This window comes from Pantoea sp. V106_11 (genome assembly GCF_029967885.1).
Classification (GTDB): domain Bacteria; phylum Pseudomonadota; class Gammaproteobacteria; order Enterobacterales; family Enterobacteriaceae; genus Pantoea; species Pantoea ananatis.
On the sequence record NZ_JASCAK010000032.1, the window covers coordinates 1 to 57293 of the forward strand.

The 57293-nt window shown below is 53.5% G+C and carries 53 protein-coding genes and 1 riboswitch (1 of these 54 running past the window's edge); of the genes, 24 read left to right on the forward strand and 29 right to left on the reverse strand.

Features of this window, described 5'->3' with window-relative positions:
* Nucleotides 1–305: 305 nt before the first annotated feature.
* Together murI and btuB are read right to left on the reverse strand one after the other, a co-directional pair.
* Complete coding sequence (gene murI, locus QLG08_RS16810; protein ID WP_072139122.1) at nt 306–1157, reverse strand: glutamate racemase; 852 nt, start codon at nt 1155–1157, stop codon at nt 306–308.
* A complete protein-coding gene (gene btuB / locus QLG08_RS16815) occupies nt 1102–2958 on the reverse strand; it encodes a TonB-dependent vitamin B12 receptor BtuB (RefSeq protein ID WP_072139123.1) in 1857 nt (618 codons plus the stop codon). Before btuB ends, murI begins: the two co-directional genes overlap by 56 nt.
* A gap of 66 nt (nt 2959–3024) precedes the next feature.
* Nucleotides 3025–3208, reverse strand: a riboswitch (cobalamin riboswitch).
* Nucleotides 3209–3329: 121 nt separating this feature from the next.
* Between btuB and trmA the strand changes: the two genes are divergently transcribed.
* Nucleotides 3330–4433, forward strand: coding sequence for a tRNA (uridine(54)-C5)-methyltransferase TrmA (gene trmA, locus QLG08_RS16820; protein ID WP_013027672.1), 1104 nt, complete (start codon nt 3330–3332; stop codon nt 4431–4433).
* Nucleotides 4434–4465: 32 nt separating this feature from the next.
* Here the strand turns inward: trmA and QLG08_RS16825 are convergent, their stop codons facing one another.
* Nucleotides 4466–4819, reverse strand: a complete 354-nt coding sequence (locus tag QLG08_RS16825; protein WP_014604773.1) for a YijD family membrane protein — start codon at nt 4817–4819, stop codon at nt 4466–4468.
* Between the two features lie 14 nt (nt 4820–4833).
* On the reverse strand, nt 4834–5481 hold the full coding sequence (gene fabR / locus QLG08_RS16830; protein WP_013027674.1) for an HTH-type transcriptional repressor FabR: 648 nt from the start codon (nt 5479–5481) through the stop codon (nt 4834–4836).
* Nucleotides 5482–5674: 193 nt separating this feature from the next.
* Here fabR and sthA point away from each other — a divergent pair, with 193 nt between their 5' ends.
* Nucleotides 5675–7075: a Si-specific NAD(P)(+) transhydrogenase gene (gene sthA, locus QLG08_RS16835; protein WP_013027675.1), complete on the forward strand. Its 1401-nt coding sequence runs from the start codon at nt 5675–5677 to the stop codon at nt 7073–7075.
* On the opposite strand, the gene oxyR is transcribed toward sthA, so the two are convergent.
* The 5 genes from oxyR to argC form a co-directional block, all read right to left on the reverse strand.
* On the reverse strand, nt 7058–7975 hold the full coding sequence (gene oxyR, locus QLG08_RS16840) for a DNA-binding transcriptional regulator OxyR (RefSeq protein WP_015699323.1): 918 nt from the start codon (nt 7973–7975) through the stop codon (nt 7058–7060). The genes sthA and oxyR overlap by 18 nt on opposite strands.
* A 355-nt stretch (nt 7976–8330) precedes the next feature.
* On the reverse strand, nt 8331–9704 hold the full coding sequence (gene argH, locus QLG08_RS16845; protein ID WP_014594873.1) for an argininosuccinate lyase: 1374 nt from the start codon (nt 9702–9704) through the stop codon (nt 8331–8333).
* Nucleotides 9705–9792: 88 nt separating this feature from the next.
* Nucleotides 9793–11010 (reverse strand): argininosuccinate synthase, encoded by a 1218-nt coding sequence (locus tag QLG08_RS16850; RefSeq protein WP_013027678.1) that lies wholly within the window; start codon nt 11008–11010, stop codon nt 9793–9795.
* Between the two features lie 24 nt (nt 11011–11034).
* Entirely contained in the window at nt 11035–11811 is a 777-nt protein-coding gene (gene argB / locus QLG08_RS16855; protein WP_013027679.1) for an acetylglutamate kinase, read from the reverse strand.
* A 14-nt stretch (nt 11812–11825) separates the two neighbouring features.
* Entirely contained in the window at nt 11826–12830 is a 1005-nt protein-coding gene (gene argC, locus QLG08_RS16860) for an N-acetyl-gamma-glutamyl-phosphate reductase (protein ID WP_014594874.1), read from the reverse strand.
* Nucleotides 12831–12998: 168 nt separating this feature from the next.
* Between argC and argE the strand changes: the two genes are divergently transcribed.
* From argE to QLG08_RS16875, 3 genes are all read left to right on the forward strand, one after another.
* Nucleotides 12999–14147, forward strand: coding sequence for an acetylornithine deacetylase (gene argE, locus QLG08_RS16865; protein WP_013027681.1), 1149 nt, complete (start codon nt 12999–13001; stop codon nt 14145–14147).
* 350 nt (nt 14148–14497) lie between these two features.
* Nucleotides 14498–17146 (forward strand): phosphoenolpyruvate carboxylase, encoded by a 2649-nt coding sequence (ppc, locus tag QLG08_RS16870; RefSeq protein ID WP_013027682.1) that lies wholly within the window; start codon nt 14498–14500, stop codon nt 17144–17146.
* Nucleotides 17147–17508: 362 nt separating this feature from the next.
* Nucleotides 17509–19143, forward strand: a complete 1635-nt coding sequence (locus tag QLG08_RS16875; protein WP_116198010.1) for a methyl-accepting chemotaxis protein — start codon at nt 17509–17511, stop codon at nt 19141–19143.
* 93 nt (nt 19144–19236) lie between these two features.
* On the opposite strand, the gene metF is transcribed toward QLG08_RS16875, so the two are convergent.
* From metF to metB, 3 genes are all read right to left on the reverse strand, one after another.
* A complete protein-coding gene (metF, locus tag QLG08_RS16880) occupies nt 19237–20133 on the reverse strand; it encodes a methylenetetrahydrofolate reductase (protein ID WP_014604771.1) in 897 nt (298 codons plus the stop codon).
* A 208-nt stretch (nt 20134–20341) separates the two neighbouring features.
* Complete coding sequence (locus QLG08_RS16885) at nt 20342–22777, reverse strand: bifunctional aspartate kinase/homoserine dehydrogenase II (protein WP_015699320.1); 2436 nt, start codon at nt 22775–22777, stop codon at nt 20342–20344.
* Nucleotides 22778–22779: 2 nt separating this feature from the next.
* Entirely contained in the window at nt 22780–23940 is a 1161-nt protein-coding gene (metB, locus tag QLG08_RS16890; RefSeq protein WP_013027686.1) for a cystathionine gamma-synthase, read from the reverse strand.
* 271 nt (nt 23941–24211) lie between these two features.
* Here metB and metJ point away from each other — a divergent pair, with 271 nt between their 5' ends.
* Nucleotides 24212–24529: a met regulon transcriptional regulator MetJ gene (metJ, locus tag QLG08_RS16895; protein WP_013027687.1), complete on the forward strand. Its 318-nt coding sequence runs from the start codon at nt 24212–24214 to the stop codon at nt 24527–24529.
* Nucleotides 24530–24601: 72 nt separating this feature from the next.
* Here the strand turns inward: metJ and rpmE are convergent, their stop codons facing one another.
* The gene (gene rpmE / locus QLG08_RS16900) at nt 24602–24817 is read right to left on the reverse strand and encodes a 50S ribosomal protein L31 (RefSeq protein ID WP_006121308.1); all 216 of its coding nucleotides are present in this window, start codon (nt 24815–24817) and stop codon (nt 24602–24604) included.
* A gap of 225 nt (nt 24818–25042) precedes the next feature.
* On the opposite strand from rpmE, the gene priA reads away from it, so the two are divergent.
* The 6 genes from priA to rraA all read left to right on the forward strand — a co-directional run bounded on the left by priA (nt 25043) and on the right by rraA (nt 32152).
* The gene (priA, locus tag QLG08_RS16905; RefSeq protein ID WP_014604769.1) at nt 25043–27238 is read left to right on the forward strand and encodes a primosomal protein N'; all 2196 of its coding nucleotides are present in this window, start codon (nt 25043–25045) and stop codon (nt 27236–27238) included.
* Nucleotides 27239–27402: 164 nt separating this feature from the next.
* The gene (cytR, locus tag QLG08_RS16910; RefSeq protein WP_014604768.1) at nt 27403–28440 is read left to right on the forward strand and encodes a DNA-binding transcriptional regulator CytR; all 1038 of its coding nucleotides are present in this window, start codon (nt 27403–27405) and stop codon (nt 28438–28440) included.
* 153 nt (nt 28441–28593) lie between these two features.
* On the forward strand, nt 28594–29538 hold the full coding sequence (gene ftsN / locus QLG08_RS16915; RefSeq protein ID WP_014604767.1) for a cell division protein FtsN: 945 nt from the start codon (nt 28594–28596) through the stop codon (nt 29536–29538).
* 88 nt (nt 29539–29626) lie between these two features.
* Nucleotides 29627–30157 (forward strand): ATP-dependent protease subunit HslV, encoded by a 531-nt coding sequence (gene hslV / locus QLG08_RS16920; protein ID WP_024471414.1) that lies wholly within the window; start codon nt 29627–29629, stop codon nt 30155–30157.
* 10 nt (nt 30158–30167) lie between these two features.
* Entirely contained in the window at nt 30168–31505 is a 1338-nt protein-coding gene (hslU, locus tag QLG08_RS16925; protein WP_013027692.1) for an HslU--HslV peptidase ATPase subunit, read from the forward strand.
* Between the two features lie 161 nt (nt 31506–31666).
* Nucleotides 31667–32152 (forward strand): ribonuclease E activity regulator RraA, encoded by a 486-nt coding sequence (gene rraA / locus QLG08_RS16930; RefSeq protein WP_013027693.1) that lies wholly within the window; start codon nt 31667–31669, stop codon nt 32150–32152.
* Nucleotides 32153–32205: 53 nt separating this feature from the next.
* Here the strand turns inward: rraA and zapB are convergent, their stop codons facing one another.
* Nucleotides 32206–32445, reverse strand: coding sequence for a cell division protein ZapB (gene zapB, locus QLG08_RS16935; RefSeq protein WP_014594885.1), 240 nt, complete (start codon nt 32443–32445; stop codon nt 32206–32208).
* Between the two features lie 417 nt (nt 32446–32862).
* Between zapB and QLG08_RS16940 the strand changes: the two genes are divergently transcribed.
* From QLG08_RS16940 to glpX, 3 genes are all read left to right on the forward strand, one after another.
* Complete coding sequence (locus QLG08_RS16940) at nt 32863–33711, forward strand: MIP/aquaporin family protein (RefSeq protein WP_013027695.1); 849 nt, start codon at nt 32863–32865, stop codon at nt 33709–33711.
* 30 nt (nt 33712–33741) lie between these two features.
* Nucleotides 33742–35253 carry a glycerol kinase GlpK gene (gene glpK / locus QLG08_RS16945; protein ID WP_014594886.1) on the forward strand — a complete coding sequence of 504 codons (1512 nt, stop codon included), beginning with the start codon at nt 33742–33744 and terminating at the stop codon, nt 35251–35253.
* A 94-nt stretch (nt 35254–35347) separates the two neighbouring features.
* Nucleotides 35348–36358 carry a class II fructose-bisphosphatase gene (gene glpX / locus QLG08_RS16950; RefSeq protein ID WP_014604766.1) on the forward strand — a complete coding sequence of 337 codons (1011 nt, stop codon included), beginning with the start codon at nt 35348–35350 and terminating at the stop codon, nt 36356–36358.
* On the opposite strand, the gene emrD is transcribed toward glpX, so the two are convergent.
* Complete coding sequence (emrD, locus tag QLG08_RS16955) at nt 36348–37541, reverse strand: multidrug efflux MFS transporter EmrD (RefSeq protein WP_282473044.1); 1194 nt, start codon at nt 37539–37541, stop codon at nt 36348–36350. The two genes, glpX and emrD, sit on opposite strands and share 11 nt — an antisense overlap.
* A gap of 271 nt (nt 37542–37812) precedes the next feature.
* On the opposite strand from emrD, the gene fpr reads away from it, so the two are divergent.
* Nucleotides 37813–38559, forward strand: a complete 747-nt coding sequence (gene fpr / locus QLG08_RS16960; RefSeq protein WP_013027699.1) for a ferredoxin--NADP(+) reductase — start codon at nt 37813–37815, stop codon at nt 38557–38559.
* Here the strand turns inward: fpr and QLG08_RS16965 are convergent.
* Nucleotides 38550–38984 (reverse strand): DUF805 domain-containing protein, encoded by a 435-nt coding sequence (locus QLG08_RS16965; RefSeq protein ID WP_013027700.1) that lies wholly within the window; start codon nt 38982–38984, stop codon nt 38550–38552. The genes fpr and QLG08_RS16965 overlap by 10 nt on opposite strands.
* 97 nt (nt 38985–39081) lie before the next feature.
* Here QLG08_RS16965 and QLG08_RS16970 point away from each other — a divergent pair, with 97 nt between their 5' ends.
* On the forward strand, nt 39082–39672 hold the full coding sequence (locus QLG08_RS16970) for a DUF1454 family protein (protein ID WP_014604764.1): 591 nt from the start codon (nt 39082–39084) through the stop codon (nt 39670–39672).
* A gap of 120 nt (nt 39673–39792) precedes the next feature.
* Nucleotides 39793–40560 (forward strand): triose-phosphate isomerase, encoded by a 768-nt coding sequence (gene tpiA, locus QLG08_RS16975; RefSeq protein WP_015699315.1) that lies wholly within the window; start codon nt 39793–39795, stop codon nt 40558–40560.
* A gap of 31 nt (nt 40561–40591) precedes the next feature.
* On the opposite strand, the gene QLG08_RS16980 is transcribed toward tpiA, so the two are convergent.
* The 6 genes from QLG08_RS16980 to cpxP form a co-directional block, all read right to left on the reverse strand.
* The gene (locus tag QLG08_RS16980) at nt 40592–41365 is read right to left on the reverse strand and encodes a CDP-diacylglycerol diphosphatase (protein ID WP_210454493.1); all 774 of its coding nucleotides are present in this window, start codon (nt 41363–41365) and stop codon (nt 40592–40594) included.
* Nucleotides 41366–41473: 108 nt separating this feature from the next.
* Nucleotides 41474–42463, reverse strand: a complete 990-nt coding sequence (locus tag QLG08_RS16985; protein ID WP_015699313.1) for a sulfate ABC transporter substrate-binding protein — start codon at nt 42461–42463, stop codon at nt 41474–41476.
* Between the two features lie 146 nt (nt 42464–42609).
* Complete coding sequence (pfkA, locus tag QLG08_RS16990) at nt 42610–43572, reverse strand: 6-phosphofructokinase (RefSeq protein ID WP_006121288.1); 963 nt, start codon at nt 43570–43572, stop codon at nt 42610–42612.
* A gap of 206 nt (nt 43573–43778) precedes the next feature.
* Nucleotides 43779–44681 carry a CDF family cation-efflux transporter FieF gene (gene fieF / locus QLG08_RS16995; RefSeq protein ID WP_014604761.1) on the reverse strand — a complete coding sequence of 301 codons (903 nt, stop codon included), beginning with the start codon at nt 44679–44681 and terminating at the stop codon, nt 43779–43781.
* Between the two features lie 234 nt (nt 44682–44915).
* Nucleotides 44916–45080, reverse strand: a complete 165-nt coding sequence (locus tag QLG08_RS17000; protein WP_013027707.1) for a KGG domain-containing protein — start codon at nt 45078–45080, stop codon at nt 44916–44918.
* An 824-nt stretch (nt 45081–45904) separates the two neighbouring features.
* Complete coding sequence (gene cpxP, locus QLG08_RS17005; RefSeq protein WP_013027709.1) at nt 45905–46414, reverse strand: cell-envelope stress modulator CpxP; 510 nt, start codon at nt 46412–46414, stop codon at nt 45905–45907.
* Between the two features lie 148 nt (nt 46415–46562).
* Here cpxP and cpxR point away from each other — a divergent pair, with 148 nt between their 5' ends.
* The 3 genes from cpxR to trmL are packed head-to-tail and all read left to right on the forward strand — an operon-like array spanning nt 46563 to nt 49146.
* Nucleotides 46563–47261: an envelope stress response regulator transcription factor CpxR gene (gene cpxR, locus QLG08_RS17010; RefSeq protein ID WP_014604760.1), complete on the forward strand. Its 699-nt coding sequence runs from the start codon at nt 46563–46565 to the stop codon at nt 47259–47261.
* The gene (cpxA, locus tag QLG08_RS17015) at nt 47258–48637 is read left to right on the forward strand and encodes an envelope stress sensor histidine kinase CpxA (protein ID WP_013027711.1); all 1380 of its coding nucleotides are present in this window, start codon (nt 47258–47260) and stop codon (nt 48635–48637) included. The genes cpxR and cpxA overlap by 4 nt, the downstream gene beginning before the upstream one ends.
* A 35-nt stretch (nt 48638–48672) precedes the next feature.
* Nucleotides 48673–49146, forward strand: coding sequence for a tRNA (uridine(34)/cytosine(34)/5-carboxymethylaminomethyluridine(34)-2'-O)-methyltransferase TrmL (gene trmL, locus QLG08_RS17020; RefSeq protein ID WP_013027712.1), 474 nt, complete (start codon nt 48673–48675; stop codon nt 49144–49146).
* Here the strand turns inward: trmL and cysE are convergent.
* From cysE to QLG08_RS17045, 5 genes are all read right to left on the reverse strand, one after another.
* On the reverse strand, nt 49143–49964 hold the full coding sequence (gene cysE / locus QLG08_RS17025; protein ID WP_013027713.1) for a serine O-acetyltransferase: 822 nt from the start codon (nt 49962–49964) through the stop codon (nt 49143–49145). The genes trmL and cysE overlap by 4 nt on opposite strands.
* A gap of 66 nt (nt 49965–50030) precedes the next feature.
* Nucleotides 50031–51047 carry an NAD(P)H-dependent glycerol-3-phosphate dehydrogenase gene (gpsA, locus tag QLG08_RS17030; RefSeq protein ID WP_013027714.1) on the reverse strand — a complete coding sequence of 339 codons (1017 nt, stop codon included), beginning with the start codon at nt 51045–51047 and terminating at the stop codon, nt 50031–50033.
* The gene (secB, locus tag QLG08_RS17035; protein WP_013027715.1) at nt 51047–51517 is read right to left on the reverse strand and encodes a protein-export chaperone SecB; all 471 of its coding nucleotides are present in this window, start codon (nt 51515–51517) and stop codon (nt 51047–51049) included. Before secB ends, gpsA begins: the two co-directional genes overlap by 1 nt.
* 36 nt (nt 51518–51553) lie before the next feature.
* The gene (gene grxC / locus QLG08_RS17040; RefSeq protein ID WP_013027716.1) at nt 51554–51808 is read right to left on the reverse strand and encodes a glutaredoxin 3; all 255 of its coding nucleotides are present in this window, start codon (nt 51806–51808) and stop codon (nt 51554–51556) included.
* A 16-nt stretch (nt 51809–51824) separates the two neighbouring features.
* The gene (locus tag QLG08_RS17045; protein ID WP_013027717.1) at nt 51825–52256 is read right to left on the reverse strand and encodes a rhodanese-like domain-containing protein; all 432 of its coding nucleotides are present in this window, start codon (nt 52254–52256) and stop codon (nt 51825–51827) included.
* Between the two features lie 252 nt (nt 52257–52508).
* Between QLG08_RS17045 and envC the strand changes: the two genes are divergently transcribed.
* Together envC and QLG08_RS17055 are read left to right on the forward strand one after the other, a co-directional pair.
* Entirely contained in the window at nt 52509–53810 is a 1302-nt protein-coding gene (envC, locus tag QLG08_RS17050) for a murein hydrolase activator EnvC (protein ID WP_019105399.1), read from the forward strand.
* On the forward strand, nt 53811–54722 hold the full coding sequence (locus QLG08_RS17055) for a divergent polysaccharide deacetylase family protein (protein ID WP_019105398.1): 912 nt from the start codon (nt 53811–53813) through the stop codon (nt 54720–54722). It begins immediately after the preceding gene.
* Nucleotides 54723–54808: 86 nt separating this feature from the next.
* On the opposite strand, the gene tdh is transcribed toward QLG08_RS17055, so the two are convergent.
* Nucleotides 54809–55843: an L-threonine 3-dehydrogenase gene (gene tdh, locus QLG08_RS17060; protein WP_013027720.1), complete on the reverse strand. Its 1035-nt coding sequence runs from the start codon at nt 55841–55843 to the stop codon at nt 54809–54811.
* 9 nt (nt 55844–55852) lie between these two features.
* Entirely contained in the window at nt 55853–57049 is a 1197-nt protein-coding gene (kbl, locus tag QLG08_RS17065) for a glycine C-acetyltransferase (RefSeq protein WP_014594894.1), read from the reverse strand.
* A gap of 228 nt (nt 57050–57277) precedes the next feature.
* On the opposite strand from kbl, the gene rfaD reads away from it, so the two are divergent.
* Nucleotides 57278–57293 carry the 5' end (the start) of an ADP-glyceromanno-heptose 6-epimerase gene (rfaD, locus tag QLG08_RS17070; RefSeq protein ID WP_078829334.1) on the forward strand. Its footprint extends 917 nt past the window's final position, so the window shows 16 of its 933 coding nt (coding positions 1–16); it begins with the start codon at nt 57278–57280; the stop codon falls past the right edge of the window.

A 57293-nucleotide genomic window follows, 5' to 3' on the forward strand; every position in this document is an offset into this window, starting at 1 on the left:
TTTTACGTCCGGAGACGCTGATATCAATCCTGCGAGTGCCCACACAGATTGTCTGATAAATTGTTAAAGAGCAGTGCCACACTTCTCTGTGGCGCGGGCTGCATATATTACGCTTTCCGCTTTATCAGTCAAGCACTTATTTTTGCTTAACTGACCGGTTCGAATCGTTCTGAACCTTACTTAACCCGGCGCTTCGTATTCCGTTGTGCCGTGTCAGTGGAGGCGCATTATAGGGAGTTCTTTTCGGCTGACAAGGGCTAATTTCAATAAATTTTCCGAGTGCTGTTTTTTTCAACGAAAACCTTCTAAAGCGCCAGTTTTTCAAGCAATGGGAAGCCATAACGCTGCAAAACCGGTGACAATTGCACCGCTTCGCCATCCAGCTCGGTACAAAACGCCACGTTTTGCAGTGACGATCGGACTTCAGGGGCTTCATTTTCCAGTAGCCAGGCCGTTCGTCTGGCTATGGCTGCCCCAGAATCAATTAAACGCGTCCCTTCCGGCAGGATCTGCTGCAGCTCATCGCGCAGTAAAGGAAAGTGCGTACAGCCTAACACCACTGTGTCCGGCGGCTCCGCCATACGTAACCAGGGTTGTACAATGCGCCTGATTTCATCTATCGACACCTCTTTGCCATGGAGTTTGGCCTCAGCCAGCTCAACCAGTTCGGCTGAACCCAACATTTCAATCTTGCAGGTTTTGGCAAACTGCGACACCAGCTCATGCGTATACGAGCGACGAACCGTCGCGCGCGTTGCAAGCAGCCCGACCACACCGTTACGCGTTAGACGCGCAGCAGGTTTAATCGCAGGCACTACGCCGACGACAGGAAAGGCAAATCGCTCACGTAATGCGGGCAGTGTCACGGTGCTGGCGGTATTGCAGGCGATGATGACCAGGGAAATGGGATGACGGCGGGTAATGGCATCAACAATCGCCACGACGCGCTCGACAATAAAGGTCTCGGTTTTCTCTCCGTAGGGAAAGCCCGCGTTGTCGAACGCATAAAGATAGTGCAGGTCCGGCAGAAGTTGCCGAACCTCATCATAGACAGAAAGCCCTCCTACGCCGGAGTCAAACACCAGCACAGTCGGGCGCAGGTCAGAAGCTGTAGCTTCCGCTGAGGTAATACTCTCTTCCTGGAGTCTGATAGCCATACGCTGTCTCGTAATCTTTATCGAACAGGTTGGCGATTCTACCACGAACGGTCAGATGTGATGTGACCGGATACGATACGGCGAGATCCCACAGGCTGACACCGCCCAGCTTTACCGTTTCAAGCGTGTTGAAATTGGTGTCGTAACGCTGGCCAAGATACTGATAACTCACTGACCAGTCGAAATCATACAGCGTTAAATCCAGCTGATATTTAAACTGTTCTTTTGCCCGACGAGCCAGCCATTGATTTGTCGTCGCATCGCGAGCATCAAGATAGTCAAAAGATAATGAATGAGAGAGCACGCCAGTATCAAAAGATGCCGTTGTTTCAACGCCTTTTATCCGGGCCTGGTTGACATTGTAATAGCGATTATTGGTATAGGAGATCAAATCATCAATATCATTGCGGTATCCCGACACTCGCCAGTTAACCGGGCCTGTCAGGCCTTCAAAACCCCCTTCCCATTGTTTGCTTTTCTCTGGGTTGAGATCCGGGTTACCGCCAAAGCCACTGTATAGCTGTCCAAAATTAGGGGCGTTAAATGCCGTGCCATAGTTGGCAAAGACACGATAACCTTCTACAAATTCCCAGGCTGCGGCTGTCTGCCATGTGGTATGCCAGCCAAACTGGCTATTGTCATCCCCACGAAGTGCGCCTTCCAACGTCACATCGCCAAATTTTTGTTGGGTCGTCGCGTAAAGGCCGGTGTTGCGCTGTTCGTAGCCCTCACTCAGGAAGTTTGTACCAGGCTGAGTCGCCTCTTTTTGCCAGTCGACGCCGCCGCTGAAGGTGCCGTGCTCTGCTTGCAATGTGTTGCCCCATTGCACGTTATACTGCTCAATGTCATCAAAGGTCGCGGTACTGTCATATCGCCCCAGTTGAGGGCTGTAGTTAATGTCTTTGGTATGGCTGTAACTGGCCACCAACTGCGTTGAATAGATGCCCTGATTGAAGCGCAAGCCGCTATCCCAGCTTTGACTGTAGAGTTGGCGAGTATCAACAAACGCATTGGGATCGAAAGATACCTGCTGTCCATCGTAGGCAGTGCGGTTGTCAAAACCATAGCCACGGACAAAACCACTAAATTGATCGTTAAATCGGTGCTCCACCGTGCCAAAGAGGGTTTTACTCATAAAACCATCACGGTCGGGCTGGGCCGCGCTAAAGGCATCAGGCAGGTTAGCCACCACATCATACCCTTTGGTATAGGTATAATTCCCCGCCAGAGTGGCTGTGGTCGCCTCACCCAGCCGCTGCTGGGTGGACCCATCGTATGCCTGATAGCCGTTAGAACCCACACCTGCGGTCAGCGTGGTGCCGGGCTTATCGCGGCCCGTAATAATATTCACGACGCCGCCGATGGCATCTGAACCATAAACCGCCGAACGTGCACCCCGGATGTATTCGATTCGTTGCACCAGCGACAGCGGGATCTGGCTGAGATCGGAAGAACCCGAAATCCCAGCCTGGTTAAGACGAATACCGTCGATCAGTACAAGAACATGGCTGGAATTGGTTCCACGAATAAACATGGAGCTTAACTGCCCCAGTCCACCGTTTTGAGCAATATCCACCCCCGGCAAACGCCGCATGACATCAATGAGGCTTTTGGACTGCCAGCGATCAATCTCTTCACGCGTAACCACGGTCGTCGGGGCCAGCACCGACGACACTGGCTGTTGAAAACGATTGGCGGTCACGATTTGCGTATCATCATTACCCTGCGCAAAGCCATTTTGCGCCCAGAGGGAAATCGCCGTTGCGCTGAAGGCAAACAGCGAGGCTTTTGTTTTACTCATTTTTTATCGCATCCAAAAGAAAAAGGATGCCGCAGGCATACAATCGATAGCACGCGATGACTGTAAGAGTGGCGACGTCACACCGGCAGGTCTTCGGGCTGGGAATCATAGCAGGTGATGACTTCCCATCCCGCAGGACAGTGTCTGCAATTGCAATCACCCTGACATTCCTTACCGCTGCGCGTCAGCTCCAGATTCACACTGGATTCCCTATTAACTCAAGGCTGAGGCCGGTGCCAGCAGTCTACGAAGAGCGCATGAGCAAGTCCAGACTTCCGCACGTCGTCTTTCTGCGCCAGCGTACAAGACTGGACATCGGCAGGTGAATGCCTACAATCGCCCGGCAAGTAAGCTCTTAACCAGGATTAAACATGACACCCGAACATCTCCCTGTTGAACAGTATGACGCGCAGCTGGCGGAAAAAGTCAGTCGGTTAGAAACGATGATGACGCCATTCGCTGCGCCCGCCGTGGAGGTGTTTCGTTCACCCGTCAGTCACTACCGCATGCGAGCAGAATTCCGCATCTGGCACGAGGGTGATGACCTCTACCATATTATCTTCGATCAGGAGACGAAACAGCGCATACGCGTCGATCAGTTTCCTGCGGCCAGTGAGTTAATCAATCAGGTCATGCCAAAAATGATGGCGGCCATTCGGGACAATCGTCTGCTGCGCCACAAGCTGTTTCAGATCGACTACCTGTCCACGATGAGTCATCAGATCGTGATTTCGCTGCTCTACCACCGCAAACTGGATGAGGAATGGCAGCAGGCCGCCAGCACGTTACGCGATCAATTGCGGGCCGAAGGTATTGATGTCCAGCTGATTGGCCGCGCGACCAAGACCAAAATCTGCCTTGATCGGGATTATGTCGATGAGCGTTTGCCAGTGGCCGGAAAAGAGATGATTTACCGTCAGGTAGAAAACAGCTTTACGCAGCCTAACGCCGCCATGAACATTCAAATGCTGGAATGGGCACTGGACGTCACCACGGGTTCTCGCGGCGATCTGCTGGAGCTCTACTGTGGTAATGGCAACTTCTCGCTGGCGCTGGCCCGAAATTTCCGCCGGGTACTGGCAACAGAAATCGCCAAACCTTCCGTAGCGTCAGCGCAGTACAATATTGCCGCCAACCAGGTTGATAACGTGCAGATTATTCGCATGGCGGCCGAAGAGTTTACGCAGGCGATGAATGGCGTGCGCAGCTTTAACCGGCTGGAAGGGATCGATCTGAAGAGTTATGACTGCGAGACGATCTTTGTCGATCCGCCGCGCAGCGGGCTGGATGAGGAAACCGTTAAGATGGTGCAGGCTTATCCTGCCATTCTCTATATTTCCTGCAATCCGCAAACCCTGTGCGACAATCTGCGGATACTGGCGCAAACGCACGACGTCACGCGGCTGGCGCTGTTTGACCAGTTCCCGTACACCCACCATATGGAATGCGGCGTGCTGCTGACGCGTAAAGCGTAAAAAAACGGGAACCTGAAGGTTCCCGTTTTTAATTACCGATTGCGGTTGCGCTTGTAACGCAGGGCAATCCAGAACACCAGCCCAACCATCAAAATGGTCGGGATGAAATTAGAGCCAATATCCGGGTACTCTGCCCTGACCAGCGCGCTGTAAACCAAAATGCCCAGCAGGAAAAAGGCGGCAGCAAGGCCGGGAACGCCATCCGGCATGTTTTTGTTCAGATAACGCTGATGCAGGCACCAGGCCGACAGCCCCAACGCAATCAGTGGAAAAATAGAAAAAGGAACAAAAGCACTAAACAGCACGGAGAACGAGCCGTTCATAGCAAGGCCGGTAATAAAAGCCAGCAACATCGTGCCTTTATCACGGGAGCTTGGGTGGGTCATGGCAGGGTCCTTATTCATATCTCTTCAGGTTTATCCAGGGTTACCGCCAGGCGTTCTTGTTCCCGGCGATACCAGTAATAAGCGCCTTTGGCGATCATGCGTAACTGTAATACCAGACGATCTTCCAGCTTACGTCGCTGCTCGATATCAATGTCCAGCGCTTCAGCACCCGCGCTAAAAACAATCGTCACCATCGCTTCAGCCTGCGCTTCGGTGAAGCTGCGCGGCATGCGATTTTCGACCTCAAGATAGTCAGCCAGTTCAGCAATAAAATGTTGAATTTCACGTGCAACAGCAGCGCGAAAGGCCGCAGAAGTCCCTGAACGTTCGCGCAATAACAAGCGAAACGCATTGGGGTTATTCTCGATGAACTCCATGAATGTGGCGATAGAGGTTTTAATAATGCTGCCACCTTTTGCGATACGCTGGCGTGCCTGGCGCATCAGCTGGCGCAACATCAGTCCACTTTCGTCAACCATCGTCAGACCTAACTCATCAACATCTTTGAAATGCCGATAAAAAGACGTGGGCGCAATGCCGGCTTCCCTGGCAACTTCACGTAGGCTCAGGCTGGCAAAACTGCGCTCGGCGCTGAGCTGACTGAATGCAGCTTCGATGAGTGTACGCCGTGTACGTTCTTTTTGTTGCGCTCTGACACCCATTCTCTCTGCCTTGTGAGGTTCTGAAACAGCACTATAACAAAATATTCAGCGTACAGTCGGGCAAACTTTGTGACGGCTTGTTAAACACCACTGAAAGGCAAAACGTGATGAAAATCGCTGTTAGAATTCAGAAGTGCGCGGTGAGATGTTAGAATCTCGTTGTAAAAATGTATAAATAATAGGACGTATCGGTATGCAAAAGTCTTACGATTACGATGTTATAGTGATTGGTTCAGGACCCGGCGGCGAAGGTGCGGCGATGGGACTGGTCAAGCAAGGCGCACGCATCGCGGTTATCGAACGCTATCACAACATCGGCGGCGGCTGTACTCACTGGGGAACCATCCCTTCAAAAGCCCTCCGTCACGCTGTTAGCCGCATCATCGAGTTCAATCAAAATCCCCTTTACAGCGACCACACCCGACTGCTTCGTTCATCCTTTGCCGATATCCTTAATCACACGGAAAGCGTGATCAACCAGCAAACGGCGATGCGTCAGGGTTTTTACGAGCGTAACCGCTGCGAACTCTTTCAGGGCGATGCCCATTTTGTTGATGCCAACACGGTCGAGGTAGAACATCATGACGGTACGCGCGAAAAACTGACCGCCGAGAAGTTTATCATCGCCTGCGGTTCACGCCCTTATCATCCCCACGATGTCGACTTTACCCATCCACGCATTTACGACTCCGATTCCATTCTCAACCTGCACCATGAACCTGGCCACGTAATCATTTACGGCGCCGGTGTCATTGGCTGTGAATATGCTTCTATTTTCCGTGGACTTAACGTCAAAGTTGATTTGATTAACACCCGTGACCGGCTGCTGGCATTTCTTGACCAGGAGATGTCCGACTCGCTGTCCTATCACTTCTGGAACAGCGGCGTGGTGATTCGTCACAATGAAGAGTTCGAGAAAATTGAAGGCGTAGATGACGGCGTGATCATGCACCTTAAATCCGGCAAGAAAGTAAAAGCGGATTGCCTGCTGTATGCGAATGGTCGTACCGGTAACACTGATTCGCTGTCGCTGGAAAATGTTGGTCTGGAAGCAGACGGACGTGGCCTGCTGAAAGTGAACAGCATGTATCAGACAGCTCAGCCGCACATTTATGCGGTAGGCGACGTGATTGGTTATCCAAGTCTGGCATCCGCTGCTTACGATCAGGGCCGTATTGCCGCGCAGGCCATTATGAAAGGTGAAGCCTCAGCGCATCTGATAGAAGACATCCCAACCGGGATCTATACCATTCCGGAAATCAGTTCTGTGGGGAAAACCGAGCAGCAACTGACGGCAATGAAAGTGCCATACGAAGTGGGTCGTGCTCAGTTCAAACATCTGGCGCGTGCGCAAATCGTTGGAATGAATGTGGGTAGCCTGAAGATCCTGTTCCATCGCGAAACCAAAGAAATTTTAGGCATTCATTGTTTTGGCGAGCGCGCGGCGGAGATCATCCATATCGGTCAGGCGATTATGGAGCAAAAAAATGGTGGCAACACAATCGAGTACTTTGTGAATACCACCTTTAACTATCCCACCATGGCCGAAGCCTATCGTGTTGCGGCGTTAAACGGCTTAAACCGCCTGTTTTAACGTCGTATCGAAATAGCCTTGCATGTGCGTTCGGATTGCCTCTGCCAGTTGTTCATAACGACTGCGCAGGGGTGAACCGGGACGGTATACCAGTGCGATAGTGCGTTGGGGGACCGGTTTGTAGCACGGGAGATAACAAACGCCGTCACGAATACGCTGATCCGGTACGGCCAGTGCAGGCAGTAACGTGATCCCGCTTCCCGCCGCAACCATATTGCGCAAGGTTTCCAGGCTGGTCGCGCGGAAATGCGTATCTTCGTCTGCACCTGCTTCAAAGCAAAAGCCCATCGCCTGATCGCGCAGGCAATGACCGTCTTCCAGCATTAGCAGCTTTTCGCCCGCCAGATCGGACATCGGCACGCGGTCACGATCGCGCCATGGGTGATCTTCATAGACGGCCAGCTTCATCGGCTCATCAAACAGCGGGACCTCGATAAAGGCTTCGCTTTCTTTCACCAACGCCAGAATCGCACAGTCCAGTTTGCCGCTGTCGAGTTGCGCCAGCAGTTGCTGCGTCTGCGCTTCATGCAGATACATTTCCAGCTTTGGAAAGGTCTGATGCAGCATTGGAATGATCTGCGGCAGCAAATAAGGGCCGGTCGTGGGGATAAGCCCAATATGCAGTGGCCCTGACATCGCTTCGCCTTGCTGACTGGCCATCTCTTTCAGCACTTTGACTTCACGCAGAACGGTACGCGCCTGGTCGACCAGCAACAGGCCGGCCTGAGTAAACAGCACTTTGCGGCTGGTACGCTCCAGCAGCATGACACCTAATTCGTCTTCTAATTTACGGATCTGTCCGCTCAACGTGGGCTGACTGACATGGCAGGCATCCGCAGCACGTCGGAAATGACGATGTTCAGCAAGCGAAACCAGATATTCAAGATCACGGATATTCATTATTACCCTCCATTCCACGATAGCTCGTGGCGATAGATAGAATAGCAACCAACGATTGGCCCTATCAAGAGCGGATGGGAATAATGCCCATATCAATTCAGATTCATTGCCACCCAGGGAAATGTTTTCTGAACGTTGAAAACGGTGTTTCTCCTGTTTTCAACTGTCGTGAGCCCTTCGCCAAAAAAAAGACGAGAAGCGCTGTCAGGCTTCCCTAAAACGCGTAGAGGGTACACGTTACGAATCTGAGCATCGGCCGGGAGCGCTGCGGCTCTGATGATGTGCCTAAAATAAAAGTAGTTTCTGAAGCTAGAGGTTGGCGGGCATCTGATGCCCGCTTTTTTTTGCCTGCCGTTTACGCTAAGCGTGTTTTAGCATCCGCGATAGCACGGGCAACCTGACCGGGCGAAACCCCACCCTGCGCATTACGCTTATCCAGACAGGATTTTAGGGCCAGAACAGGATAGACATCGTCCTCTATCACGCTACTGAACTGCTTTAACTGCGCCAGCGTCAGTGCTTCCAGCGCCACGCCCTGTTTTATCGCTTCAACGACCGTTTCACCGACAATGTGGTGCGCCTCACGGAACGGCACGCCTTTGGCAACGAGGTAGTCAGCCAGCTCGGTTGAGTTAGCGTAGCCCTGCTCTGCCGCTTCCTGGCAGCGAGGACGTTTCACCTGCAGGCCATCCAGGACAAGAACCGACATATGCAGGCAGTCCAGCCAGGTATCCAGCGCGTCGAACAGCCCTTCTTTGTCTTCCTGCATGTCTTTATTGTAGGCGAGCGGCAGACCTTTCAGCGTCATCATCATTCCGGTTAACGCGCCCTGTACACGGCCACACTTGCCGCGAATCAGCTCAAGCGCATCCGGGTTTTTCTTCTGTGGCATCAGGGATGAACCCGAGGTGACTTTATCTGAGAGTTCGATAAAGCCAGCTTCGCCTGTGTTAAAGAAAATCATGTCTTCAGCAAAGCGCGACAGATGTACCATACCGATTGACGCATCCGAGAGCAGTTCCAGAACATGGTCACGATCGGACACGGTGTCCAGGCTGTTACGCGTGGCAGAAGCAAAACCTAACCAGCCAGCCAGCTGCTCACGATCGATGTCATACGCCGTTCCTGCCAGCGCGCCACAACCCAGTGGGCTAACATCAAGACGCTTCAACGTATCCTGCAAACGGCTTTCATCGCGCGCCAGCATTTCAACATAGGCGAGGCACCAATGCGCAAAGGTCACCGGCTGCGCCCGCTGCAAATGCGTATAGCCCGGCATCACCGCGTCCTGGTTCACTTCGGCGGTGGCGACCAGCGCCTGCTGCAGCTCACGTGTGGCCCCCAGCAGTGCGGCGACCTGCTCCTTACACCACAGCTTCAGGTCGGTGGCTACCTGGTCATTACGGCTACGGCCGGTGTGCAGTTTTTTGCCCAGCGCGCCGACTTTCTCGATCAACTGGCCTTCAACCCAGCTGTGAATATCTTCGGCATCACTTTGCAGAATTTGCTCAGGATTGGCACGAACCTCTTCCAGCAATGCATTCAATGCGGCTTCCAGCTGCTGCTGCTCATCACCGGTCAGAACATTTACCGTCACCAGCGCTTTGGACCAGGCCACTGAGCCAATGATGTCCTGCTCAGCCAGGCGGTAATCAAAACGCAGCGAGTCGTTGAACTGTTTGAAACGTTGATCTGCTGCCTGGGTAAAGCGTCCACCCCAAAGTGCCATGTGAATCTCCTTCAAGTCGTTAAACCAGGGGCGGCCTGAAAGCCGCCCCTGAGGTCATACTGAGAGGCGAGGCGATCCTCGCCTGCGATTACTTCTTCTGCTCGTTCAATGCACGAATACGTGAAGAGAGTGAGAACAGACGGATAAAGCCGCCGGCATGACGATGATCGTAAACTTCGTCTTCGCCGAAGGTTGCAAACTCTTCGGAATACAGGCTGTTGGCTGAACGCTTCTGCGTCGCCGTGGCCTGGCCTTTGTAGAGTTGCAGGACCACTTCACCGTTGACTTCTTCTGCCAGCGACTCTGCCGCCGCCTGGATAGACTTACGCAGCGGTGCAAACCAGCGACCATCGTAAACCACATAGGACATTTCATGGCCCAGCTGCTCACGCCATTTGAAGCTGTCGCGATCCAGAACCAGTTGCTCAACCGCACGCAGTGCGTTAACCATGATGGTGCCGCCGGGAGTTTCGTAACAGCCGCGTGATTTAATGCCCACCAGACGGTTTTCAACGATATCGATACGACCTACGCCGTGTTTAGCACCCAGCACGTTCAACTTTTCCAGACACTGGAACGGGCTCAGTTTCTCGCCGTTCACCGCGACAACGCGCCCTTTTTCAACGGTTACCGTCACGTCTTCAGGCTGATCCGGGGCTTCCAGCGGATCAACGGTCCAGACCCAGCAATCTTTATTCGGCGCATTAGACGGGCTCTCCAGCACGCCGCCTTCGGTAGAAATATGCCAGGCGTTTTCATCACGGCTGTAGATTTTTTCCAGCGAAGCGGTGGTCGGGATATTGCGCTCTTTCAGATAATCCAGCAGCGCTTCACGTGAACGCAGGTTCCATTCGCGCCATGGCGCAACCACTTTCAGCTGGGGGGCCAGCGCGGTGTAAGTGGTTTCAAAACGTACCTGGTCATTGCCTTTACCGGTCGCACCGTGGCACAGGGCATCAGCACCGACTTTCAGCGCCAGCTCAACCTGCGCTTTAGCGATGATAGGACGCGCCATGGAGGTGCCCAGTAGGTAAGTTCCTTCATACAGCGCACCGGTCTGTAGCACCGGATAAACGTAGTCGCTGATAAACTCTTCACGCAGATCAACCACGTGGCATTCTGATGCACCCGACTGCAGCGCTTTCTTCTCAACGCCTTCCAGATCGCTACGTTCCTGGCCGATATCAGCCACAAACGCGACCACTTCACAGCCGCCATAGTTTTCTTTCAGCCATGGAATAATGGCGGAAGTATCCAGACCACCAGAGTAAGCCAGAACGATTTTTTTGATGTTTTGCGTTTGCATTTCGTAATCCTTGAATCTGAGTCGTTAAGCGAGAATCCGGGTGCCAATGGACACACCGTTAAAAAGGTCGGGCAGTTGCTCGGCATGACGCCAGCTGGCGATATCAACCGGGCGGCCCAGCGTGCGCGCAGCATCCAGCGCTGCGTTCACTTTCACAATCATGCCATCGGTGATGATGCCCTGCGCAATCAACTGTTCAGCTTTGTCAGCCGTCATCTCTGCAATGCGCTGGCCTTTGCCATCGAGAATGCCACTGACATCTGATAACAAGACTAAATCAGCACCCAGCGTTGATGCCAGCGCCGTGGCGGCCTGATCCGCATTGACGTTCATTAACTGGCCGTCATCGGTAATGCCAATTGAGCTGACAACAGGCATATAACCCGCCGCAAGCAATGTATTGACCAACGCGGGATTACCCGGCGTGGCGTGGCCCACATGACCGAGTGCTTCATCCAGCTGCGTGACATTAACCAGGCCTGCATCGCCCAGGCAAAGGCCTACCGCGTGAATGCCATATTTTTTCGCCCAGGCCAGCAGGGTTTTGTTCGCGGTACCCGCCAGTGCGCCGGTAATGATGTCGATCTGGTCGGCAGGCGTAACGCGTAAGCCGTTCTTTTTCTGCACCGGCAGCGCCAGTTTTTTCATCAGTTCATCGACCAGACAGCCGCCGCCGTGAACGACGATCAACGGGCGCTGATGCGCGGAGCGATAGGCCAGCAGCGCGTCAAATAAACGGGCCAGCGCTTCTTCGCTGTCTAACAGCACACCGCCCAGCTTGATAATCAATGGATTGGTCATGGTTTACTCGTCCGTTAAATCAGTGACTGCGTTTCAGGGAAACCGAAACGAATATTAAGGCACTGCACCGCCTGGGAGGCCGCGCCTTTGAGCAGGTTATCTTCTGCAGCCACCACAATCAGGTGTTCGCCCTGAACGGCGAACCCGATATCGCAGTAGGGTAGCCCGACAACCGCTTTCAGAGCCGGCACGCCCTGTTCGTACACGCGTACCAGCGGCTTATCGTGGTAGGCGTTATGAAAAGCTTCAGCAACATCATCACGGCTTACGCCGGCCTTCAGGCGGCAGGTAACGGTCGCCAGAATCCCACGCGGAAAACTGCCCAGGTGCGGGGTGAAAATCACCGGCGTTCCCAGGTGCGCCACAATCTCAGGATGATGACGATGATTAAAAATACCGTAAGGTTGCAGGCTGACTTCGCAGAAGCTGGTGCCGACATTCGCTTTGCGCCCCGCCCCACTCACGCCGCTGGTGGCGTTAATTACCGGCCACTGCGCGTCATTCAGCAAACCCGCATCTAACACGGGCTTCAACGCCAGCTGGGAGGCAGTGGGATAGCAGCCCGGTACGGCCACCAGCTGTGCTTCTTTAATTTTTTCCTGCTGGAACTCAGCAAGACCGTAAACGGCTTTATCCAGCCAGTCACCGTGCTGATGCGTAAAGCCATAAAACTGGGTGTAAAAATCGCCATCGTTGACGCGAAACGCGCCTGACAGATCGAACACCACACAACCGGCTTTTAGAAATTCAGGGGCCAGGTCATGGCTGACTTCGTGGGCGGTCGCCAGAAACACCACATCCACTTTGTCTGCCCATTCGGCGGCATCACTCAACGGCTGCAGCGGCAAATCCACCACGCCTTTCAGCTGTGGATGAAGATCGGACAGGCGCTTGCCCGCATCGGGACTTTGCGCAGATACCGCCAAAGCGGTTATGTTGATATGTGGATGGCGATTAAGGAAGGTGGCAAGCTCTACGCCAGCGTAACCACTGGCACCAACGATCAGCGTATTCAACATCAGGCTGTATACCTTTATTACAGTCACACGTTCCGGGTCGCGGCCTTGCCCCGTTGCCCACGATGTCGTTTGCAGCGATTTAAGGTTCACATGCACACGACGTTAATGTATTTTTATTCACTATTAATGCATGAATATTGATACATCCTAACTCAAGGACCGTCAACAGTGAAGACAAAATTACCGCCTTTTATCGAACTATACCGCCAGTTGATCGCTACGCCGTCAATCAGCGCAACCGATGCCGCACTCGATCAGAGCAATGAAACTTTAATCAATTTACTGGCTGGCTGGTTCCGCGACCTGGGTTTTGCTGTGGAAGTACAGCCCGTACCCGGAACACGTCATAAATTTAATATGCTGGCGCGCACCGGAAACGGCGCGGGCGGCCTGCTGCTTGCCGGGCATACCGATACCGTTCCGTTCGATGATGGTCGCTGGACTCGCGATCCCTTTACCCTGACCGAACATGACAACAAGCTGTACGGTCTGGGCACCGCCGATATGAAAGGCTTCTTTGCGTTTATTCTGGACACGCTACGTGATGTGGATGTGACAACCCTGAGTAAGCCGCTGTACATTTTGGCGACCGCCGATGAAGAAACCACGATGGCAGGTGCGAAATATTTTGCAGAGTCCACCCAGCTTCGCCCCGACTGCGCCATTATTGGCGAACCGACCTCGCTAAAGCCGGTGCGGGCGCACAAAGGCCATATATCTAATGCGATTCGCATTCAGGGACAATCGGGCCACTCCAGCGATCCCGGACGCGGCGTCAATGCCATTGAGCTAATGCATGAGTCGATTACCGAACTCATGCAGTTGCGTAACACACTCAAATCACGTTACCACCACGATGGCTTTGCCATCCCCTATCCGACCATGAACTTTGGTCATATTCACGGCGGCGATGCGGCAAACCGTATCTGTGCCTGCTGCGAATTGCATATGGATATCCGGCCCCTGCCGGGCCTTACGCTGAGCGATCTCGACGGGCTGCTAAATGAAGCACTGGCACCGGTAAGCGAACGCTGGCCGGGACGGATCACCATTGAAGAACTGCATCCACCGATTCCCGGCTACGAGTGCCCCGCTGATCATGAACTGGTTAAAGTGGTAGAAACGCTGCTGGGGATTCAGACGGAAGTGGTGAATTACTGCACTGAAGCGCCTTTTATTCAGCAACTCTGCCCAACCCTGGTACTGGGCCCAGGATCGATCAATCAGGCGCACCAGCCAGACGAGTTTATCGATACCGCATTTATTAAGCCTACCCGTGCGCTGATAAGCCAGGTTGTGCAGCATTTCTGTCACTAATTATCATTAATCGGGGCATTTCACTGAATTAACAGCAAAATGCCCCGCCATTCTGCGGGATTTGATAATAAGAATAACTTATCCCGCTTCTCCCCTATCAAATTCCATGAATTTCCAGCAGTTAGCTGCATGTTTCCTTCACTTTAAGTCAATTGACGAACGGATGATTACGTGGCTAGATAAAAGACGATGTTATACCTACGGGGCAATCATCCCACTTTATTCAGCTTGCGACAGGCAGCAACTGAAGAACCTCGGTCAGTACCGAGAGGACAACGTTGCTGGCTTTTGTGCTGCCTGAAAAGACCGGGTATAGAGGTTTATCAAGACGATAAGGGTGTCAGGGTCACATGAACGAACAATATTCCGCAATGCGAAGTAATGTCAGTATGCTCGGCAAACTGCTCGGGGATACGATTAAGGATGCGCTGGGAGAGAACATCCTGGACCAGGTGGAAACCATCCGTAAGCTGTCTAAATCATCCCGTGCTGGCAATGACACGCATCGTAAGGCGTTGCTGAATACGCTGCAGAACCTGTCAAATGACGAGTTGTTGCCCGTCGCACGTGCTTTCAGTCAGTTCCTGAACCTCACTAACGTGGCTGAACAGTATCAAACCATTTCCCGCAGCGGCGATGGCGCGAATCATCCCGAGTTGTTAAAAAAGACCTTCGAAACGCTCAAACAAAACAATCTTAGTGAAAGTGCTATTCACGCGGCGATTGAATCCCTGTCGCTGGAACTGGTGTTGACCGCCCATCCCACAGAAATTACGCGTCGTACGCTGATTCATAAACTGGGCGAAGTTAACAGCTGTCTTGAACAGCTCGATCACAGCGATATTTCTGACTACGAGCGTAACCAGATTATGCGCCGCCTGCGCCAACTGGTCGCTCAGGCCTGGCATACGGATGAGATCCGTAAATACCGTCCTACGCCCGTGGATGAAGCCAAATGGGGCTTTGCCGTCGTTGAAAACAGCCTGTGGGAAGGCGTACCTGCGTTTCTGCGTGAGCTGAATGAACAGGTAGAAGAGACGTTTGGCATTAAGCTGCCGGTCGATTTCGTTCCGGTGCAGTTTACCTCCTGGATGGGCGGTGACCGTGACGGCAACCCCAATGTCACGGCCTCCATCACCCGCCACGTCATGCAGCTCAGCCGCTGGAAAGCCACCGACCTGTTCCTGCGTGACATTGGCGTACTGATTTCAGAACTGTCGATGTCTGAATGCAGCCAGGAAGTGGCCGATCTCAGTGGCGATCCTGAAGCGCTCGAACCTTATCGCGTGATTTTGAAGCGTCTGCGCAGCCAGCTAATGAGCACGCAGGCTTATCTGGAACGTCGCCTTAAAGGCGAACGTTTACCACGTCCGGCTGACCTACTGGTCTCTAACGCTCAGCTTTGGGACCCGCTGTATGCGATCTATCAATCCCTGCAGCAGTGTGGCATGAGCATCATTGCCAACGGCCAACTGCTGGATACGCTGCGCCGCGTCAAGTGCTTCGGCGTGCCGCTGGTCCGCATTGATGTTCGTCAGGAAAGCACCCGTCACACCGAAGCCATTGCAGAGATTACCCGCTACCTTGGGCTGGGCGATTATGAGAGCTGGTCAGAAGCCGACAAGCAAGCGTTCCTCATCCGCGAGCTGAACTCTAAGCGCCCTTTACTGCCGCGCAGCTGGGAACCGAGCGATGAAACCCGCGAAGTGCTGGAAACCTGCAAAGTGGTAGCGGAAGCGCCTCAGGGCTCTATCGCCGCCTATGTGATTTCGATGGCAAAAACGCCGTCGGATGTGCTGGCCGTCCACCTGTTACTGAAAGAAGCCGGTATACCTTTTGCGATGCCGGTTGCACCGCTGTTTGAAACGCTTGATGACCTCAACAATGCCAACGATGTGATGAGCAAGTTGCTCAACATTGACTGGTATCGCGGCTTTATTCAGGGCAAACAGATGGTCATGATTGGCTATTCCGACTCGGCGAAAGATGCCGGCGTCATGGCGGCCAGTTGGGCGCAGTATCAGGCGCAGGATGCGCTGATTAAAACCTGCGAAAAAGCCGGAGTGTCACTGACCTTGTTCCACGGACGTGGCGGTACTATCGGTCGCGGCGGCGCGCCGGCACATGCTGCGCTGCTGTCTCAGCCGCCAGGCAGCCTGAAGGGCGGCCTGCGCGTTACCGAGCAGGGCGAAATGATCCGCTTTAAATACGGTTTACCGGAAGTGACTATCGCCAGCCTGTCGCTCTATACCGGTGCGATACTGGAAGCTAACCTGATGCCACCGCCGGAACCTAAACCGGAATGGCGCAGTATTATGAATCAGCTTTCTGCGGATTCCTGTGCCATGTACCGGGGCTACGTGCGCGAAAACGCCGACTTTGTGCCCTACTTCCGTTCAGCCACCCCAGAGCAGGAACTGGGCAAGCTGCCACTGGGTTCACGCCCGGCCAAACGCCGTCCTACTGGCGGTGTGGAATCCCTGCGCGCCATTCCCTGGATCTTCGCCTGGACCCAAAACCGTCTGATGCTCCCGGCATGGCTGGGTGCAGGTGCGGCGCTGCAGCAGGCGATGCTGGCAGGCCATCAGGATCAGCTCGAAGCGATGTGTCGCGACTGGCCGTTTTTCTCAACCCGCCTCGGTATGCTGGAGATGGTGTTCTCTAAAGCAGACCTGTGGCTGGCGGAATATTACGACCAGCGACTAGTGGACAAATCCTTGTGGCCATTAGGTCAACAGCTGCGTGACCAGCTGGATGCCGATATCAAAGCCGTGCTGACCATCGCCAACGATTCACACCTGATGGCGGATCAGCCGTGGATTGCCGAATCCATTGCCCTGCGCAACGTGTATACCGATCCCCTGAACGTACTGCAGGCTGAACTGCTTCACCGTTCACGTGCTCAAGAAGCTCGCGGTGACGAACCGGATGCGCGCGTCGAACAGGCGCTGATGGTGACGATTGCCGGTGTCGCTGCTGGCATGCGTAACACGGGTTAAGTCCATTCTCGTCAGGACGGTCCGCTCAGCCTGTGCGGCCGTCCTTAACCCACCCTCGCTCGGGTGAGTTTGCCCGTCTCAAATACGCACCCTCTGATGATTGCCTGCTGTTTTATCTAATGTTTTACCCCTTCACCTACAGCGTCCTTGAGACCATTTCATCTGGTCAAGTGCATTACCTTAGAAATTATTACAGTTTGATTACAGTTAGCCTATAAACCTTATGCCTTTGTGGTCGTTACTCTTTATACGGGTCAAAAAACACCCGGATTGTTCGATAAAAAGCCACACACTGATTCACAAACCACACTGACAGAAGGCAGTGAGGCCTTCGTGCTTATCATTAACATCAGGGTAACAGTATGAATAACATCAGAATAGGAATACGGCTCGTGGCGGCTTTTGGCTTCATGGGCATGCTTGTCATTTTCATGGTCCTGATCGGTATTACCAAAACACGTTCTCTGGCCGACGCTAACAGTGAGATCGCCGGGGGCCTTTACGCCAAGGCATCCGAATCGGCCATGCTGTCATTTTATGCGCAAGATATGAGTCGTCTGGCGCGCATTGCCGTACTCCAGCCGGATCCGGCAAAAACAGAAAAAGCGCTTAACAGCTATCAGCAGGTCAGAAGCCAGGCCGACAGCCTGATGCAGGTGCTGGATAAAGAGGTTGCCTCCGTCACTGGCAGACAACTTTTTTCCAACATCCAGTCTCACGCGGCGCTTTTTCTGCCGCTAATGGATAAGGTCGTTGCACTTGCTCAGCAAGGTAAAAAAGAGGAGGCCGACCAGCTGTTACAGGCCTCGGGAGACAACATTCAAACGGGCTATATAGCCTCCCTTCAGGCATTAAAAGATCACCAGGAAGCGCGGATGCAGGTTGCAGAGCAAACTTCCCATAGCGATCGAACCAATGCGTTGCGTTTACTGGCGGGCGCCGGTGCCGTTGCGCTATTTCTGGCGGGATTGTCTGCCTGGCTTATTACGCGCAGCATCACCCGGCCCCTTAATCAGGCCCTGATTGCCGCACAGCGCGTGGCAAAAGGTGACCTCAGCGAGCCTGTGCAGGTCACTCACACCGATGAAACCGGCAAACTGCTGGTGGCAATCCGGGAGATGCAGGAGGCACTGGTTCAAACGGTCAGCCTGGTGAGATCCAATGCGGAAAGCGTCGCCTCTGCCAGTAGTCAGATAGCGCAGGGAAATGCCGACCTGTCACAGAGAACCGAAGAGCAGGCCAGCGCGCTGGAGCAGACGGCAGCCACCATGACGCAGCTTGGCATGACGGTGAAAAATAACGCCAGCAATGCGCAGCAGGCCAGTCAGCTTGCGGTCAATGTGCGTAATGTCGCCAACGAAGGCAATGATGCCACGGCAGCGATTACCAGCACGATGCGCACCATTAAAGACAGCTCAGGGAAAATCGCCGACATCACCGCCGTCATTGACAGTATTGCCTTCCAGACCAATATTCTCGCGCTGAACGCAGCAGTAGAAGCCGCGCGCGCGGGCGAACACGGTAAAGGTTTTGCGGTGGTTGCCAGCGAGGTCAGAACCCTGGCGCAACGTAGCAGCACGGCCGCAGGTGAAATTCGCCAGTTAATTGACGCCAACGCCCGCAGCGTGGGGCAAGGTGACGAACTGGTTGCACATGCCACCGCGACGATGCAGAGCATCGTCGCGGCTGTGGGTCACCTGAGTGATACCGTTGAGGAAATTACCTCAGCCAGCGCCGAGCAGGCCAGAGGCGTAGAACAGGTGGGCATCGCGGTAACCGAGATGGACAGCGCCACACAACAAAACGCCGCATTAGTGGAAGAATCCGCCTCGGCCGCGAACAGCCTCCGGGAACAGGCACGACAGCTGCTGCAGGCGGTCTCAGTCTTTCGCTTTAATAACACGACACAGCAGGTGCATAGCGTACCGACGCTCAAAAACCCCTCGCGAGTGAAACCGGCTCAACCCTTGACCCATGAAGGCTGGACACATTTTTAATGCGTGGCACATCAGGCTGCTGTCAGCCCTGTATATGCAATGGATGAGACATTCAGAACCGACGCGGACACGTCGGTTTTTTTATGGCCATCTTCAGGCGGCAATTCCCGGACGCACACCTAAGGTATGACAAATGGCATAGCTCATTTCTGCCCGGTTCAGAGTATAGAAATGAAAATCTTTTACGCCCTCACGCGACAGGATTTTCACCATGTCCATGGCGATGTTCGCCCCCACCATTTTGCGCGTTTCAGGATCCTCATCCAGCCCTGCAAACATGGCATTCATCCAGCCCGGAACGCGTACATTGGTCAGGGCGGCAAAACGCTGCAGCTGTTTGAAATTTGATACCGGCAAAATGCCCGGCACGATCTCAACATCAATGCCGGTGGAAACGCAGCGATCACGAAAACGCAGATAGCTTTCAACATCAAAGAAGAACTGGGTAATGGCACGGTTAGCGCCAGCATCAATTTTACGTTTCAGGTTAATCAGGTCAGCCTGGGCACTTTTTGCTTCGGGGTGGACTTCCGGATAGGCCGCGACGGAGATATCGAAGTCACCGACCTCTTTAAGCAGCGAAACGAGATCGCTGCCGTACATTTCCGGCTTACCGCTATTGGGTGGCAGATCGCCACGCAGCGCCACGATATGGCGAATACCGTTATTCCAGTAATCCTGTGCAATGGCTTGCAGCTCATCCCGGGTAGCGTCAATACAGGTCAGATGCGGCGCAGCTTCGAGCCCCGTACGTTCTTTAATGCCTTTAATGATGCTGTGTGTGCGGTCACGCTCACCCGAGTTCGCCCCGTAGGTTACAGAGACAAAACTGGGCTTCAGGCTGCTCAGACGATGGATGGAGTTCCACAGCGTTTCTTCCATTTCACTGGTGCGCGGCGGGAAAAACTCAAAAGAGACACTAATTCGCCCGTTTAGCTCTGCCAGGCTCTGATTGAGCGCCTCGCGCTGATTGGCATGAAAGAAACTCATCCTGCTACCTCCGCCCACATCGGTTATCTGTTAACCTGTAAACATCTATACGTTTAGACGTCCAGACACTCAAAGTGAACCATTTTCCCGCAAGCGTCAACTGATAAATCATCCCAGGAAGTGACAAATATTCAGTCGATGTGAAAGGGCTTTTTATATGAGGATGTTAGGGCAGGACAGGCGCCGAAGCGCCTGGAGAAAAGCAACGTCAGAGGAGTCGGGCAAGGCGATTAATATCAGACTGGATAGCGCCGGCGGTAACGTCCCGGCCTGCACCAGGTCCGCGGATCACCAGCGGATTATCGCGATACCAACGGCTGTCGATGGCAAACACGTTGTCACAAGGCAGTAAGGCGGCCAGAGGATGCTCCGGACGTACCGCTTCGACGCCAACACGTGCTTTGCCGTTAGCATCGAAGCGCGCAACATAGCGCAGCACCAGCCCCATCTCCTGCGCGGCTTCAAGCCGTTGCAGCATCTGCTCATTAAGCTCGTCGCCATTCTCGAAAAAGTGATCTATTGATTCATCTTCGCAGCTCTGCGGCACCAGCGACTCGACGCGCACCTGATCCGGCTCGATGTTATAGCCTGCTTCACGTGCCAGAATCACCAGTTTGCGCATCACGTCCTGACCCGACAGATCGACGCGAGGATCCGGTTCCGTCAATCCCTGCTGCCACGCCTGATCCACCAGCTCGGTAAAGGGCACCGTGCCATCAAATTGCAGAAACAGCCAGGACAGCGTTCCGGAGAAAATACCGCTGATCGACAAAATCGTGTCGCCGCTTTCCCGTAAATCGCGCACCGTATGGTTTATCGGCAGACCTGCGCCCACGGTGGCGTTATACAACCAGTGGCGGCCGGTTTTTTCAAAGGCATCCCGAATCTCGCGCCAGGTTTGCGTATCCGATGCTCCCGCCACTTTATTGGCGCTGATGACATGAAACCCATGGCTGGCAAAATCAAGATATTGCTGTGCCAGCGGCTTACTGGCCGTCACATCCAGCACAACCAGATCATCGTAAGGGTGCGCACGCATCCACAGAAACAGCGACTCTTCATCGCGCGCTTCCGCTTCATCGTCAAAGAATGCCAGTGCGCGACTGGCGTCCAGACCTTCATAGCTCAGCAGGCTGCGTTGGCTGTCCACCACGCCCGCTAGCACAAACTCGAAACCGGTGCGCGCCGACAACGTTTCCTGCTCGCGGGCAAACAACTCCAGCCAGCGAGAACCGATGTTGCCCTTGCCAAACAACATCAGGCCAATGCGCTTTTCTGCCCGAAACAGGGAACTGTGCAACCCCTGAATGAGATGCTGAGTAGGGCCAACGCGCAGCACCGCAACCACGCTAATGTGCTCTGGCGACTGGCTGATAAATTCGACCGGCTGATCTTTTAGCTGCTGCCAGAAACGGTGCGTGTGCAACGGGTTGCGCGTGACGCCAGCGCCAACCAGCGCGACCAGCGCTAAACCTTCACGTAACTGCAAATGTCCAGGTAAGCCGGCGTCCTGCAATAAAGTAAAGGCACTGTTCACCACTTCAGAGGTGTAGCACAGTTGCAGCAGCTGACGATCGGGATGAATGCCCATCGCCAGCGGACGCATCTGCGCGCGCGTCAGCAGCTGGTCGATCTCTTTTTGAAACAGCGTAAAATCGTGCTGCTCAGGAAGTTGGATCTCTACCAGGCACACGTCGTCGTGGCTGGTGACGATGCGGGCGCCCGTACCGGACGCGAGGACGCGCTCGATACGGGTAGAGCCCTGTTCCGGCTGATAGCTGCAGCGTAACTGCAAATCAATATCGCTGCCCGAGACCGGCTGTAAGGTGCGGGTATGCAGTACCGGGGCTGCCAGACGCGCCAGCTCACTGGCCTCATCCAGGCGCAGCAAGGGCAGCAGACAGGCATCAGAGACTTTGCGGGGATCGGCACTGTAAACGCCCGCCACATCGCTCCAGATCGTCACACGTCCCACACCTGCCAGCGCACCAATCTGCGTGGCAGAGTAGTCAGAACCGTTACGCCCCAGCAGTACCGTTTCGCCCGCGTCATTGCCGCAGATAAAGCCGGTTACCACGATGCGTTTATGCGGATGCTGGGCCAGCAGCGTTTGTAACAACGGCCAGGATTTGCCTTCATCTACCTGCGGCTGGGCGGCCCGTTCCGCGCGCAGAAAATCGCGTGCATCCAGCCAGCAGGCATGAAGATCCTGCTGGTTCAGCACCGCTGACATTAAACGTGCAGACCAGATCTCACCATGGCCCACCACTTCCGCATAGACCGCTTCTGTGACGTCACCATCCAGTAACGCCGCCAGTTTTTCGAGGTCGCGAATAAAGGCAGTAATTAAGGGTTCGGCTATTTCGGCAGGTAACAGTGCACTGATGAGCTCACTCTGATAGCGACGTAATGTCTGCTGCACCTGATGTGCGGACAGTCGGTCGCTCTGGCTCAGCTTCAGCCAGCTAATCAGCTGATTGGTCGTCGAGCCCGCGGCCGATACGACCATCATGTCACCTGGCTGGCTGTAATCCGCCATAATGCTGGCGACACGCTGGTAGCAGCGTGCATCTGCAAGGCTGCTGCCACCAAACTTGTGGAGCTGTCTGTTGTTTGGCGTTCCTGCGCCAGCTGAACTCGTCATCATCAATCCTCGGCTGCGATCCGGAATGCATTATCCAAATCGGCAATTAAATCTTCGTGGTCTTCAATACCTACTGAAATACGTAGCAATGTTTCAGAGATGCCTGCTGCGGCCCGGGCCTCTGCAGACATACCTGCATGGGTCATGGTCGCCGTGTGTGAAATCAAGCTTTCAACGCCGCCCAACGATTCCGCCAACGTGAACAACTCAAGCGCTTTGAGGAAACGGCGCAACCGGGCTTCATCGCCGTCCAGCTCAAAACTGAGCATGGCACCGAATCCACGCTGCTGGCGTGCAGCGAATTCATGTCCCGCGTTTTCCGGCAGTGAAGGATGATACAACGTTTTCACCAGCGGCTGTTGCTTGAGATAATCAACAATGGCTAACGCATTACGTTGCGCAGCGGCCATACGTGGGCCCAGCGTGCGCATTCCGCGCAGCAGCAGATAGCTGTCAAAAGCGGAGCCGGTGACCCCAATATTATTGGCCCACCAGGCTAAATCGGTCGCCGCCTGCGGATCTTTAGCAATCACGGCACCGGCTACCACGTCAGAGTGGCCATTCAGGTATTTGGTACAGGAGTGAATGACCAGATCCGCACCCAGTGCCAGAGGATTTTGCAGTGCCGGACTCATAAAGGTGTTGTCCACGACGCTCACGGCGCCCGCCGCACGCGCCGCTGCGCAAATGGCGGCGATATCCACCACGCGCAATAGCGGGTTACTGGGGCTTTCAACCAGCACCAGTTTAGGCTTCTCATCCAGTGCCGCCTGCAGCGCAGCTTTATCACCCTGATCGACAAACTTCACCCGGTAAGCGCCCCGCTTACTCAGACTGTCGAACAGCCGATAGCTGCCGCCATAACAGTCGTGCGGCGCAACCAGCAGATCGCCAGGCTTCAGGAACACGGTTGTCACCAGATGAATCGCGGACATGCCGGTATTGGTTAGCACCGCTCCCGCTCCGCCTTCCAGCTCTGCCAGGGCACGCTGCACCACATCACGCGTGGGGTTACCACGACGGGAATAGTCATGCGCACGGGGCTCATTGAAATCATGGAAGTTATAGGTGCTGGAAAGGTGGATGGGCGGGACAACGCAGCCGTATTGCTCGTCGTCATTCAAACCGCTGCGCACTGCGATGGTTGCCTGTTTACGCGTCATAGGGCTAACTGTTCCTGAAGTATGAAATAATTTGCTAACAGGATATCATCTTGCTTTTAGACGTCAATACATCTGGACATCCAAATGTCTTTGCGTATAGATTGAGCATCGTCGCAATAACCGCTAAAATTATGCGCCCATACCTGGCGTTCAACTCCATTAGCACTGTGCGTTGAACGAAGAAACCCGCCAGAGAAGGGGTCAGGTAGAAGAAAATCAGGCATAATCGGCTGATTTCGTAACTTTTAACTTTTATTGATTAAGGTATCCCATGGCTGAATGGAACGGCGAATATATCAGCCCGTACGCTGAGCACGGCAAAAAGAGCGAACAGGTTAAAAAAATCACGGTATCAATTCCGTTAAGCGTGCTGAAAATTCTGACAGACGAACGGACACGTCGTCAGGTTAACAACCTGCGCCACGCGACAAACAGTGAACTCCTGTGCGAAGCCTTCTTGCATGCTTTTACCGGACAACCGTTACCTAATGATGTCGACCTGCGTAAAGAACGTAACGACGAAATACCGGAAGCCGCGAAAAAAATTATGCGTGACATGGGCATCGACCCGGATACCTGGGAATACTGATTTTCAGACATAAAAAAACCCAGCCTGAGCTGGGTTTTTCTTGCCGCCGAACAGATGTTCGAATGCCGTTTCTTATTTTTTGGTGCCTGGCACGCTGAAACGCTTGTTGAAGCGGTCAACGCGGCCACCAGTTGCAACTTCACGCTGCTTACCGGTGTAGAACGGGTGGCACTTACCACAAACGTCCAGGTTCAGTTCGTGAGTCAGCGTAGAGCGAGTGTGAATCACGTTACCGCAAGTACAGTTGATGGTAACTGCTTCGTATTTTGGGTGAATACCTTGTTTCATGGGAAACCTCATATAAGGCCGTGTCGCTCTCCGCGCCAGGACGTGAACCTGCGCAGCACCACACGCGATTGAACATTAATGGTGAACTCCGGCAAGGTCTTTCTTACCGAAGGCGGCATATTATACAGGCTAATGTTTAATGCTGCAAATGTCGCCTGAGATACACGCCGTGTGCGTCAGCGTGTACACTAACCGCCCTGCTAGATGAACCGGAAAGAGACTGTTATGCCCGTTGTTCAGGTTGCCCTGCCCGTTCCCCTTCCTCGCCTGTTTGACTACCTGCCTCCTGTCGGCGTGAAGCCGGTCATTGGCGGTCGGGTGATCGTGCCTTTTGGTAACCGAAAAATGACCGGTATCGTGGTGGCATTACCTGACACCAGCGACCTGCCCGCGACCCAGCTCAAACAGGTGATATCGGTACTGGACAGCGAGTCGCTCTTTCCCCCGTCTCTGTGGCGCATTCTCCACTGGGCGGCGAACTACTATCATTCACCTCTCGGCGAGGTACTGAGCCATGCGCTACCGGTGCTGCTCAGACAAGGTAAACCTGCCCAGGATAATCCCTTATGGCGTTGGGAAATTACCGAGCAGGGCCGGGCTACTGCCCCCGAGAGCCTGAAGCGGGCCCCCAAACAGCAGCAAGGGCTTGCAACGCTGCGACAGCGGCCGCTTTATCGTCATGAAGTCACTGAGCACGATCTCACCGATGCCGCCATGCAGGCGCTGCGTGCCAAAGGGTTATGCGAATTACATGAGCATCAGCCACATAGGCATGACTGGCGCAGCAGCTTCGCGGTCAAAGGTGAACGCCTGCGCCTCAATACCGATCAGGCGACGGCAGTCGGGGCGATGCGCAGTGAAGATGAGCATTATGCGGCCTGGCTACTGGCGGGAATTACCGGCTCAGGCAAGACTGAAGTTTATCTCAGCGTGCTGGAAAACGTCCTGGCCAGAGGAAAACAGGCCCTGGTGCTGGTGCCCGAAATAGGCCTGACGCCACAAACCATTGCCCGTTTCCGCGAACGTTTTGATGCGCCGGTTGATGTGCTGCACTCAGCGCTGAATGACAGCGAACGCCTTTCTGTCTGGCTACGGGCGCGCAGAGGAGAGAATGCCATCATCATCGGCACTCGCTCGGCCCTGTTTACCCCTATGGCGCGTCCGGGCGTCATTATTATCGACGAAGAGCACGACAGTTCTTATAAGCAGCAGGAAGGCTGGCGCTATCAGGCTCGCGATCTGGCCGTGTTTCGCGCCCATGAAGAGAATATTCCTGTCATCATGGGTTCCGCGACACCGGCGCTGGAAAGCCTGCACAACGTGCGTAACGGCAAATACCGTCAGCTCGACCTGATGAAACGCGCCGGTAACGCTAAACCCGCTCTGCAGCAGCTAATCGATTTGAAAGGCGTACAGCTGACAGGCGGCCTGGCGCCTGCCCTGATCTTCAAAATGCGCCAGCATCTGAAAGCAGATAACCAGGTGTTGCTGTTCCTGAACCGCCGTGGTTTTTCACCTGCGCTGCTCTGCCACGACTGCGGCTGGATTGCCGAATGCCAGCGCTGCGATCGCTATTACACTCTGCATCAACATCATCGTCAGTTGCGCTGCCACCATTGTGACAGCCAGCGGCCGCTGCCCAACCAGTGTCCACAATGTGGTTCAACTCACCTGTTACCTGTGGGCGTAGGGACGGAACAGCTTGAGCAGCAGCTAGGCACGTTATTTCCCGGTGTGCCGGTCTCGCGCATCGACCGGGATACCACCAGCCGCAAAGGCGCGCTGGAGCAGCATCTGGCGGATGTCCATCGCGGCGGCGCGCGTATTCTTGTGGGAACCCAGATGCTGGCAAAAGGGCATCATTTTCCTGATGTGACGCTGGTGTCACTGCTGGACGTCGACGGTGCCTTATTTTCCGCTGACTTCCGTGCCGCAGAACGCTTCGCTCAGCTTTATACTCAGGTTGCCGGGCGCGCCGGTCGGGCCGGTAAGCAAGGCGAAGTCTTGCTGCAAACACACCATCCTGAGCATCCGCTTCTGCAAACGCTGCTCCACCAGGGCTACTTCGCTTTTGCCCAGCAAACGCTGTTGGAGCGCCAGTCGGTTTTTCTCCCTCCGTGGACACATCATGCGCTGTTTCGTGCGGAGGACATGGACAACCATCAGGCTGCAGAATTTCTGCAACAGCTGCGTAATATGCTGGAAGCCAGCCCGCTTAACGACACGGCAATGTGGTTCATGGGGCCACTGCCTGCTCTGCAGCCAAAGCGGAGCGGTCGCTGGCGCTGGCAGTTGCTGGTGCAGCATCCGTCACGCAAACGTCTGCAACAGCTGCTGAGTAGTTCGTTACCGCTGACTGGCACTTTACCGGCCTCGCGCAAGGTAAAGTGGACGCTGGACGTGGATCCTACCGAAAGCTAGGCCCGGGCAGGTTGTGAGAGGGATCGAAAAACGTCGCATAAGTCACAATTTTTATGCAAATTAAGTAACGGCCCGGCATCGCAATCGATAACAATGGTGCCTGGCCTGTTTTTACCTCAGACAAAACGAACGTTGAATGCGCGATTACGCATCAGGAGCATGTGTTGGATCAGAATCAACCGTCGGCTGCCGCCACGATGAAAGACGTCGCAGAAAAAGCCGGCGTCTCGACCGCTACCGTGTCGCGTGCACTCATGAACCCGGAAAAAGTCTCTTCGGCCACGCGTCAGAAAGTCGAACAGGCCGTGGCTGACGTCGGCTATGCCGCCCAGAGCATGTCCCGCCATGCCAGGCGCAATGACACGCAGACGCTGCTGCTGATCGTCCCCAATATCTGCGATCCCTTCTTCAGTGAAATTATCCGTGGCGTTGAAGTCGCCGCCTCAAAGGCTGGTTATCTGGTGCTTATCGGCGACTGCGCACACCAAAAACCGCAGGAGTGGACGTTTTTAAACCTGATGCTGACCCGGCAGATCGATGGCATCGTGCTGCTGGGCGCCCAGTTACCCTTTGATGTGAGTCCTGAAGAGCAGCGCAATCTTCCGCCGATGGTGATGGCGATTGAGTTCTCGCCAGAAATGTCGTTACCCACCGTCAATATCGATAACCTGACGGCCTCGTTTGTCGCGGTCAATCACCTGCTGCAGTTGGGTCATAAACGCATTGCCTGCCTGACCGGACCGGAAGACGTTGCGCTCTGCCAGTACCGCCTTCAGGGTTATGTGCAGGCCTTACGTCGCAGCGGCATCAGCGTGGATCCCACTTATATCGTTCGGGGTGACTTCACCTTTGAATCCGGCGTTGATGCCATAAATCAGCTATTGGCTTTACCACAGCCGCCACGAGCCCTGTTTTGTCATAGCGATATCATGGCCATCGGCGCTATTAGCCAGGCAAAACGATTGGGCCTGCGCATACCGGAAGACCTGTCGGTTGTGGGGTTCGACGATATTGAACTCTCGCGTTACTGCGAGCCGCCGCTCACCACGGTGAAACAGCCCTGTTTTGAAATAGGCTGCGAAGCCGTGCGGCTGTTACTGAATGAATTACAGGGTAATAGCATTCATAACGGTTCAACGCTGCTGGATGCCGAACTGGTGGTGCGTGGTAGCACAACTTTGGCAAAAAAGGATGAGAGATAAGCGAAAAGTTCCGCTATTTTCAGGGGATTCTTAGGGCTATCATTGCTGGTCAAAGTTCCGGCCCTTAAGTAACATGGCGGGCTCCTTGCCGGGCGTGTGGTAACAACGGATTCGCCTACGTGGCATCATATTTTCAAGGGTATCAGGACGAGAGTGGCACAAAAAGATTATGTAGGCCGCGGGCGTTCAACAGGGACGCGTCGCAAGAAAAGCCCAAGCCGTGGCAAAAAAACAAAAAGCGGTTCAGGCACCTCTAAATTAATGATTGTACTGGCGGTTGCTGTATTGGTGACCTTTGCCGGTGGTTTATGGTTCCTGGCGCACCACAAGAAAGAAGACGTGCCGGTTATTACGGATCATAAAGCCAACGGGAATGGCTTACCGCCAAAGCCTGAAGAACGCTGGAAATACATCAAAGAGCTGGAAAACCGTCAGGTCACTGTGCCGACCCCAAGCGAGCCTACCTCCGGTGGCGAAGTGCAGTCACATACGCAACTGACCGATGAGCAACGCCAGCTGCTTGAGCAAATGCAGGCGGATATGCGTCAGCAACCCACCCAATTAAATGAAGTGCCGTGGAACGAGCAGACGCCAGCTCAACGCCAGCAAACGCTGCAGCATCAGCAGCAGGTACAGCAACTTCAGCGACAGCAACAGCTCCAGCAACAGCAATTGCAGTCGCAGCAACGTCAGCAGCAGGCACAACAGCAGCAGCAACGTCAGCAACAAATACAGCAGCAGCGTCAGGAGCAGCATACTCAGCAACAGCAGAGTGTGCAGCAGACACAACCCGCACCTGTTACGCGTGAACCTACTGCTCAGCCTAAAACACAGGACACCGCCAAAGCGAAACCGGCTGAAAAAGCAGCCTCGCAACGCTGGATGGTTCAGTGTGGCTCGTTTAAGGGAACAGAGCAGGCTGAATCGGTGCGCGCCGCGCTGGCGTTTGAAGGGTTTGAAAGCCGTCTGACCTCCGGCGGCGGATGGAATCGTGTCGTGGTAGGGCCCTTCAAAGACCGCGCCAGCGCAGACAGCACGCTGAAACGTCTGCGCGCTTCAGGACATTCCGGCTGCATTCCGCTCGCCGTTGGGGGTTGAAACCCGTCAAATCTGCCCCATATCTGTCTGCATGATCCTCCGCGCCCTGGGCGCGGAGCTTTTTTCCGACAGTAAAAGGGGTCTGCCCGTGACAACAATAGTAAGTGTTCGACGCAACGGCCAGGTAGTGATTGGCGGCGATGGCCAGGCTACGCTCGGTAATACCGTAATGAAAGGCAACGTCAAAAAAGTCCGTCGTCTTTACAACGATAAAGTGATTGCTGGCTTTGCTGGCGGCACTGCAGATGCCTTTACCCTGTTTGAACTCTTCGAACGCAAACTTGAAATGCATCAGGGCCATTTGGTGAAAGCGGCCGTTGAGCTGGCGAAAGACTGGCGCACCGACAGAATGTTACGCCGCCTGGAAGCGCTGCTGGCGGTGGCGGACGAATCGGCATCGCTGATCATTAGCGGTAATGGTGACGTCATCCAGCCTGAAAACGACCTTATTGCTATCGGTTCTGGCGGTCCCTATGCCCAGGCCGCTGCCCGTGCCCTGTTAGAAAATTCTGAATTGGGTGCGCGCGACATCGTTGAGAAATCGCTGAATATCGCTGGCGATATTTGCATCTACACCAACCACAACGTTAATTTCGAAGAATTAACGTCCAAGTCGTAAGGATCTAAACATGTCTGAGATGACTCCACGCGAAATCGTCAGCGAGCTGAACCGCTTTATTATTGGCCAGGACAGCGCTAAGCGCGCCGTGGCTATTGCCCTGCGTAACCGCTGGCGCCGTATGCAGCTTGACGAAGAGCTGCGTCACGAAGTGACCCCTAAAAATATTCTCATGATCGGCCCAACCGGTGTGGGTAAAACAGAAATTGCTCGCCGTCTGGCAAAACTGGCCAACGCGCCGTTCATCAAAGTTGAAGCCACCAAGTTTACCGAAGTGGGCTATGTCGGCAAAGAAGTCGACTCCATTATTCGTGACCTGACGGACTCCGCGATCAAAATGGTGCGCAGCCAGGCCATTGAGAAGAACAAATATCGCGCAGAAGAAATGGCGGAAGAGCGCATTCTTGATGTGCTTATCCCACCGGCGAAAAATAACTGGGGACAGGCTGAACAAACCAGCGAGCCTTCATCTGCACGTCAGTCTTTCCGCAAGAAGCTGCGTGAAGGCCAGCTCGACGATAAAGAAATTGAGATCGATTTAGCCGCAACAGGCCCTGGCGTTGAAATCATGGCACCGCCGGGCATGGAAGAGATGACCAGCCAGCTGCAGTCCATGTTCCAGAACCTGGGCGGGCAGAAACAGAAACCGCGCAAGCTGAAAATCAAAGAAGCCTTTAAGCTGTTGATTGAAGAAGAAGCCGCTAAGCTGGTGAATCCGGAAGAGCTGAAGCAGGATGCCATTGATGCGGTAGAACAGCACGGCATCGTGTTCATCGATGAGATAGACAAAATCTGTAAGCGCGGCGGACAAAACGCGGGCGGCCCGGACGTCTCACGCGAAGGCGTTCAGCGCGACCTGCTGCCACTGGTAGAAGGCTGCACCGTGTCGACCAAGCACGGCATGGTCAAGACTGACCATATTCTGTTTATCGCCTCAGGTGCGTTCCAGGTTGCCAGCCCGTCCGATTTGATTCCTGAGCTACAGGGTCGTTTACCGATCCGTGTTGAACTCCAGGCCCTGACGGTGAATGATTTCGAGCGCATCCTGACCGAACCTAATGCTTCAGTCACAGTGCAGTACAAAGCGCTGATGAATACCGAAGGCGTGAACATTCACTTTACTGACGATGGTATTCGTCGCATCGCGGAAGCCGCATGGCAGGTCAACGAAACCACAGAAAACATCGGTGCGCGTCGCTTGCATACCGTGCTGGAACGTCTGATGGAAGATATTTCCTATGATGCCAGCGATCGGAGCGGTGAATCCGTCACCATTGATGCCGAATATGTGGGTAAACATCTGGATGAGCTGGTTGCAGACGAAGACCTGAGCCGCTTCATCCTGTAACGTTCACCTGTCTATGTGCTGTATCAAAGCCCGGCCAGTTTGGCTGGGCTTTTTTCTGCATGCGCTTGATGCGGTACCGGTTTTTTACCGCTGATGATTTTGCCAACAATTGGCATAAAGCGATATACTTAGCGCTCCTGTGGCAAACAGACGAAACCCTTATGAAATACGATACTTCTGAACTCTGCGACATCTACCACGAAGAAGTGAACGTTGTTGAACCGCTTTTCTCAAATTTCGGTGGGCGGACCTCATTCGGCGGTCAGATAACCACAGTGAAATGTTTTGAAGACAACGGGCTGCTTTACGATCTGCTGGAAGAGAACGGTCGTGGCCGCGTGTTGCTGATTGATGGCGGTGGCTCAGTACGCCGCGCTTTAGTTGATGCGCAGCTTGCCCGACTGGCAGCGCAGAATGAGTGGGAAGGCATCGTGGTTTACGGTTCGGTACGTCAGGTAGACGAACTGGAAGAACTGGAAATCGGCATTCAGGCTATCGCCGCTATTCCGGCAGGCGCGGCCGGTGAAGGCATTGGCGAAAGCGATGTGCGCGTGAATTTCGGCGGCGTCACCTTCTTCTCTGGCGACCATCTCTATGCGGATAACACCGGGATGATTTTATCGGAAGATCCGCTCGACATTGAATAATGTCAGCGAACGAAAACGGGTGCCAGGCACCCGTTTTTCGCATTAGTTGAGGCTTATACCTCTTCCATTTTTCCCAACAGCGCACGCAGGCGTTCTTGCCAGACATGCTGCTCCTCTTTCAGATGCTGATTTTCGCGCATCAGTGCTTCATGGTTGCCAGCAGCATTCTGCGCGTCGTGACGCAGGTTGTTGTTCTGCTCTTTCAGCTCTTCAATTTCCATTTGCAGCAGGGTGATAGTATCAATCGCCTGCTGTACTTTTGCTTCCAGTTTCTCAAACACTTCAAATGACATCTTTCTGACCTCTCCTAAAATCTTGCAAGGCGTTGATGATGCCAGCTTTCGCACACAAGGCGTTTACCAGCAACGTTGTCCCGATTGTATGTAGCCTCATCACGCAAGTCCAGCAACGCGGGCCTGCAGACCGCCGTCAGTAACATTTTTCAGCCTATCCCTAAAATGTTCCTTTCCCACCTGTTTGCCTGGCGAAGCCGGTATCACGCGGAGGAAAACGGCCCGAATGGCGCTTAAGGAAAATCAAAACACGCGAAAACGCGCATTTTTTTGACACACTACACAAAAATCGATTTCGCTATTTCTCGTTTATGCTCGTTAACGATAAATTAACAACAGCCCTACATCAAAGATGGGTGACTCACGGAATGAGAACAAAAACTGATAAAATTTAACCTCGCTTCAGGAACAACTATCATGAGTCAGACTACAACCACACTCAAAGGTCAGTGTATTGCCGAATTTCTGGGTACCGGTTTGATCCTGTTTTTTGGCGCGGGTTGCGTTGCCGCGCTTAAGCTGGCTGGTGCCACTTTTGGCCAATGGGAAATCTGTATCGTCTGGGGGCTGGCCGTTTCTATGGCGGTGTACCTCAGCGCAGGTGTGTCAGGTGCCCATCTCAACCCGGCAGTGACTGTCGCACTCTGCCTGTTCGCCAATTTCGAAGGCCGTAAAGTCCTTCCTTATATTCTGTCCCAGGTGGCCGGTGCTTTCTGTGGCGCGGCGCTGGTCTACGGACTTTACTACAGCTTGTTTATCAATTTCGAACAAAGTCATAACATGGTACGGGGTTCAGTTGAAAGCCTGAGCCTGGCGGGCATTTTTTCTACCTACCCGAATCCGCAAATTAGCGTAGGTCAGGCCTTCCTGGTTGAAATGGTGATCACTGCAGTTCTGATGTCCGTAATTATGGCACTGACCGACGATGGCAATGGCGTCCCGCGTGGCCCGATGGCACCGCTGCTGATTGGCCTGCTGGTTGCCGTTATTGGTGGCTCTATGGGCCCATTGACCGGCTTTGCCCTGAACCCGGCACGTGACTTCGGACCGAAAGTCTTCGAGTGGCTGGCTGGCTGGGGCACCGTTGCCTTCACTGGCGGTCATCAGATTCCGTATTTCCTTGTGCCAATTTTTGGCCCACTGGTCGGTGCTTGCCTGGGAGCCTTTGGTTATCGCGCCCTGATTGGCCGCCATTTACCCGGTGCGGTGATTTCTCCACCGACCAGTGACAAACCGATTGCGTCCGCGCATGAACGTAAAGCGTAAGTTCCACTTTTTATCATCAGGAATGAATTTATGACTACCACCGATAAAAAATACATCGTCGCTCTCGATCAGGGCACAACCAGTTCACGCGCTGTGGTGCTGGATCACGACGCTAACATTGTGGCGGTATCGCAACGCGAATTTACCCAAATCTATCCGAAAGCGGGCTGGGTAGAGCATGACCCAATGGATATCTGGGCATCACAGAGTTCTACGCTGGTTGAAGTGCTGGCACATGCTGATATTCGCTCCGATGAAATCGCGGCGATTGGGATTACTAACCAGCGTGAAACCGCAATCGTCTGGGATAAAGAAACCGGTAAGCCGGTCTATAACGCCATCGTCTGGCAGGATCCCCGTACTGCTGACTACTGTAATAAGCTGAAGAAAGAGGGTCTGGAAGAGTATATCCAGCACACCACCGGTCTGGTGATTAACCCTTACTTTTCTGGCACCAAAGTTAAGTGGATCCTGGATAACGTAGAAGGCGCGCGCGAGCGTGCAAAACGTGGCGAACTGCTGTTTGGTACAGTCGACACCTGGCTGGTGTGGAAAATGACCCAGGGGCGCGTGCACATCACCGATTACACCAACGCCTCACGTACCATGCTGTTCAACATCCACAAGCTTGAGTGGGATGAGCGCATGCTGGAAATCCTGGATATCCCGCGTGCGATGCTGCCAGAAGTGAAATCTTCGTCTGAAGTGTATGGTCAGACAAACATTGGTGGTAAAGGCGGTACGCGTATTCCTATCGCGGGTATCGCAGGCGACCAGCAGGCTGCGCTGTATGGTCAACTGTGCGTTCAGCCGGGTATGGCGAAAAACACCTACGGCACCGGCTGCTTTATGCTGATGAACACCGGTACCGAAGCCGTCACCTCAACGCACGGCCTGCTGACCACTATCGCCTGCGGGCCACGTGGTGAAGTCAACTATGCACTGGAAGGGGCGGTCTTTATCGGCGGCGCGGCCATTCAGTGGTTACGCGATGAGATGAAGCTGATCAGCGATTCGGCTGACTCAGAATACTTCGCGATGAAAGTGAAAGATTCAAACGGTGTATATATGGTTCCTGCCTTTACTGGCCTGGGTGCACCTTACTGGGATCCCTATGCACGTGGCGCGCTGTTCGGCCTGACACGTGGTGCGAATGCGAACCACATCATCCGTGCAACGCTGGAGTCCATCGCTTATCAAACACGTGATGTCCTGGAAGCCATGCAGAATGATGCCAACACGCGCCTGCAGGCTCTGCGTGTGGACGGAGGAGCAGTGGCTAACAACTTCCTGATGCAGTTCCAGTCAGACATTCTTGGTACACGCGTTGAGCGACCTGAAGTACGTGAAGTCACTGCGCTGGGTGCCGCGTACCTGGCAGGTCTGGCGGTAGGTTTCTGGCAGGATCTGGAAGAAGTCCGTGCCAAAGCCGTGATTGAGCGCGAATTCCGTCCAACACTTGAAACCACCGAGCGTAACGTCCGTTATGCCGGCTGGAAGAAAGCTGTCGCGCGCGCACAAGCGTGGGAAGAACAAGAGTAATCCGCACTGCGCCCGTGACGTCCTCCGTCACGGGCCTTTTCCCCGCCTTCTCCCTCCGCTACACTGCCAGCCTGTTTTTTGTCAGGTACATGCAATGAAACGAGAACTTGCCATTGAATTTTCCCGCGTAACTGAGGCTGCCGCACTGGCTGGTTATAAGTGGTTAGGGCGCGGCGATAAAAACGCGGCGGACGGTGCCGCCGTTCATGCCATGCGTCATGTCTTAAATACCATTCAGATCGATGGACAGATAGTGATCGGCGAAGGGGAAATTGACGAAGCCCCTATGCTCTACATCGGCGAAAAAGTGGGCACGGGTCAGGGCGACGCGGTGGATATTGCCGTCGATCCTATTGAAGGTACCCGCATGACGGCCATGGGACAGGCCAATGCGCTTGCCGTGATGGCCGTCGGTGACAAAGGCAGTTTTCTTCATGCGCCTGACATGTATATGGAGAAGCTTATCGTCGGTCCGGCGGCGCGGGGCCATATCAATCTGGATCTCCCGCTTGAGATTAACCTGCGTAATATCGCCATCGCCATGAATAAGCCGTTGTCACAACTCACCGTGTCCATTCTGTCAAAGCCGCGACATGACGCCGTTATCGAGCAGCTTAAACAGCTGGGCGTAAGACTATTCGCATTCCCTGATGGCGATGTGGCGGCCTCCATTCTTACCTGTATGCCCGACAGCGAAGTTGACGTGATGTACGGTATTGGCGGCGCGCCTGAAGGCGTGGTATCGGCCGCTGTGATTCGTGCGCTGGACGGTGATATGCAGGGCAGATTACTGGCACGACATCACGTAAAAGGTGACAGCGAAGAGAACCGGCGGATTGGGGAATATGAGCTGAAACGCTGCGCTGGCATGGGGATTGAGGCAGGAAAAGTTCTGCCCCTGCAGGCGATGGCGCGAAACGATAACGTGATCTTTGCCGCCACCGGTATCACCAGTGGTGATCTGCTGAAAGGCATCACCCGTCAGGGCAATATGGCCACCAGTGAAACCCTGTTAATTCGCGGCAAATCACGCACGATTCGCCGCATCCAGTCTGTGCATTACCTGGACCGCAAAGATCCGGTTTTGCATCCCTTTATCCTGTAACAGCCTGATTCTCGCCTGCTGGCTGTCGCGAAAGCGGCAGCCAGCACAGCAACATCACCAGAGCCGTGATAACCATCAGCAGGCCAAGGCTGAACTGATCGCGCTGAGGCATTAACGCCGACAGGGACGCCACCAGCCCGGAACCCAAATTCTGTAAACCCCCTATCAGTGCGCCCGCACTTCCTGCGAGCCAGGCATAGGGCTCCATCGCACCGGATGTGGCCAGGGGAAACAGCATTCCCGCGCCAAAGAAAAACAGCGACGCCGGTATCAATAACGTCCAGATTGTCATGATGCCAAACCAGGCAGGTATCCACATCAACACCGCCGCCAGCAGGCAACTGTTGACGCCAAACCACATCAGGCTATGCCAGGAGCGCTGTTCACGTCCGGCGAACCAGGCACCAAAGAAGGCCGCAGGAATAGGTAAGATAAACAAAATACTGACGGTGAAACTGTTCAGGCCCAGAACGCCACCGAGCAGCACGCCACAGCTGGCCTCAAAGACGGCAATGCCGGCCAGTGCGCCAATCAGCAGCACCAGATAACGGACGAAATTCGCATCACGTAACAGCCGGATATAGCGTTTTAAGAAGGGCGTGACTTCGGCACCGTTCGGGCGCGTCTCCGGTAGCCAGCGCGACATGGCGACCGTCACCATCAGACACAGCAACAGCAGAAAAGCAAAGCAGGCATGCCAGCCAAACAGCTGCGTTAACAGTGCGCCAATCACCGGTGCCACTAAAGGGCTGGCGAGCACGCCCATATTAAGCCAGCTGTTCGCCTGGCGTAGGGCATGACCGTGATAAAGATCGCGCGGCATGGTTCGCGCCATGACACCGGCCACGCCGGTGCCCGCGCCCTGAATCGCACTGCCCGTGACCAGCATATCCAGCGACGAGGCCATCATGGCGGCAATCGCGCCGATCATAAAGATCGCCATCCCCGCCAGGATCACCGGACGGCGCCCCACGCTGTCAGAGAGCGGACCGTAGATCAGCTGCGATCCGCCGTAGGTGATTAAATAGGCCGCCATGACATGCTGCATCATGCCATTTCGCACCTGAAGTGCATCCGCCATTGCCGCCATGGCGGGCACATAGATGGTCTGAGCCATCTGCCCGACTGCGACCAGTGCAATGAGCATGATCAGCAACGGACGATTTTCTATTTTCTTCATCATCTTTTAACGAAAGGTCTGTATGAACAGGGACGATTAAACAGCACAAATAACGGCTGAAACCCGTTGTGGCAGGAAAATATCAGGATTTCATGACAAAGCGAGTGATTCATAAAAAGTGGCGGGGCAATTCACGTCAATAATTGCAACCAGGATGTAAACTAAATATTACAGTTTGTCGATTAGAGCCTTTGCAGCCTGACGGACTGGTAATCTGCCAGTGCAGTAGAGAAGATGTTTATTCGCCAGACGATTCAACGCTGAAGGAGTAACCATGGCCGAGTGGATCAATGCTCAAGTAAAGGAAGTGAAAAACTGGACTGACGCGCTGTTTAGCTTGCGGGTTAAGGCCCCTATCGCCCCGTTTAGTGCCGGGCAGTACGCCAAGCTGGCACTGGAGATCGAAGGTGAACGAGTGCAACGTGCTTACTCTTACGTCAATGCGCCCAATGACGACCTGCTTGAGTTTTACTTAGTCACCGTACCCGACGGCAAATTGAGTCCACACTTACAGGCGCTGCGCCCCGGTGAGCAGGTCATGATTACCAAAGATGCTGCAGGCTTTTTTATTCTGGATGAAGTCCCGGAATGTCAGACCTTATGGATGCTGGCAACCGGTACGGCAGTGGGGCCTTATTTGTCCATTTTGCAGCAGGGTGAAGGCCTGGATCGCTTTAAACATATCGTACTGGTGCATGCCGCACGTTACGCAGCCGACCTCAGCTTTTTACCGCTAATGCAGCAGCTCCAGCAGATCTATAACGGCAAGCTGCAGGTGATCACGGTCGTCAGTCGTGAAGAAAGTATGGGCTCATTAACCGGACGTGTTCCGGCATTAATCGAAAGTGGCGAGCTGGAGCGGGCGGCCGGATTGACTATTGATGCAGAAACCAGCCATGTGATGGTCTGCGGCAATCCACAGATGGTACGAGATACGCAGCAGCTGTTGAAAGAGACACGCGGCATGCGCAAGCACCTGAAGCGCAAGCCCGGTCATATCACCAGCGAGAATTACTGGTAAGTCGCCCGCTTCAGACGTAAAGGCACCGGTGCGGCACCAAAGCGGTTATCGCCAGCGGTGCCACGAAACAGGCCTAAGTCCAGGATCAGTCCTGCCAGAATGATAAATGGCAGCGCGCGGCCAATAACCCACTGCAGGACAGCGCCGGTCATGCTCCAGTTACCTGCCATCAGCAACCAGGCAGCGATGAGTAACAGCGCCCAGTAACCGCGGCGATCGCGATCGTGCAGGCGCTTAACCACGATGGCGCTGGCCGGCCACAATAAACACACGATGCCAAACGCAGCCATTTGCGTATCCACCAGATCGTTACCGGCTAAAAAGAACAGGACGCTGGTTAACAGCAACCAGATTGCCTGCCAGAGCCAGAAATCACGGCGCCCGACGCGACCACGAAACGAAAAAAACCATTGCTGTAATATCATGCATGCTCCCCAGACAAAATTTTACCTGCACGCTTTTGACCTTAGAGGTAAAAACCGTTCTAATTTGATTCCGAGTTTATTGGTCAGGGCCGACAAAATGAAGAATTTGCCAGGCGCACTGTTGCTGAGTCTTGCGCTGACGGTTCCGGTATTTGCTGCCGATCCGCCGCCACTCGACAAGGCCGAACATATGCCTACCGCGCCCTATCTGTTAACAGGCGCGCCCACGCTGGATATGACTATCGGCCAGTTTCGTGAAAAATATAATCTCGCGAACCCTCAACTGCCGCTGCTGGAGTATCGCGCCATTGACTCCCGCGATGAGAAAACCGATCTGACGCGGGCAGCCACCAAGATCAACGAAACGCTTTACTCCTCGACCGCGCTTGAGCCTGGCACAGGTAAAATTAAAACGCTGCAGGTCACCTGGCTTCCGGTTCCGGGCCCGGATCAAAGTGCGTCCCAGGCCAGAGCCATGGATTATATGACCGCAATATTACGTTTTTTTGTGCCGGGACTCACGCCAGAAGAAGGGCGTAAAAAGCTGGAAACATTACTTAAAGCGGGCAAAGGCTCACGATACTACGAGCACGTTGAAGGCGCACTGCGTTTTGTGGTGTCTGATAACGGGGATAAAGGATTAACCTTTGCCATTGAGCCGGTAAAACTTGCGCTGGCTGCGCCCTGATGGACGGGGCAAAAATGACGAAAAGCAAAGCCACGACGTTATTTGATCTCTATACTGTCTGGCAGACAACGTTGCCCCGGGGCAGCGCCATTTCATGTATCGCGTTATGCGGAGGATAGAATGCGACATCCACTGGTTATGGGTAACTGGAAGTTGAATGGCAGCAAGCATATGACAGCCGAACTGATCGACGGTCTGCGCAAAGAACTGTCGGGCGTTGAGGGTTGTGGCGTCGCTATTGCACCGCCCGCGCTCTATCTTGATCAGGCTAAACACGCCATTTCCGGTAGCCACATCGCTCTGGGTGCTCAAAACGTTGATGTAAACCTCTCTGGCGCATTTACCGGCGAAGTGTCCGCTGAAATGCTGAAAGATATCGGCGCGAAATACATCATCATTGGTCACTCAGAACGTCGCACTTATCACAAAGAGAGTGACGAGTTCATTGCGAAAAAATATGCCGTGTTGAAAGCCGCTGGCCTGGTGCCGGTTCTGTGCATCGGTGAAACCGAAGCGGAAAACGAAGCGGGCAAAACCGAAGAAGTCTGTGCACGCCAGCTTGATGCGGTGCTGACCACGCAGGGTGCAGAAGCGTTTAAAGACGCGGTCATCGCTTACGAGCCGGTATGGGCGATCGGTACCGGGAAGTCAGCCACACCTGCTCAGGCGCAGGCCGTTCACAAATTTATTCGTGACCACATTGCCAAAAAAGATGCGGCTATCGCTGAGCAAGTGATTATTCAGTACGGCGGCTCAGTTAACGATAAAAACGCTGCCGAGCTGTTTACTCAGCCGGACATCGACGGTGCCCTGGTTGGCGGCGCGTCACTGAAAGCCGATGCGTTTGCCGTGATCGTTAAAGCTGCTGCGGCGGCTAAACAACGCTAACCGGCGATTGAGCACAGCATAAGCGGCCTCATCAGGCCGCTTTTTTTATGGGTTGCAGCAGGGCGCAGTCGTGATCCTGCACCTCCTCTGCCGATCCCTTATTCAGCAAAAGCCAGTTGCGCGCTACCGCCATCAGCACCAGACGACCATCGGGTAAGCTTGCCAGTGCCATACCGTATTTCCCCATCGCATTCTTAGCATCAGGGACTGATGACGCTAACCGGATAAAGACACTCTGTTGATCCAGTTCCGCCTGACTGAGCACCCGCACAATATAGTGATGGTTCAGAAAGGTAACATCCTTCCACTGCGCATTGAGAGTCGGTGCCAGTCCATCCAGTTGCTGACGGACATCGGGCCGTAAGCAGGAAATATGAATATGGAGCTGATTCTGAGTTCGGCCGTACTCGGAGTTGATCGCCAGCGACAGCACGGTGTCTTTAATGGGCGAGCCGAATTTCTGCGCCACTACGCCTCTGTCATGCCAGGCAAAGCTGAAAAAATTGGGTGTGGCTGTGCTGAGCAACCGCGGGCTTTCGATGCCGGTTATCTTATCAACGGGAATTAACAGGTATTGCAAGGGACCGTTACGGTCTTTGAGCAGTGTATAACGCTGCTGCAGATCAACTCGCAGGCAAGGCGCGGGTTGCCCGTTATTCTGCTGATTGGGTACGCACTTTTCGCTGACGATCTGCCAAAGCGCATCGGCATTGCCTTTAACATGAAGGGAAGCTATCCCCATTCCTGCCACGACAAGCACCAGCAGAAACGCAATGATGATGAAGGCCCGACGATTTGCCTGCATAGTTACCCTCTCCATACTGAATCAGTCAGCATCCTCGCCTGACAGCGCCGGAATGTCACGCATAAAAAAACCAGCGTTTCCGCTGGTTTAGATTGTGTCAGGCGATCGTTACGGCTTCATGACCTGGTCATAGGTGCCGCCATCCGCGAAGTGGGTTTTTTGTGCCTTAGCCCAACCGCCGAATTTCTCGTCCACAGTAAACAATTTTACAGGGGCAAAGGTGCTGGCAAACTTCTTCGCAACCTCAGCATTGCGCGGACGATAGTAATTCTCGGCTGCAATCGTCTGTCCCTCGGTCGAATAGAGATACTTCAGATAGGCCTCAGCCACTGGGCGCGTTCCCTTCTCATCAACCACTTTATCCACTACGGAAACCGTCGGCTCTGCCAGAATAGACTCGCTTGGAGTAACGATCTCAAACTTGTCTTTGCCCAGCTTATTCACGGCCAGGTACGCCTCATTTTCCCAGGCGATCAGAACATCACCAATGCCGCGCTCAACGAAGGTGTTGGTCGCACCGCGCGCACCGGAATCCTGCACTTCAACATTTTTAAACAGGGCTTTGACATAGCTTAGCGCTTTTGCCTGATCGCCGTTGTTGTGATCCAACGCCCAGCCCCAGGCTGCCAGGTAATTCCAGCGTGCACCACCTGAGGTTTTTGGATTAGGCGTGATGACGGAAACGCCAGGTTTGATCAGATCGTTCCAGTCATGGATCCCTTTTGGATTACCCTTGCGGACCAGGAACACAATCGTGGAAGTATAAGGTGCCGAGTTATCCGGCAGACGCTTAATCCAGTTCTTATCAATGCGGCCACGTTCAGCAATCGCATCAATATCAGACTGCAGCGCCAGCGTCACGACGTCAGCACGAATGCCGTTTATCACTGATGTGGCCTGCTTGCCTGAGCCGCCATGCGACTGACGGATCACCACATTATCGCCCGTTTCCTGTTTATAGTGCGCACTGAAGGCCTTGTTGTACTGCTCATACAGCTCACGGGTGGGATCGTAAGAAACGTTTAACAGCTGAATATCCTTCGCCAGAACACTGCCTGATGCCAGTAACAAGCTAATACCGATGGCCCATTTATTCATTGCGCACTCTCCCAGTTCATTATGGGACAAGCGTGACATAAACTTTTTCAGAGCTAAAAGAATTAAAAATAAGCGGTTATAACTTTGGGGAATATACGGAAGGTATAAGGGCATGCCTGAAGAGCATGCCCGTTAATGCGGTGAAATCAGTAAAGCTGCTTCGCGGTATCCATCCAGTCACGCTTGAATGGACGCTTCATGTTCTCGATCGCATCAATGATGTCATGGTGCACCATTTTGTCGTTCTGAATACCCACACAGCGGCCACCGTAGCCCTGCATGAGCAGTTCAATGGAATACGCGCCCATGCGGGATGCAAGAATACGATCATATGCGCACGGCGCACCGCCACGCTGAATGTGGCCAAGTACCGTCGCGCGCGTTTCGCGCTTCGTTTCGGTCTCGATAAACCGCGCCAGATCGTCGATATCACAGATATGTTCAGTGATAGCAACAATCGCATGCTTTTTACCTTTCGCGATGCCGGCCTTAATTTCTGCCACCAGCTCTTCACGGGTATAGGGAATTTCTGGCAACACGATAAACTCGCATCCACCAGCGATAGCGGCAGCCAGGGTCAAATCGCCACAGTAACGGCCCATCACTTCAACGATGGAGATGCGCTGGTGTGATGAAGAGGTATCACGCAGGCGATCAATCGCCTCCACCACCGTTTCCAGTGCAGTAAAGTAGCCAATGGTGTAATCGGTGCCGGCAACATCGTTATCGATCGTGCCTGGCAGGCCGATACAGGGGAACCCCATCTCGGTCAGTCGCTTGGCGCCCATATAGGAACCGTCCCCGCCAATCACGACTAACGCATCAATACCGCGCTTTTTCAGGTTTTCAATGGCCACCTGACGGACATCATCGTTACGAAACTCAGGAAAACGCGCTGAACCCAAAAAAGTGCCGCCGCGATTAATCATGTCAGATACGCTGTAACGATCGAGATTGATCATCCGGTCTTCGTACAAACCCTGATAGCCGTCATAGATACCAAAAACTTCCAGCCCTTCACTTAACGCGGAGCGAACCACGCCGCGAATGGCTGCGTTCATGCCTGGGGCGTCACCGCCGCTGGTCAGTACACCAATTTTTTTGATCATGACAACCTCTGGATTGTTCAAAGCTAAGGGTTAATCCGGCCTGTTCAACGCTGATAAACACGATTGTGATGAGCGCAACATATAATGGCAGATAGTATATCAAAGGCCTGCGGCTGAATTGATTCAGGTCAGACAACTTTTCACTAATTTTTTGCAGCAATGTTAAAAACGTGCCGTTTCCATTTTATTAACTTAATTCATGTAAGTTAAAAGTTAAAAGAATCCTGCTTTTCAAACGGTACCACAGAACAGGGATCCTGATGAATAATGACGTCAGAACCGGGAAACGCTTTTCGCAGCGCTTTCTCTACCTGATCGGCAATACGATGAGCCTGGACGAGCGGTAACTGATCTTCGAGCTCAACGTGAAGCTGGATAAACTTTGTCGGGCCGGACTGACGCGTACGCACATCGTGTACGCCCTGCACACCCGGCCAGTTGAGGGAAATCGCAATAATTTGTTGCCGCTCTTCATCGGGTAATGCTCTGTCCAGTAAAGACTGAACGGCTTCATGGCCCATCCGCAGCGCACTAAAAAGAATATAGACGCCAATCCCTAACGCAAACAGTGCATCAGCGCGCGTGAAACCGTAACTGCTTAATATCAGCGCCACCAGGATAGCCCCGTTCATAAACACATCTGACTGATAGTGCAGCATATCTGCGCGAATGGCCTGACTCCGGGTTTTACGCACGACCCAGCGCTGGAAGGTGACCAGTACTAATGTCGAAACCAGCGCTACGACGGTGACAACAATTCCGATGCCCGGCGAGCGCAGTTCGTTAGGGGAAGCGAGATGTTGAATACCCGTAAGAAAGAGGAAAAGGGCTGAACCCGAAATGAACATGCTTTGGGCCAGCGCGGCCAGCGACTCCGCTTTACCATGCCCAAATGTATGATCGTCATCGGCGGGCTGTAAGGAATAACGCACTACCAGCAGGTTGGTCAGCGAGGCGGCAATATCCACCAGGGAATCGACCAGCGCGGCCAGCAGGCTAACCGATCCGGTGTACCACCAGGCAAAAATCTTCACAACCAACAAGACGGAAGCCAGCAGCGTCGCCGCGACTGCCGCAGACTGGATTAACTTTCCGTACGAAGCCTGCATGCCAAACTCCATAGACATATTACTGAAACGTAACGCAGTATGAGAGAAAGGCTAAGTTTAACACTACAGAAGGCGTCGCGCCTGACTGTCTGAACGGCGAAGAAGCAGGATGAAATGGCATTTCTGAAGGGAAAAAAAATACTTCGCCCCGTCCTCATAGAGAGACGGGGCGAATTGCCTACCTTGGGTAAGCGCCAAATCAACGTGCAGATTTGGTTCAGTGCTTAGCAGCCGTTACTTTTTGCCGCCTTTCTTACCCGCTTCGGAGGCTTTTTCGGGGTTATTTTTAAAATTACCGCCGCCGCCAGTGCCGCTGCTCTTACCGCCTTTTTTACCGGCTTCAGACGCTTTTTGCGGGTTGTCTGCGAAATTACCTGAACCACCACGATGCTCTGCCATAATTTACTCCGTTAATAGGTTAATTCGGACTACATGATGTGGTTGCTGCTCTCCGTTAATTTCGTAAGTACATCGGCTTCCATGCTGAGACAACTTAAGTGTAGAACTGCGCAATTAGCGTGCAAGCGGAGCGGGATATTTGCAGCTGATTGAAATATAAATAAAAACAAAGCAGGAAGTTAAATAAGTTTTACTTATCATGTATTTAAAAGATGAAAGAAAAGTGAAATATCTTCGATGGAAAAACGCGCAAGAAAAACAGCCCCCTGAAAAAAAGGAATAAAACCAACGGTGTTTTCTATTTTTTTAACTATCCGATAAATTGTAAATTCATCGTAAATGATAAATCGCAGATGAAAAACATCTTGAGATGAAAAGGGATCTTTGGTTCAAAGTGAGCCAGGAACAATTCTGCAAATTAATGAACTGGCGAAGCCAGATATACCCAGGCATCAAGCTATGCATATCTTGCGGCATACGTTCAGTCGTTGGTCATGATAGACGGCAGAAATCTCATATCGGTACAGGCGATTTTAGGCCATGCGAGGATTGAGCAAACGGCAGCTTATGCCCATCTTGCACCTAACGATTTGAGGGATGCGATTACGCGTAATCCGCTTGAAGGTGGCCTCAATGTGTAGCTAATGTTGTCTACATATTGTCTACACCAGCGGCGCTTATACCTGTCTGCAAATGCTTAGCGTGTTTTTAAGCAGCCCTGATTTTAAAGGATTTTTTGATAAGTACCTGATAAAAAAAACCCCCTCATCATGAGGGGGAAGACAGGGATGTGTCTATGGCAAGGAAAACAGGGATACTATTTACTACTGGTTACTACTGGTACGACTCACGGGTTGCAGCGATGATGCTGGCTGCAGATTCGAAAGCTTGCGTAATGAATTTATACGCCGCTCATAATTCTTTTGTAACGCGGCCTGCTGCTCCGGCGTTAACAGGTGGTACATCTGATTACGAACGCGCGCCATCTCAACCTGCTGCTCTACCTGAACTCTGGCAATGGCTTCTGCCTTACTGCGGATGGCCGCTTCGTTAAAATTATCTGCAGTCACTAAATCATGCATGGCTGCGATATCATCAATATTCGTTGCCGGACGATCGTGTCGGGCTTGCTGCATAAGGTCACGCATCTGCTGCCGTTGATGTTCCGTCAACTCAATGCCGTCGAACATGTGACTTTGCGAATTTTGCGTCATACTGCCTGTCGTAAATTCGCCGTGATGCACATCATCAGGCGCCATCGGCTCTGCTGCTCTTGCGCTGGCGTTACAGAGAACCATCGCTGAGGCAATAACGACGGCGGTTAATTTGCGCATCGTTTACTCCAGTTCGTTCTGTTTTGCGATTCAACGATAGCCAGTGTACGGCGATAGCTGCAAACATCCGTCAGGGGGTGTAAAAGTACGTAAATCGATGGATTGGTATCATGGGAACACGCTATTTTGCCTGCGGAGGGCTACAAAAATGAATAAAATCCTGTTGGTAGATGATGACCGCGAATTAACTTCGCTTTTGAAAGAGCTGTTGGAAATGGAAGGGTTTGAAGTCGTGGTCGCCAGCGATGGTGAACAAGCGTTGAACCTGCTTGATAACTCAATTGATCTGCTTTTACTGGATGTCATGATGCCGAAGAAAAACGGTATCGACACCCTGAAAGAATTACGCCAGCAATATCAGACGCCCGTCATTATGCTTACCGCACGCGGAAGCGAACTGGATCGCGTGCTGGGCCTTGAACTGGGTGCCGATGACTATCTGCCTAAACCCTTTAACGATCGTGAGCTGGTCGCGCGTATTCGCGCTATCCTGCGTCGTTCAAACTGGAGTGAACAGCAGCAGCAGCACGATAATAGTTCACCCACGCTGGAAGTTGACTGCCTGCGCCTGAATCCGGGCCGTCAGGAAGCCAGTTTCGACAGCGAGACGCTGGATCTCACCGGAACGGAATTCACCCTGCTTTATCTTCTGGCACAGCATCTTGGGCAGGTTGTCTCTCGCGAGCACCTTAGCCAGGAAGTGCTGGGCAAACGCCTTACGCCTTTTGACCGCGCCATTGACATGCACATCTCTAACCTGCGCCGTAAGCTCCCTGACCGCCGTGACGGACATCCGTGGTTTAAGACATTACGTGGCCGCGGCTATCTGATGGTTTCTGCATCATGATAGGAAGTTTGACTACCCGCATCTTTGCTATTTTCTGGCTGACGCTGGCACTGGTATTGATGCTGGTGCTCATGGTACCCAAGCTTGATTCACGTCAGATGACGTCGCTGATGGAGAGTGAGCAGCGTCAGGGGACGATGATAGAGCAGCACGTTGAAGCGGAGTTAATGCGCGATCCCCCTAACGATTTGATGTGGTGGCGGCGCTTATTTCGCGCGATTGAGAAATGGGCACCGCCCGGTCAGCGCTTGCTGTTAGTCACCAGCGAAGGCCGGGTTATTGGCGCGCAACATAATGAAATGCAGGTTATCCGTAACTTCATCGGTCAGTCAGACAATGCCGATCATCCACAGAAGAAAAAGTATGGTCGCGTCGAAATGGTGGGCCCTTTCGCCGTTCGGGATGGGGAGGATAACTATCAGCTTTACCTGATTCGGCCTGCCAGCAGTTCTCAACTGGACTTTATCAACCTGCTGTTTGACCGGCCTTTGCTACTGCTTATCGTTACCATGCTGATTAGCTCACCGCTTCTGCTCTGGCTGGCGTGGAGCCTGGCGCGTCCTGCACGTAAACTCAAATACGCTGCGGATGAAGTGGCCAGCGGCAACCTGCGTCAACATCCTGAACTGGAATCGGGCCCGCAGGAGTTTCTGGCCGCCGGTTCCAGCTTCAATCAAATGGTGAGTGCGCTGGAGCGCATGATGAACGGTCAGCAACGTCTGCTTTCCGATATCAGCCACGAATTGCGTACGCCGCTGACGAGACTTCAGCTGGCTACCGCCCTGCTGCGTCGCCGTCAGGGTGAAGGCAAAGAGCTGGAGCGCATTGAGATGGAAGCTCAGCGGCTTGACGGCATGATTAATGACCTGTTGGTGCTGTCGAGAACCCAGCATAAGAACGCGCTGGTTAGCGAAGCCATGAAGGCAAACCAGCTCTGGAATGACGTGCTGGAAGACGCCAGGTTTGAAGCGGAACAAATGGGCAAGACGCTGGAGATTCCTTATCCTCCAGGCCCCTGGCCGCTATACGGCAACCCACATGCGCTGGAAAGCGCGCTGGAGAACATCGTCCGTAATGCGTTGCGCTACTCGCACACGCATATCAGCGTCAGTTTTTCCGTGGATATCTCGGGTATTACCGTGCACGTTGACGATGACGGTCCTGGCGTCAGCCCGGAGGATCGCGAGCAGATATTTCGTCCTTTCTACCGCACTGATGAAGCGCGGGACAGGGAATCCGGCGGTACCGGCCTGGGGCTGGCGATCGTGGAAACGGCAATACAGCAACATCGCGGGTGGGTCAAAGCGGATGACAGCCCACTGGGTGGACTGCGCCTCACTATCTGGCTGCCACTTTACTCCTCTGCAAGGCAATAATTTGCTATGCTTCGGCCCTCGTTATCGGGGGCCTTATGCTTAACATCGTATTATTTGAACCAGAAATCCCACCTAACACCGGCAATATTATTCGCCTGTGCGCCAATACCGGTTTTCAGCTCCACCTGATTGAGCCACTGGGCTTTGCCTGGGACGATAAGCGCCTGCGTCGCGCCGGGCTGGACTATCACGAATTTACCGCGATCAAATTTCATGCTGACTATCAGGCTTTCATCGCTACCGAGCAGCCTGAGCGCCTGTTTGCGCTGACCACCAAAGGCACGCCCGCACACAGTGCGGTCAACTATCAGTCTGGGGATTATTTGCTGTTTGGACCGGAAAGCCGCGGGTTACCCGCAGAGATATTACAGGCTCTGCCCGCAGCGCAGAAAATCCGCATTCCGATGATGGCGGAAAGCCGTAGCATGAACCTGTCCAACGCGGTATCGGTAGTGGTTTACGAAGCGTGGCGCCAACTCGACTATGCTGGCGCACTGATTAAATCTTAAATACCATCGCCAAACTGGAAGCCTGCACCGTTACCGTTAAAGTGTTGATCCATATCCATTGACGGCTTTTCACTGCCGGGCTTACCGACGATGCGCGCAGGAACCCCGGCGGCGGTGGTATGTGGAGGGATAGATTGCAACACCACGGAGCCGGCACCAATCTTGGCACCACGGCCTACCTCGATATTACCGAGGATTTTCGCACCCGCGCCAATCATCACCCCTTCACGAATTTTCGGATGGCGGTCGCCGCTGGTTTTTCCGGTGCCGCCAAGCGTTACTGACTGCAGGATTGATACATCATTTTCCACAACGGCGGTTTCACCGATCACAATCCCGGTGGCATGATCCAGCATGATCCCATGACCAATTTTGGCAGCCGGGTGAATATCAACCGCAAAGGAGACTGAGACTTCGTTTTGCAGATAAACGGCCAGAGCGCGTCGGCCTTCATTCCACAGCCAGTGCCCGATACGATGCGCCTGAAGCGCATGAAAGCCTTTCAGATAAAGCAGCGGCGTGGAGTATTTATCAACCGCAGGGTCGCGCAGGCGAACCGCCTGAATATCACAAGCAGCAGACGCAATCATTGAGGGATCTTCACGGTATGCTTCTTCTACCACTTCACGAATAGCGATAGCAGGCATGATCGGATTCGCCAGCTTATTGGCCAGCATATAGCTCAGAGCACTGCCAAGATTCTCATGCTTAAGCAATGTCGCATGGTAAAAGCTGGCCAGCATCGGCTCGCAGTCTGCCAGCGCGCGTGCTTCCGCCTTGATATTGTCCCAGACCAGTTCTAACTCATCAGACGACATGCTGTTTTCTCCCGATAAAAAAGCGCCTTGATCGGCGCTGCAGGTGATGATGCCTGGCTTCCTGCTTTAGTTTGTACTGTTTTCGTCCTTCCTCGAACGCCCCAGCAGGCTTAATGCTGCATCTCGTGCCGGTTTTCCGCAATAGAGCACCTGATAAATCTGCTCCGTAATGGGCATTTCAACCCCGACACGTGCAGCCAGCGCTTTGACTTCTTTCGTATTTCTGTAACCTTCTACAACTTGTCCGATAATGCGTTGTGCGCCATCGACCTCTTCGCCCTGCCCCAACATCATGCCAAAGCGGCGGTTACGCGACTGATTATCGGTACAGGTCAGCACCAGATCGCCCAGGCCTGCCATCCCCATAAACGTCGTGGGATCGGCACCCAACGCTGCGCCAAGACGGCTCATCTCTGCCAGTCCACGGGTGATTAATGCCGTTCGTGCATTCGCGCCAAATCCGATACCGTCCGATATCCCAGCACCAATCGCGATCACATTTTTAACCGCGCCACCCAGCTGAACCCCGATAAAATCGGGATTGTTATACACGCGGAAACTTTTGCCGCAGTGCAACCGCGTTTGCAAATCATCCGCAAACTGCGTATCGGTTGCCGCCAGCGCAATCGCCGTAGGTAAACCCGCGGCCAGTTCTTTCGCGAAGGTTGGGCCAGATATCACCGCCAGCGGAATGGCCTCACCCAGGATTTCCCGGGCGACGTCCTGCAGCAAACGACCGGTTTCTTTTTCCAGCCCTTTCGTCGCCCAGACGATACGCGAGTCCTCACGTAAGCCAGGTTTGATCTGCGTCAGCACTTCGCCAAAGACGTGGCTGGGTACGACCACCAGTAGATCGCGGCTGGCCGCAATGGCCCTGGCGAGATCGGGTTCAATCGTCAGATTATCGGGAAAGGGAACATCAGGCAGGAAAGCGAGATTGCAGCGGTCTGACTGCAGCTGTGCCATGTGGGCGGGATTATGCCCCCACAACAACACGGGATGGCCATTACGGGCCAGCGTAATCGCCAAAGCGGTGCCGTACGAACCGGCACCGATGACGCTAATCGAAGCGTGAGTAGTCATCAGGCATCCTGATGTTGCGCGGCACCTTCTTCGCCTTGCTGCTGCTGCAGATAGTTCATAAACAGCGCATCAAAGTTCACCGGCGCGAGGTTAAGCTGCGGGAACGTACCACGAGAAACCAGACTGGTGATGCATTCACGGGCATAAGGGAACAGAATATTCGGGCAGTAAGCGCCCAGGCAATGCGCCATCTGAGTACCGTCGATACCGCCGATGGTGAAAATGCCCGCCTGCTGCACTTCACACAGGAAAGCGGTATCTTCGCCAACGGTCGCGGTTACAGTCACACGCAGCACCACTTCATACACTTCATCAGCCAGCTGCGAAGAAGCCGTGTCCAGATCCAGCTTAACGTCTGGTTCCCACTCTTTCTGAAACACTTGTGGCGCGTTCGGCGCTTCAAAAGAAATGTCTTTCGTGTAAACGCGCTGAATCTGAAATTGCATTTCGTTGGTGTTATGTTCTGACATGTGACTAAGTCCTGTAAGTTAATATGTCTGGCGTAATTACGCCTGAAGTAACGGATCTAAACCTGCACGATCGTTGAGCGCCATCAGATCGTCGCAGCCGCCAATATGCTGACCGTCGATAAAGATCTGCGGCACGGTAGTCCGGCCACTGCGCTTAATCATCTCTTCGCGTTTTGCCATGTCCCCATCAATGGGAATCTCCTGAAACGCCACGCCTTTTTGACTTAGCAGCGCTTTTGCCCGGTGGCAATAAGGACAGGTTGCTTTGATGTAAATTTCAACATTTGCCATAGGGACCTCAGGATGATTATTTACCGCGAACCAACGGCAGATTTTCGCCGCTCCAACCACTGATACCGTCTTTCAGAACGGCAACCTGGGTAAATCCAGCCGCGCTCAGATGGGCAGCAGGATCTGCCGCGCTTTGTCCGGTTGCGCATACAACAATTATGGGCTGTGCTTTATGCTTTTCCAACTCGCCTAAACTGCCTTTCTTGATATCTGCTGCAGCCACATTTATCGCGCCCGAAATGTGCCCCTTGCGGTAATCATCACGCGAACGCACGTCTACCACTACCGCGTCCTCTTTGTTAATGAGTCGGGTTGCTTCGCCTCGACTGATAGTTTTTACTTTAGAGAACATTCCTTTAACGGTAGTCACAATCACCAGTACGAGTAAGACGACCCATGCCAGACTCAGGATGGGGTGATTGCTTGCAAACTGCATAATTTCTTGCATGAGGGGTAACGACTCCAGACCGGGCTAATAAGCTAAAACAAGGCTTCTGAGTATACCTGCGCCACTTCGCATGTACAGACGCTAAGCGGACAGAGTGACGATTTGTGCGTCATTTTCCAAAAAAATTGGCTGAATGGCAAAAATGTCGTGGCGCTTGTCCCTTGTCCTGATGAAAATGGATCGCACTGAGAAAGCAAAAGCCGGTCGGCAATGCTGGTAAGCAACTGTTCATCGTGGAATAATCATCGGCCTATGAAGGGAAAGACAACCGTTCTACCAACATGGACTCGTTACAACGGTCGCCCCCTGCCGTTGTTTACACGCTTGTCCGCCCTGTCTTTTAGCCTGCTTTATGCGGGCATATTGTTGTTTCCTCTACCCGGCTTATCGGCGGATGACAACAAAGCCCAGCTGAAATCTATCCAGCAAGAAATTGCCGAAAAAGAAAAAAGCGTAAAAGCCCAAAAGGTTCAGCGCAGCCAGTTACTGAATCAGCTACAAAGTCAGGAAAAGATCATTGCTCAGGCAAGTCGACAGCTACGGGAAACCCGTAACAGCCTGTCGGCCCTGAAAGGTGAGATTACCCAGGTCACCGCCTCGGTTTCCCGTCTTGAAAAGCAGCAGGCCCAGCAGGAAAAGCTGCTTGCTGAACAGCTGGACGCCGCCTTTCGCCAGGGGCAGCACAAAGGTTTGCAACTTCTGTTAGGCGGTGAAGAGAGTCAGCGTAGCGAACGTATCCTCGCTTACTTTGGCTATCTGAACACCGCACGTCAGGAAAATATCACCGCCCTGCAAACCACCCGTCAGGAATTAGCCCAACAGCGCGCCTCGCTGGAACAAAAGCAACAACAGCAGAAAACGCTGTTAACCCAGCAGCAAGAACAACAAGACAAACTCCAGCAAGCCAGCGCCGCGCGTAAAAAAACGCTCACGTCTCTGGAAAGCGCCCTGCAGAAGGATCAGGCTGACCTGGTTGAGATGCGCCAGAACGAAAGCCGCCTGCAAGATAAAATCGCTCGTGCCGAGCGAGAAGCCCGTGAACGCGCCGCCCGTGAGGCACGTGAGGCAGAAAAAGTGCGTCAGCGTCAGGTGCAGGCGAAAGCGAAAGGCTCCAGTTATCAGCCAACACAAAGCGAGCGCGAGCTGATGGCGCGAACGGGCGGACTGGGACGGCCCAACGGTCAGGATATCTGGCCGGTACGCGGACGCGTCGAACATCGGTTCGGTGAGGAACTGCAAGGCGAATTACGCTGGAAAGGCCTGGTCATTGCGGCTCCGGAAGGCACAGAGGTCAAAGCCATTGCCGATGGTCGTGTGTTGATGGCCGACTGGTTGCAGGGCTATGGTCTGGTCGTAGTTATCGAGCATGGTAAAGGAGATATGAGTCTGTATGGCTATAACCAAAGCGCCCTCGTCAGCGTAGGTGCCCAGGTGAAGGCCGGTCAGCCCATTGCGCTGGTGGGCACCAGCGGTGGTCGCGGCACGCCTTCGCTCTATTTTGAAATCCGACGTCAGGGTAAAGCGGTCAATCCAGTTCCGTGGTTGGGAAAATAAGTGTTAGTTCATCGTTACCAGATTACCGCCTTGCTGTGCGGACTGTTGCTCAGTTTCGCGTCCCAGGCCGCTAAGCTCGCCATCGTCATTGATGATTTCGGCTATCGACCCACGGAAGAAAATAAAGTGCTGCAAATGCCGCAGGCGATCTCTGTCGCGGTGCTTCCTGATGCGCCCTATGCACGTCAGATGGCCATCAAAGCGCATCAGGGCGGCCGTGAAGTTCTGATTCACCTGCCTATGGCGCCGTTAAGTAAGCAACCGCTTGAGAAAAACACCTTAACGCCTGAAATGAGCCGCGCGGAAATCGATCGCATCATCCGTAGTGCGGTCAACAATGTCCCCTATGCAGTGGGGCTGAATAACCATATGGGCAGCAAAATGACATCGAGCCTGCCGGGTATGCAAAAAGTCATGCAGGCGCTGAATCAGTACAATCTGTACTTTCTCGACAGCATGACGATTGGTAACAGTCAGTCACTGCAGGCCGCACAGGGAACGCACGTCAGGGTGCTTAAGCGTCGCGTATTTTTAGATGACAGTCAGGACATCAATGCGATTCGACAGCAGTTCAGCCGGGCAGTCAGTCTGGCCCAGCGTGATGGCTACGCGATTGCGATCGGTCATCCGCATCCCAATACCGTGCGGGTGCTGCAACAAATGTTGCCCTCGCTGCCCGCAGATATCACCCTGGTGACGCCGGGTCAGTTATTGAATGAACCGCTACGCAACGGCAACGCATCGCCAGCCAAAATCACACCACACAGCAAGCCACTTCAGGGCTTCCTGCCGCCTGGTGAATGTAAAGTGAAGCAGCCGCTGGCACCAGTTCCGGCTAGCCGTGCGCTGAGCGTTATTGGTGAAAGCATTACAGAAAGTCCGCTTTATCATCGTATTGATGAACTGTTCTAAAACACTCAGCACCAGGCATTAAACCTGGTGCTGAGCAATCACATTACGCAGACAAACGTTATCTTTCTTACTCGCTACTCGGGCGATCAAGGCGATGTCCAGTCCAGAATCACCTTTCCAGACTGCCCCGAGCGCATTTCATCAAAACCCTGCTGGAAGTCATCAATCGGGTAACGGTGAGTGATAATCGGGGTGAGATCCAAACCTGACTGAATCAGCGCGGCCATCTTATACCAGGTTTCGAACATCTCACGCCCATATATGCCCTTGATAAACAGTCCTTTAAAGATCACCAGATTCCAGTCAATAGCCATTTCTCCCGGAGGAATGCCCAGTAAGGCCAACCGCCCACCGTGATTCATCACCTCAAGCAAGGTTCGGAAAGCGGGCGGTGCACCTGACATTTCTAATCCCACGTCAAAGCCTTCTTTCATGTCCAGCGCATGCATGACTTCACGCAGATCTTCTCTGGCGACATTGACCGCGCAGGTCACGCCCATCTTGCGGGCCAGTTCAAGCCGGTAGTCATTAATGTCCGTGATCACGACATTCCGCGCACCCACATGGCGGCACACCGCAGCCGCCATAATACCAATAGGGCCGGCACCGGAAATGAGTACGTCTTCACCGACCAGGTCGAAGGATAAGGCGGTATGTACCGCGTTGCCGAAGGGATCAAAAATCGCTGCCAGCTCGTCGGAAATATTGTCGGGAATTTTGAATGCATTAAAGGCGGGAATAACCAGATACTCTGCAAAGCATCCCTGGCGGTTAACGCCAACGCCTTGGGTATTTCGACAGAGATGGGTACGGCCTGCGCGGCAGTTTCGGCAGTGCCCACAGGTGATATGCCCCTCACCCGAAACCCGATCGCCTATGTTAAACCCTTTAACCTCCTGACCAATAGCCACCACTTCACCGACATATTCGTGGCCGACAATCATGGGGACCGGGATGGTTTTACGCGACCAGTCGTCCCAGTTGTAAATATGTACGTCTGTCCCACAGATGGCGGTTTTACGAATTTTTATCAGCAGATCGTTGTGACCCGGCTCGGGAACAGGCGCATCAGTCACCATCCAGATGCCCTGCTCTTTTTTCAACTTAGCCAGTGCTTTCATGGTTAATCCTCAGGCAATGACGCCAAGTTGTTTACCAATGCGCGTGAAAGCTGCCACCGCCGTTTCGAGTTGCTGCTGGCTGTGCGCTGCTGAAATTTGGGTTCGGATGCGTGCCTGACCTTTTGGCACAACCGGATAGAAAAACCCGGTGACATAGATGCCTTCCTGTTGTAACAACTGAGCAAATTCCTGCGCGACGCTGGCTTCTCCCAGCATGACCGGAATGATGGCATGATCGGCGCCGGCCAGCGTAAAACCTGCCGATGTCATTTTTTCGCGGAAGAAACGTGCGTTGTCCCACAAGCGCTGACGCAAACCGTCGCCTTCGCTTAATAAATCCAGCACGCGAAGAGAAGCCGCAACAATTGCCGGTGCCAGCGAGTTAGAGAACAGATAAGGCCGTGAGCGCTGACGCAGCCATTCCACCACCTCTGCTTTGGCAGCAGTGTAACCGCCTGATGCGCCGCCCAGCGCCTTGCCCAAAGTGCCGGTGATAATGTCGACCCGGCCCATGACGTCGCAGTACTCATGCGTTCCGCGACCGGTACTTCCGACAAAGCCAACCGCATGGGAATCATCGACCATGACAAGTGCGGAATAGTCGTCTGCAAGATCGCAAATGGCGTTCAGATTGGCGATCACGCCGTCCATTGAGAACACGCCGTCCGTGGCAATCATAATGGTCTTCGCCCCGTTATCCCTGGCTTCCTTCAGGCGGTCGCGCAGTTGCGCCATATCATTGTTAGCGTAACGATAGCGCTGTGCTTTACACAGGCGTACACCATCAATAATCGATGCATGATTGAGTGCATCAGAGATGATGGCATCTTCCGCGCCCAGTAAGGTTTCAAACAGCCCGCCGTTGGCGTCAAAACAGGAGGAGTAAAGAATGGCGTCCTCCATTCCCAGAAAATCGGCGAGCTTTTTTTCCAGCTGTTTGTGTATATCCTGGGTACCGCAGATAAAACGCACGGATGCCATGCCAAAACCGTGCGAATCCATGCCCTCTTTGGCTGCCTGAATTAAGGCTGGGTGGTTGGCCAAACCCAGGTAGTTATTCGCGCAAAAGTTAATTACGGGACGATCAGGCCCGACCTCAATTTCTGCCTGTTGTGCGGAGGTAATAATACGTTCTTTTTTGAATAAACCTTCACGCTGGGCGGCGTCGAGTTGCTGCCGGATATGTTGGTAAAAATGCGCTGGCATTATCCTGCTCCTGATAAGGTGGAAATCTGGCAAATATTACTGAACATATCGCCTTTCTACGCTTAATCGACCAAAAGAATGTTAATTTTGCAGCATAGTTCACGCCATTCTGTTGGATGTGCAGGACCTTACAGAGTCATCTGGCTGTCTGGAGCGGGATGAAATGTTATGATGTAGGCATTACGTGTGAAATGTCCCGTTTCAACTCAAAACTTTAAAGGTAACAGTATGATTATCGTAACCG

What these genes read in the sequence shown, in the direction of transcription:
- murI (WP_072139122.1), bottom strand. Translation starts at nt 1,157, where the DNA reads ATGGCTATCAGACTCCAGGAAGAGAGTATTACCTCAGCGGAAGCTACA.
- btuB (WP_072139123.1), bottom strand. Translation starts at nt 2,958, where the DNA reads ATGAGTAAAACAAAAGCCTCGCTGTTTGCCTTCAGCGCAACGGCGATT.
- trmA (WP_013027672.1), top strand. Translation starts at nt 3,330, where the DNA reads ATGACACCCGAACATCTCCCTGTTGAACAGTATGACGCGCAGCTGGCG.
- QLG08_RS16825 (WP_014604773.1), bottom strand. Translation starts at nt 4,819, where the DNA reads ATGACCCACCCAAGCTCCCGTGATAAAGGCACGATGTTGCTGGCTTTT.
- fabR (WP_013027674.1), bottom strand. Translation starts at nt 5,481, where the DNA reads ATGGGTGTCAGAGCGCAACAAAAAGAACGTACACGGCGTACACTCATC.
- sthA (WP_013027675.1), top strand. Translation starts at nt 5,675, where the DNA reads ATGCAAAAGTCTTACGATTACGATGTTATAGTGATTGGTTCAGGACCC.
- oxyR (WP_015699323.1), bottom strand. Translation starts at nt 7,975, where the DNA reads ATGAATATCCGTGATCTTGAATATCTGGTTTCGCTTGCTGAACATCGT.
- argH (WP_014594873.1), bottom strand. Translation starts at nt 9,704, where the DNA reads ATGGCACTTTGGGGTGGACGCTTTACCCAGGCAGCAGATCAACGTTTC.
- QLG08_RS16850 (WP_013027678.1), bottom strand. Translation starts at nt 11,010, where the DNA reads ATGCAAACGCAAAACATCAAAAAAATCGTTCTGGCTTACTCTGGTGGT.
- argB (WP_013027679.1), bottom strand. Translation starts at nt 11,811, where the DNA reads ATGACCAATCCATTGATTATCAAGCTGGGCGGTGTGCTGTTAGACAGC.
- argC (WP_014594874.1), bottom strand. Translation starts at nt 12,830, where the DNA reads ATGTTGAATACGCTGATCGTTGGTGCCAGTGGTTACGCTGGCGTAGAG.
- ppc (WP_013027682.1), top strand. Translation starts at nt 14,498, where the DNA reads ATGAACGAACAATATTCCGCAATGCGAAGTAATGTCAGTATGCTCGGC.
- QLG08_RS16875 (WP_116198010.1), top strand. Translation starts at nt 17,509, where the DNA reads ATGAATAACATCAGAATAGGAATACGGCTCGTGGCGGCTTTTGGCTTC.
- metF (WP_014604771.1), bottom strand. Translation starts at nt 20,133, where the DNA reads ATGAGTTTCTTTCATGCCAATCAGCGCGAGGCGCTCAATCAGAGCCTG.
- QLG08_RS16885 (WP_015699320.1), bottom strand. Translation starts at nt 22,777, where the DNA reads ATGACGAGTTCAGCTGGCGCAGGAACGCCAAACAACAGACAGCTCCAC.
- metB (WP_013027686.1), bottom strand. Translation starts at nt 23,940, where the DNA reads ATGACGCGTAAACAGGCAACCATCGCAGTGCGCAGCGGTTTGAATGAC.
- metJ (WP_013027687.1), top strand. Translation starts at nt 24,212, where the DNA reads ATGGCTGAATGGAACGGCGAATATATCAGCCCGTACGCTGAGCACGGC.
- rpmE (WP_006121308.1), bottom strand. Translation starts at nt 24,817, where the DNA reads ATGAAACAAGGTATTCACCCAAAATACGAAGCAGTTACCATCAACTGT.
- priA (WP_014604769.1), top strand. Translation starts at nt 25,043, where the DNA reads ATGCCCGTTGTTCAGGTTGCCCTGCCCGTTCCCCTTCCTCGCCTGTTT.
- hslU (WP_013027692.1), top strand. Translation starts at nt 30,168, where the DNA reads ATGTCTGAGATGACTCCACGCGAAATCGTCAGCGAGCTGAACCGCTTT.
- rraA (WP_013027693.1), top strand. Translation starts at nt 31,667, where the DNA reads ATGAAATACGATACTTCTGAACTCTGCGACATCTACCACGAAGAAGTG.
- zapB (WP_014594885.1), bottom strand. Translation starts at nt 32,445, where the DNA reads ATGTCATTTGAAGTGTTTGAGAAACTGGAAGCAAAAGTACAGCAGGCG.
- QLG08_RS16940 (WP_013027695.1), top strand. Translation starts at nt 32,863, where the DNA reads ATGAGTCAGACTACAACCACACTCAAAGGTCAGTGTATTGCCGAATTT.
- glpK (WP_014594886.1), top strand. Translation starts at nt 33,742, where the DNA reads ATGACTACCACCGATAAAAAATACATCGTCGCTCTCGATCAGGGCACA.
- glpX (WP_014604766.1), top strand. Translation starts at nt 35,348, where the DNA reads ATGAAACGAGAACTTGCCATTGAATTTTCCCGCGTAACTGAGGCTGCC.
- emrD (WP_282473044.1), bottom strand. Translation starts at nt 37,541, where the DNA reads ATGATGAAGAAAATAGAAAATCGTCCGTTGCTGATCATGCTCATTGCA.
- fpr (WP_013027699.1), top strand. Translation starts at nt 37,813, where the DNA reads ATGGCCGAGTGGATCAATGCTCAAGTAAAGGAAGTGAAAAACTGGACT.
- QLG08_RS16965 (WP_013027700.1), bottom strand. Translation starts at nt 38,984, where the DNA reads ATGATATTACAGCAATGGTTTTTTTCGTTTCGTGGTCGCGTCGGGCGC.
- QLG08_RS16970 (WP_014604764.1), top strand. Translation starts at nt 39,082, where the DNA reads ATGAAGAATTTGCCAGGCGCACTGTTGCTGAGTCTTGCGCTGACGGTT.
- tpiA (WP_015699315.1), top strand. Translation starts at nt 39,793, where the DNA reads ATGCGACATCCACTGGTTATGGGTAACTGGAAGTTGAATGGCAGCAAG.
- QLG08_RS16980 (WP_210454493.1), bottom strand. Translation starts at nt 41,365, where the DNA reads ATGCAGGCAAATCGTCGGGCCTTCATCATCATTGCGTTTCTGCTGGTG.
- QLG08_RS16985 (WP_015699313.1), bottom strand. Translation starts at nt 42,463, where the DNA reads ATGAATAAATGGGCCATCGGTATTAGCTTGTTACTGGCATCAGGCAGT.
- pfkA (WP_006121288.1), bottom strand. Translation starts at nt 43,572, where the DNA reads ATGATCAAAAAAATTGGTGTACTGACCAGCGGCGGTGACGCCCCAGGC.
- fieF (WP_014604761.1), bottom strand. Translation starts at nt 44,681, where the DNA reads ATGCAGGCTTCGTACGGAAAGTTAATCCAGTCTGCGGCAGTCGCGGCG.
- QLG08_RS17000 (WP_013027707.1), bottom strand. Translation starts at nt 45,080, where the DNA reads ATGGCAGAGCATCGTGGTGGTTCAGGTAATTTCGCAGACAACCCGCAA.
- cpxP (WP_013027709.1), bottom strand. Translation starts at nt 46,414, where the DNA reads ATGCGCAAATTAACCGCCGTCGTTATTGCCTCAGCGATGGTTCTCTGT.
- cpxR (WP_014604760.1), top strand. Translation starts at nt 46,563, where the DNA reads ATGAATAAAATCCTGTTGGTAGATGATGACCGCGAATTAACTTCGCTT.
- cpxA (WP_013027711.1), top strand. Translation starts at nt 47,258, where the DNA reads ATGATAGGAAGTTTGACTACCCGCATCTTTGCTATTTTCTGGCTGACG.
- trmL (WP_013027712.1), top strand. Translation starts at nt 48,673, where the DNA reads ATGCTTAACATCGTATTATTTGAACCAGAAATCCCACCTAACACCGGC.
- cysE (WP_013027713.1), bottom strand. Translation starts at nt 49,964, where the DNA reads ATGTCGTCTGATGAGTTAGAACTGGTCTGGGACAATATCAAGGCGGAA.
- gpsA (WP_013027714.1), bottom strand. Translation starts at nt 51,047, where the DNA reads ATGACTACTCACGCTTCGATTAGCGTCATCGGTGCCGGTTCGTACGGC.
- secB (WP_013027715.1), bottom strand. Translation starts at nt 51,517, where the DNA reads ATGTCAGAACATAACACCAACGAAATGCAATTTCAGATTCAGCGCGTT.
- grxC (WP_013027716.1), bottom strand. Translation starts at nt 51,808, where the DNA reads ATGGCAAATGTTGAAATTTACATCAAAGCAACCTGTCCTTATTGCCAC.
- QLG08_RS17045 (WP_013027717.1), bottom strand. Translation starts at nt 52,256, where the DNA reads ATGCAAGAAATTATGCAGTTTGCAAGCAATCACCCCATCCTGAGTCTG.
- envC (WP_019105399.1), top strand. Translation starts at nt 52,509, where the DNA reads ATGAAGGGAAAGACAACCGTTCTACCAACATGGACTCGTTACAACGGT.
- tdh (WP_013027720.1), bottom strand. Translation starts at nt 55,843, where the DNA reads ATGAAAGCACTGGCTAAGTTGAAAAAAGAGCAGGGCATCTGGATGGTG.
- kbl (WP_014594894.1), bottom strand. Translation starts at nt 57,049, where the DNA reads ATGCCAGCGCATTTTTACCAACATATCCGGCAGCAACTCGACGCCGCC.